This is a genomic window from Cyclobacteriaceae bacterium, from assembly GCA_013141055.1.
GTDB lineage: Bacteria > Bacteroidota > Bacteroidia > Cytophagales > Cyclobacteriaceae > ELB16-189.
In genome coordinates this window covers 519,044-576,714 of record JABFRS010000002.1, presented here as the reverse complement: position 1 = coordinate 576,714, position 57,671 = coordinate 519,044, and the positions used below count along the sequence as shown (strand labels likewise).

Sequence of the window (57,671 nt, the reverse complement as noted above, 5' to 3'; positions counted from 1 at the left end):
TTCGTTGTTCAGATAGGGTTGTATGTTACCCCAGTTGGTTTTTCAAGCAGTATTGTTCCTGAGAAATGGCGCATCTGGTACTCTATCAATCCGATGGTTGGAGTTGTTGACGGATTTCGCTGGTGTATAATTGGCGATCCATTATACATACCCGGATTTATACTTTCCATTTCCGTCACAGCATTTTTTCTTGTACTTGGTATCTGGTATTTCAGGAAGACTGAAAAGAGTTTTGCGGATAATATTTAACTATGCCCGAGCCAGCCATAACACTCAGTAATGTATCGAAGAGTTTTTTCATAACACATGAAAAGGCTGAACGATATACTTCGTTAAGAGATGTTATTGCTCAAAGGGCAAAGAGCTTATTTTCTTTTTCATCTAATAAGAAGGAACCCTCTACAACAAAGGAGGAATTTTGGGCTTTAAGAGATTTGAATTTCGAGATTCAGCAGGGAGATCGTATTGGAATTATCGGCAGAAATGGAGCGGGAAAGTCGACCTTGTTGAAAGTTTTAAGTCGTATAACAGAACCAAGCAAAGGCAGAATTGAAATAACCGGTAGAGTAGCAAGTTTGCTTGAAGTTGGAACAGGTTTTCATCCCGAATTGACGGGTCGTGAAAATATCTTTCTTAATGGCGCCATTCTCGGTATGAGCAGAGTTGAGATTAGAAAAAAATTCGACGAGATCGTTGCTTTTGCCGAGGTTGAACAATTTCTAGATACTCCGGTAAAGCGATACAGTAGTGGTATGTACGTTCGATTGGCATTTGCTGTGGCTGCACATTTGGAACCTGAAATATTGATTGTTGATGAGGTGTTGGCGGTAGGGGATTCTGCATTCCAAAAAAAATGCTTAGGGAAGATGGAGGATGTTAGTAAGAACCAGGGAAGAACTGTTTTGTTTGTAAGTCATAATATGGGTGTTATTAACCAATTGTGTCAGAAGGCGATTTTATTAGAGAAGGGCAGGCTTGTGCAATTTGATCAAACACGTAAAGTGATCGATCAATACATGTTGAATAGCAACGGAATGTCGAATGTCTATTTAGCAGATGAGAAAAGTCAATCTAAGTCTATCTTCTTTGAGCGAATCGAAACAGTTTCGGGAAGCGGCAAGAATTCTGAAAATTTTCAGTTTGATGAAAGTATTTTCATTAAGGCATTGCTTTCAGTGGAGGCATTTGATCAGTCGGCAAAAATTTCGTTTACCCTTCAAAATACAAACGGTGAGAATCTTTCTACATTCGTCGAGAGTCTTGAAGATTTTTATGATGGCGCAAAGAATGTTAGTATACTAGTTAAACTTCCTGCAAGTGTCATTGCTCCCAATACATATGCTTTTAGATTAGCAATATTTACACCAAGTAACGTTTATGATTTGGTTGAAATGATATGCCCGGTTACCATAGAAGAGACTGGATCAAAAATGGCAATGTATCATGGGAATTCATATGGAAACTTTTTCATGAATCATGAGATTGTAAAATGAATCTGATTAGGAATATTTATTTGAGAATTTGCGAAAGAATTTTTTCCGTTGGCAAAGCGGAGTACGAGAAAAAAGTTAATTTAAGAATCAGGGAGAATTCAACGGTTAAGAGTAGTACTGTTTTTTATTCAGGATCATCTCTCAATAATTTTTCGAACGATAAATCAAGAATTACACTCGGTGAAAATTGTCATATTTATGGAGCACTTACTGTATTGCCTTTCGGTGGAAAGATCACTTTCGGAGACAATTGCAGCTTTGGTGAGTTCTCAAGAATAACATCTACAAAAGGTATTTATATTGGAAGCAGGGTCATGATTGCTCACAATGTTAATATTCTGGATAACAATTCTCATCCGACCGATGATAAACTCAGGCACGAGGATTTCATAAATTCTTACAATGGACATATGAAAGAGTACGATCTCAAAGCGAAAGAGATTGTTATTGAGGATGATGTGTGGATTGGCTTCAATTCTATAATATTAAAGGGGGTTCATATAGGAAAGAGTGCAATCATTGGTGCTGGATCGATAGTAACAAAAGATGTGCCCGAGTATTCTGTCGTAGCGGGTAATCCACTTCGAGCTATACATAATTCTAACTAATTTTAAATGGCTAGTATTTCGAGGAGAATTAAGAATCAACTTTGGAGGATCTCTTGGTTCTTTAATAACATCAAAAAGATCCAACCTGGTGTTGAGTTTCTCCCGCGTGTTTTTCAGGGACCGGTAACTTTTCAGGCCGATGGAGTCATTACAAGTAACAACAGTGATTTTGTTAATTATCCAAAATTCAAAGCGGCATATAAAACTGCAGAGGCGACCAACCCATGGGAAGGATTCAATATGCCCTGGCGAGTTTACATTGTGTGTACACTTGCAGAAATGGTGAAAAAGCTTGAGGGAGACTTTGTTGAATGCGGAGTAAATACTGGCGCATACTCTAGAGCAGTGATTGAGTACACTCAATTCGAGAAATTAGAAAAGACCTTTTTCCTGTTAGATACTTATCAGGGCCTGGTTCCTGAGCAGGTGACGGCAGAAGAACACAAGTCTGGAGTAGGCGGTTATCTCGGAAGCTACAAGAATGTTTACGATCAAGTGGTTGAAACATTCAAACCATTCCCTGTTAAAGTGATCAAAGGTGCCGTTCCCGGCACGTTGTCTCAATGTACAGCTGAAAAAATATGTTATTTATCAATCGATATGAATGTTGTAGAGCCGGAGATCGCTGCAGCAAATTATTTTTGGGATAAGATCGTACCAGGTGGAGTCATGATTCTCGATGATTATGGCTTTCCGTCACATATTGTGCAGAAGAGGGCATTTGATGCCTTTGCATTGGAGAAAGGTGTTAACATTTTATACATCCCTACAGGACAGGGAATAATCTTCAAACCTTGAGGATATTAATTTTAGGTTCGGAAGGTTTTATAGGAAGCCATTGCGTTAGATTTTTCCTTTCCTATAATCATAATGTTGCAGGAGCGGATTTGTTTGAACAACCACTTCAGCAGTATGCCTATACTAAAGTTTCAAGATTATCCCCGGAGCTTGATGAGATTTTTACGGCAGAAATTTTTGATGCTGTAATCAATGCCTCCGGCAGCGGAAACGTTCCGTATTCAATGACTCATCCGGTGCTTGACTTTGAAGCAAACAGTCTCGACACTATTAGAGTACTGGATGCGATCCGAAAGCACCAGCCTGGTTGTAAATACATTCATATTTCAAGTGCTGCGGTCTATGGTAATCCTGTAAGATTGCCAATACAGGAGGACGATGAGAAGATTCCTTTATCACCATACGGATGGCACAAGCTTATTTCTGAGCAGTTGTGTAAAGAGTATACGAAGATATTTACCCTGAACACCGCAGTGGTTCGTCCATTTTCAGTTTATGGACCAGGCCTTAAGAAGCAGATGTTTTGGGATATCTATCAAAAGACGCTTGGTAATAAGGGATCAATAGAATTGCATGGAACCGGAAATGAAAGCAGGGATTATATTTATATCAATGATATGATTCATGCCCTCGATTGCATCTTGCGAAATGCACCAATGCAAGGGGAGGTTTATAATCTTGCGACGGGAGAGGAGACAACAATCAAAAAAGCTGTCGAGCTTTTTCTTCATGCTCTTGACGGTACCAGAGAATACTATTTTAATAATACTGTCAGGCCAGGAGATCCACTAAACTGGCGTGCTGACATTTCGAAATTAAAGGTGCTTGGATTCAATTCACAGGTGAGCGTTTCAAAGGGATTACAGGAATTGGCTGAGTGGCTGATAAAGATTAGAGAATGAAAAAGGTAAGAAAGATCGCACTGATGGCGGTGGGTGATTCAGCCTGGCAAGGAGGTATTCAATATGTAACGAATATTTTGCATGCTATAAATACTATTTCAGATCAAAATGAATTTGAGATTCATCTTTTCAAGAGACAACACCAACATTTTCAGAATCTTGAGAATTTTACAAAGATTAGTTTGACCATCCATTCGTTGGAAAAAGTCCTTCCTGCGTTTACACTCCCGAATCGTATCTATTGGTTTTTGCAACGTAAGTTGTTTGGTAGAATTAATCCGCAATCTGAGAACTATTTCCTGTCACAAGGATTTGATTTTATTTATCCTGCAACGCTTTCTTCTTGTGGTAAACAATTAAATAGCGGATCATGGATCGCTGATTTTCAATATTACAATTATCCTGAAGGGCATAACCGGGAAACTACCATTGCTGCTGAAAGAGTAATAGGCCTTATTGCAAAGGAAACAGATAAAGTTATTCTAAGCAGCAAGTATTGCGAAAAGCAAGGCTTTGAATTGTTTCCTGTAATAAAAGGGAAGTCTCATGTGATGCCATTCACCGTTTATATTAACAGGGCACATCTCAATGATGAAAACCTTCAGGAGGTGAGAGATACTTACGGTCTTGGGGGGCAATATATCATGGTCTCGAATCTGTTTGGGGCCACTAAGAATCATAAAACTTTATTTGAAGCGCTGGGGATACTTAGGAAAAAGGGTATAGTGATTATCTGCGTATGCACGGGCAATCTTGTCAATCACACTCAAATGGAGTTTACCAATGAAATACTTCAAATTATAACCCGTACCGGAATCCGGAGCCAGCTTTTTCTTTTGGGTCTTATCCCACGTGAGCATCAGGTTGCACTGTACAGGATGGCGATGTTATTGGTACAGCCTTCCATGCATGAGGGATGGAGTACATGTGTGGAAGAAGCTAAGGCATTAGGTAAGGCACTTGTGCTTTCTGATATTGATGTTCATAAAGAGCAGGATCCGAATAATCCATATTTCTTTCAGACTATGAATGCGGAAGATCTTGCTGTTGTATTGCAGCGAGCATATGAAAAGAATGTTGACAGGCAGTTTCCAGAACTCGAAATTGAACAAAACGCCCTGCGACAGTATGAATCAAATGTCAGGGCTTTTGGAGAGAACTTTATGAGCATAGCCAATTATTCAGCCTAAGTACTCTGACTTATAATAACAGGATTTATGAATATTAATATAGTAAAACCTTTCCTACCGTCACTGGACGAGATTTCTGAAGAGCTAAAAGTCGTGCTGCAAACGGGTATGGTAACGAACAATTCTCCTCATGTGAGGAAATTCGAAGAAAAGCTTCAGGATTTTTTTGGTGCATCGTTGCGGCCTACTCTTTACTGTAATGGTGAAATGGGTTTGTATCACCTGATACAGGCATGGAAGCATAAGCTTGGAGTTGGTCCACATGAGACATTCGAAGTGCTGGTGCCTTCATTTACTTTTTCTGGGACAATCAATGCCATTGTACAAAATAATCTCAAGCCAGTTTTTTGCGATGTTGATGAGACATTTACCCTTGCAGTAAAGAAACTTAAAGTCGACTCATCCCAGATCAAAATGATCATCGCCGTAGGTGCGTATGGTAATCTACCTGACCTTGAGGTGCTGGGAAAGTTTGCTAATGATAATAAACTTGTTTTAATTCTGGATAATGCCCCTGCTTTTGGATCTAAATTCAAGGACAAGTTCCCATGTGCATACGGCTATAGTGAGATGATCAGTCTGCACGCTACGAAGATATTCACATCCATGGAGGGCGGTCTCAATATTGTGAATGACCAGACCATCCAGGATTATCTGATTCGTTTGCGTGATTATGGTCAGTATGAAAAAATAAGAGGAAATATTGACGTACCCGGACTCAATTCAAAAATGCAGGAGATCTCTGCGCTGGTTGGATTGAAGAACCTTGAGAAGGTTGACTTTATCCTCAATAGCAGGTTTGAGAATGTTAAGAGGTACCGGTCATTCTTTGGCGGCCTGGAAGAAAAGGGTAAGCTGAAATGCATGCATGTCGCGGAGAATGTTGTGTGTACTTATCTCTATTACCCGATCGTGCTTCAGGAAGAGGCAACAGCGTTTGTGGAATACATGCAGAAAAATAACATTGCTGTTCGCCGCTACTACACGTCTAATCATACATTGGATTTTTATAAGGGAAAGTATCGCGAGCAGGATCTTTCACTCACCAATAGTATTAAAGACAGGATCGTATCGCTTCCGCTTCACACTGTGATGAGTGAAGAGGAGTTAGTATATTTATTTACCACTGTAGAAAATTATTTTAAAAAATAGAAATGAAAAAGATCATTGTAACAGGTGCAGGCGGTTATGTTGGTATTCCTTTGTGCCAGGTTCTGTTGAGCAAAAACTTTCAGGTGATAGCACTCGACCGTTTTTTCTTTGGCTTGGATAAGTTGGGGGAAATGGCGAAGCATCCCAATCTAACTATACTGAAAGAGGATATACGGTACTGCAGCACTTCCATCTTTAAAGATGTGTATGCAGTGATTGATCTGGCAGGGTTGAGCAATGATGCTTCGGCCGAAATTGATCCTGAGTTGACGATATCCATCAACTATAAAGGGTCTGAGCGTTTTGCGCGTGAGGCGAAGAAGAACGGAGTAGCAAGATATATCTACGCCAGCTCGGCAAGTGTGTATGGTGCGGGTTCTAAAGGAGCTCTTAAGGAGACGGATCCTTTGTCACCACAAACTGAATATGCCAAGAGCAAAGTAGCAATCGAAAAAGTGCTGGCGGAGCTTTTCTCAAAAGACTTCTGTACAGTTATTCTGCGAAATGCAACAATCTTTGGTCTGGCTCCGCGCATGCGATTTGATTTGGCGATCAATATTATGACCCTTCGTGCGTGGCGGGAGCGTGTGATTTATGTGATGGGAGGAGGAGAGCAATGGCGCCCGTTCGTGCATGTGAACGATGTGGTAGCTGCTTTTGCACTGATGTTGGAATCTCCGGCAGATAAAGTGGGCGGTGAAACATTTAATATCGGAAGCTCTGAACTGAATTATCAGATCAAGCAACTCGCTCAGTTTGTACTGGATGTGATCCCGAATGTAAAGATCCATGTGATCCCGGATGATGTTGACAAGCGGACGTACAACGTAAGTTTTGATAAAGTAGAGAAAGCATTGGGTTTCAAACCGAAGATCCAGGTGCATGAAGGTATCGTTGAGATTAAGCAAGCGTTGGAGAGAGGAATACTCGATCCGGATGATCCGACATGTTATACACTGCAGTGGTATAAGTCATTACTGCTTTGGGATAATAAGATCAAGGGATTATCCTATGATGGAAAAATCATGTAACAATTAATTATTTATTATCATGACAACCTTCAGAAAAAAGATATGCATCCTGGGCTTTGGTGGCTTTGGCCGCGAAACGTTATGTTGTTTAATGGACACGCTTCCTTCAGAAACGAAGATCGAAGATGTGGCTTGCTTTATGGGGCCTGACGAACATATAAAGGAGAAAAAAATTCTGGGTGCTGATGTCATTCCGCTTTCACAATTCGATCCTGCCAAATATGATGTTGTGATAGCCATTGGTGATCCTCAAATCAGAAAGAAGATGGTGGAAGCATTGCCTGCCAACACAACCTTTGCAACCATTATCCATCCCACAGTTGTGAAATCAAAATGGGTAGAGATCGGAGAGGGAAGTATTATCACGGCGGGGGTAATCCTTACCTGTAATATAAAAATTGGAAAGCATGCTCATTTAAATCTTCATACAACGATCGGGCATGATTGCAACATAGGGGATTTTTTTACAACCACCCCTGCGGTCAATATCAGCGGCAACTGTACGTTTGGAGATTTTGTTTATTTCGGCACGAATGCATCTGTAAGAGAGAAGATCACCATCTGCAGCAATGTCACCATTGGAATGGGGGGTGTTGTCGTAAAGAGCATCGACACAGAAGGTGTTTATGTGGGCAATCCATTGAAGAGAATGGAGAAGAAAGCGTAAAGCAAGGTGATAGAAACAACATCGTGTTTTTGAGTTTAAGAAAATTGCTTCCTCATTGGATGAAGGAGCTCTTTCGTCTGATTAAATATCCTGAAGCGAGGACAAACTTTTTCCGGGAAAAGACGATCCGTAAGGAACAGGGAAGGAATATTGCGCGGTATGACAAGACTGCAGATAGTCTTATCATTTTTTTTGTACCCGGTGCTGACAGAAGTACATTAAAGGAAACTATTTCTGGAGGCGTGATCTCTCTGGTATCACTTTGTGAAGAGACTGCAAAGCTTTATGACGTTCACCGCGCCCAAACAGTGATGTGCACGTTTCCACGTGAGTTTCTTTTGCTGAAGCATGTGAATTTTGCAAATGATACAGAACTCTACAGTTTCGAACAGGTGGTAGGTTATTTTAAAAGTGTTAAGCACATTATCATTCACCTGCCGGATGATCTGGCTAAACCCTTTCTGGATAGACTTTTTACAAATGAAAAAGAATGGTTGTCAGAGATGGAGAGTGTTCACATTAACATTGTGAATGCGAATATTCTTCTGATGCCAACACTGGAGGTGCTGAGTCAGATCAAAGGCATCGCAACGAAAATGACTATGACAGCGGCACACGTGAAGTACTGTAATCTTTTTTACAGGAAACATTTTGGCATGCCACTGCACCTCTTTTCTACTTGGGTAAGTCCAGAGCAGTACATCTACAAGGATTATTCAGAGAAGAAGGAGATTATCGTTGTTTCTCCAGATGGCAATTCCGACAAGGAAAGAGTATTGACGACGTTAAGGCAAAATACGAATCTTGAAGTGATCACTTTGCAAGGGTTGACTCACGATGTGTTCAAACAAACTATTGCAAATGCAAAATGGGCATTGACTTTTGGAGAAGGACTTGATGGTTACCTTGTGGAGCCTGTTTTCAGCGGCTCTTTTGGATTCGCTGTTTATAATGAGGATTTTTTTACCGAGGATTTTAAAAATCTTAATGGGATATTTTCAAGTTATGATGATCTCAATGCCCGTATTGTTGAAGTAATAAAAGGGCTTGATAACTCTGTTGCTTATACTTCGGCGCATAAAAATCAATTTGACATGTGTGCAAAGTACTATAGCTTTTCAGCATACAGAGATAATATCAGAAAGTTTTATCTGAATCAGTATACTTATCAATAATCATTGAGCACTCCGCTTGTTTCGGTAATTACTGTAACATATAATTCGGCAAGGTATGTTGTAGAGTCAATTGAAAGCGTGCTCGCTTCCAGTTATACCAATTTTGAATTAATTATTGGTGATGATGCTTCGACGGATAGCACATGGGAATTGATAGAGAGTTTTGAGGATTCAAGAATTGTTCGCTATAGAAACGAAATTAATCTTGGAGAATATCCAAACAGGAACAAGGCAATATCCCTGGCAAAAGGATCATACATCATTTTCATCGATGGTGATGATCTGATATATCCACATGGCCTGGAGTTTCTGGTGAGGATGCTTCATGCTTTTCCGTCGTGCGCAATGGCACTAATGACCTGGTTCAGGAATGATATTTTCTTTCCAGTCATACTCACGCCGAAGCAATTTTATCTGGGGGAGTATTTCGGACATGGTTTTTTGGGCACAGCCTTCTCAAATGTATTATTCAGGGCCAGCGTTTTGAAAGCAGAGGGAGGACTTTCTGCCACTCATAAGATAGGTGATGATTTTATTCGCTATAAGATCGCAGCAAAATATCCAAGTCTCCTGGTAAATGATGGCGCAACCTGGTGGAGGGAAACACCGGGCCAGGCATCACAGGTATGGGGAAATTCCGTGATGGGAGTGATCGAGAGCTTTCAATTGAAATTTGAATTTCTCCGACTTGAAACTTGCCCCCTCACGAAGGAAGAGAAAGATTTGGCCGCAGGTAATCTCTTTCTTTCGCTTACCAAGATCATAATAAAGTCGACTCTCAAAGGTTACTTTAAGCGTGCCTATCGATTGCATTCTGAATTTCATATTCCTCTTAAGTACTATTTCCTGGTTCGGAGAAAGCCATTGAAAATAAATCCGCTTGGTGGATATTCGCCTGTAAATCCATATCGCTTGCCGTTAAGCGAGAATCCTTTCGTAAGTAAATAGGTAATCATGAGTTTGTTAAAAAACTTGCAGCGTTCACTAACAGTCTACAGCGATAACCAGGCATTTTGTATCGGTGATAAATTTTATACCTACGGTGAGCTCGCGGAAGAAGTTAAAGTGATTCTCAATGGAATTCATGATCAGGGAATCACTGACAGCACCATAGCAGTTGTTGGAACAGATGAACTAAGTACGTACGCGTCTTTACTTGCAATTTGGTTTTCGGGCAATGCCTATATACCGCTGGGCCTTCACAACCCGTTGGAACGTAATAAATCGATATTAAAAGAAGCCGGTACTAATCTCATCATAGCTTCAAATCTGAGTAATGCAGGTGAGTATGCTGATTTTAAAATTCTGAATCCTGCTATCCTGGATCGTAGCAAGTCAGGTGAGTTTTCAGTCGATGACAAGAACGAAAGGCTGGCCTACATGCTTTTTACCTCAGGGAGTACGGGTGTTCCAAAGGGTGTGCCGATCACAGTAGGAAATCTGGAAGAATTCGTAAAAAACTTTGAGGAGGCCGGGATCCACGTTAGGGCCGATGACCGATGTCTTCAGATGTTTGAGCTCACATTTGATGTATCGATCTCTTCCTTCCTTGTTCCTCTTCTCCACGGTGCCTGTGTCTACACTGTTTCAAGTGAAGGGATTAGGAGTCTTCAGGTATTGAGAATTATAAATCAATACAAATTGACCATCATTCAAATGGTGCCGTCAGTGATTAATCTTGGTAAGGGTTATTTGAAATCATTGCGCTTTGATCATGTGAGAATTTCTATTCTCACTGGTGAAGCCACTATGATAACATTGCTGAATCTCTGGAGGCCATGTGTTCGCAATGCTGATTTGTATAATTTTTATGGTCCTACTGAAACCACTATTTATTGTAGCTACTATAAATGTGATTTGAATAACCCTAAGGAGTATAACGGAATGCTGGCGATTGGCAAACCAATGGGCGCCGTTTCACTGGTTCTTCTGAATGAGAAGGGCGAAATAGCAGCATTAAATGAAAAGGCTGAGTTGATGATCGGAGGCAGTCAGTTGACGCGAGGCTATTTGAATAACAAGGAAAAAAATGACCAGTCTTTTGTAAAGTTCGCCTCAGGTAACCAGACGGAAATATTTTACAAATCCGGTGACATGGCTTACAAGGATGAGGATGGTGATATCTTCTATTGCGGAAGGTTTGACAATCAGGTGAAGATACAGGGGTTCAGGGTGGAGTTAAGCGAGATTGAAAGTGTTGTACGCATAAAATTCAACATCGTTTCCTTTGCTATCGCTTGTGCAAATAAGAATGGCTTGATTGAGCTATTCGTAGTTACCGATCAGAAATTGGATGGTCATGATGTTATTGGATCATTAAAGGCTTCTTTGCCTGCATATATGATTCCAAGTCGTGTAATTGAAATTGAAAATTTACCGATCACCACGAGTGGGAAAGTAGATCGTTCGAAACTTAAGGCAATGATCGAGAATGGACATATCTAAGCCTGAGTTCGAAAACCTGACATCTTTTTACACGCTTATTGGTCAGAATTCTGAGATCGGTGAATATTTAAAAAATGAATTTATTACCCATTGCAAAGGAAGAAACTCAATCTGGCCGAATGCGATGTGGATCGATGATTATTTTGGACTTTCCAATGAAAGGCTAACGACTTTTCTCGGTCAGTATAGAAAAAGTGATAAACGTGCGATGTTGCTACTTCCTTCTGATCCGGATTTTCAGGCAAACGCGGCTGGGAATGGATGGATAAAATTGTACCAGTGGCAGGGAATGACCATCGGTATTTCATCCTTGCAACGTTATGAGACCGATCCTATTCTGAAATTTTCGTTGGTGAATGACGAACAAACGGCGACGCAATGGTTGAATTTTGTAAGCACTCATTTATTCAACCGTGGGCAGTTGAATATTAAAATGTTTGACTTTTTAAGAGATAACGGATGTCAACTGATTTCACTTATTCTCAATGAACAGATTATCGGAAGTACGTTGATTTACTATGATCCCAATGGTGTTGCAGGGGTCTTCATGGTGTGCGTAGATAAAGAATTTCAGGGCAAAGGATTTGGGAAGCAACTCATGAATTTCTCATTCAGGTTGATGCAAAATAAGGGAATACGTAACTGTGTTCTTCAGTCAACCAAAGAAGGGCAAAACCTGTACCGCTCAATTGGGTTTCAGGATACGATGATACACGAACTATACATTAAATATAAATGATGATGTTATGAAAACTAAACAGGAAATGTTACAGCAGATTCAAAAAATTTTCGAGAAAGAGTTTGAGAATGAATCGTTGGTGATAACCCTTGAATCAAGTCCGAATAATGTTGAGAATTGGGATTCTATCAATAATTTATCCCTGATGGCTGCAATTGAGGAGGAATTTGGTGTAGAATTTCCGATTGATGCGATGTTCAAAATAAAAAACGTTAATGATATAATCGATCACCTTCAATCTGTATCCAAATAGTATGCTGGTTTTTTTGTTACGTATTCCTCTAAGAATTTATATCTTTTTGTTTTACGGCCGGTTTTATCAGTGGATAATCAGGACATTTCCACTTTTCAAACCTGTATATGAAACGTCGACGAACGAAAGTCCGATATTCTTCCGTCAATGGTTCAGAAACAGAATTCTGGGACCAGAAAGTGGTCCGTACTGGCCAATTCATAAAACGTCCACGGTGATCGGAAGCTGGAGAAATGTTCACGTAGGCATAGATGCGGCGCCTGGAATATCTCCAGGATGTTATATTCTCGCCCTTGGAAAAGTATACATCGACGATTATGTCCAGATAGCATCTAATGTTGGAATACTGAGTGCAAATCACTTTATGCTTGATATAAGAGACCATATTTTAAGTGAGATTCGGATTGGAAAATATTCACGAATTGGCATGGGCTCAATTATTCATCCGGGAGTTGTTCTCGGTGATTTTACAACGGTAGCAGCCGGGTCCGTTGTCACAAAATCATTTCCGGAAGGTTATTGTGTAATATCCGGAAACCCTGCCGAACTGGTAAAGGAATTTAAAGATGAAAGGGTGCGAAAGAAGTTTTTATTGTATCAAAACAAGTTTGAGTACAATGGATTCATTCCACATGAAATGTTTGAGTCTTTTAAAGCTAAATATCTTAATCCTTGATGAATGTGTGGTATTAGCGTCATTGTAGGTGGGTCGGAAAATAACGTACGCCAGAAGCTAGTAAAGGATATGAATGACCGGGTTAACCATCGCGGTCCCGACGACGAAGGTTTCTTTCTGGGTGAAAATTTCGCTTTTGGTCACCGACGGCTCTCCATTCTGGATCTGAGCGCTGCAGGGCACCAGCCTATGACCAGACGGGATCTCACGTTGACATACAATGGTGAGATATACAACTACATTGAGTTACGCGAAGAGTTAAAAGCATTCGGACACTCATTTAGTTCAGGATCGGATACAGAAGTGATTCTCTCGGCCTATGCGCAGTGGGGAGTTGATTGCTTTTCGAGATTCAACGGAATGTGGGCATTTGCTATCGCTGATGCGTCCAGGAATGAACTTATCCTGAGCAGGGATCATTTCGGAATAAAGCCACTCTACTTTACTCAGACAGAAAGTTATTTTCTTGCGGGATCCGAGATCAAGCAATTCACGGCAGTGTCAGAGTTCAAAGCAGTTTTAAACAGACCAGTTGCTGTAAATTTTTTGACGCGCGGATTATTGAACTATTCTGAGGAAACTTTTTTCAAGGGAGTAAATGAACTCAGACCAGGCCACTACCTGAAATATGATCTTTCAACAAGCAAAATTGAAATTCAACAATGGTATAATCTCAATGCGGCATCGAAAAAAGTCAACGACAATTTTGAAACGGCTGTCGGAAAAGTGCGTGAGCTTTTCATAGATAGTGTGAAGATCCGAATGAGGTCAGACGTCACAGTTGGAAGTTGTTTGTCTGGCGGTATTGACAGTTCATCTATTGTCGGTATCATACACGGAGACAAAATGGCAAACGCCGACTTTTCCACCATCACATCATGTTATAGCGACAAGCGCTATGATGAGCAACGCTTTAGTGATGAAATAACGTTATCAACGGGCTTCAAATCATTAAAGGTGTATCCCGACCTGAACCACCTGATAGATGAAGGCGATATGGACAAAATGCTGTATCACCAGGATCAGCCCTTTGGATCTGCATCTCACTATTCTGAATTCAAAGTTTTTCAGAAAGCACGGGAGAATCGCATGATTGTAATGCAGGATGGGCAGGGTTCCGACGAGTACCTGTGCGGATACGGAGAGTTTTTTATTGTACGGATGAAGGAACTGATACGGTCAGTGCACTGGGGTGAAGCATATAGTCTGTTGAAAAATAAAGCTGCTCACAAACAGACTACGGTGACGGCGGAATTGAAATCCTTTATTAAAACAGCATACTTTTTCCGGGCCTTGAATTTTCTGAAAAGAATATCTGGCCGGTCGCAATACCCGTGGTTGAGCAATGAATGGCGGACGATAGCTCGCTCGGCAAAAGTGGAACTAAAAGAGAACGACATTCGAAATCTGAGCATTACGGAGATAGAGCAATCCAGTATACCATATCAATTGCATTCGGAAGACAGGAACTCCATGTTGTTTTCGATCGAGTCAAGACTTCCGTTCCTGGACCATCGTCTTGTGGAATATGTTATTGGTTTGCCTTCGTCATATAAGATCCGGGACGGATATACAAAAGCGGTATTGCGTGACGCAATCTATGAACTGCCGGAATCAATCAGGACACGCAAAGACAAAATGGGATTCGTCGCTCCGGATGAAGTTTGGATAAAGGAGAACAAAGAGAAGGTGCGCCAGGATTTATTAAACATTGTAAAAACCACTGGCATCTTCTCCGACGAACTATTAAAACGGTTTGACCGGTTTATTGACGGAACGCTTGGATACGAACCGATCTACTTCAGGGCGATGACCTTGAGCAGATTTTGTAAAATTTTTGGTATCGCATAATGCTGACGATCATTGATTATGGTGTAGGGAACCTTGCTTCGATGCAGAACATGCTGAAGAAAATAGGAGTGCCGTCGGTCATAAGTTCAGATGAAACTGTTATTGGTAAGGCAAGTAAGATCATTCTTCCAGGAGTAGGTGCCTTTGATACATGTGTGGCAAAACTCACCAGCTCAGGATTGCTTCCTGTTCTCAATGATAAAGCGATTCAGGAGAAAGTTCCGGTACTGGGTGTGTGTGTTGGAATGCAGTTGTTGATGGAAGGCAGTGATGAAGGTCAACTTCCCGGACTGGGTTGGATCAAGGGAAGGATCATTAAGTTTAATCAGAAACTAATTCCAGCGGGATTAAAGATCCCTCATATGGGCTGGACAGATGTAGTGCCTGCCAAGGAATCAAAGCTTTTCAAAGAGATGTATGATCATCCAAGATTCTATTTTGTGCATTCTTATCATCCGTCATTAGCAGATTCTTCTGATGCGTTGGTTCATGCCGAGTATGGATATCAGTTTGTTGCAGGAATGGAGCGCGGCAATATTGCCGGGGTACAATTCCACCCTGAAAAAAGTCATAAGTTTGGAATGAAACTTCTGGCAAATTTTGCTGCCGTCAATTCATGAAGAGGATCAGAGTTATACCAGCTTTGCTCATTCAGGATGGTGGTCTTGTGAAGTCGGTAAAATTTAAAGACCACAAGTATGTCGGCGATCCGATCAATGCTGTGAAGATCTTTAATGAAAAAGAAGTTGATGAGATCGTGGTACTGGATATCTCAGCTTCACTGGAGAAACGAGGTCCGAGAATAGCAGAAATAAAAGAGATCGCCAGTGAGGCGTTCATGCCACTAGGATATGGGGGCGGGATTACCAGACTGAGTGAGATTGAAGAATTGATCACAGCCGGAGTGGAGAAAGTCATACTGAACAGCAGTGCTTTTGAAAATCCGACGCTGATAAATGATGCCGCTAAGTATGTGGGAAGTCAGAGTATTGTCGCATCAGTAGATGTGAAAAAGAATATGTGGGGAAAGTATAGGGTTTTCATAAAGAACGGTGCAAAAAATACGGACATCGACCCGGTTGAATTCGCAAGGAAAATGGAAGATGCAGGAGCAGGTGAGTTGTTGTTGAATGCGATTGACCGGGATGGAACATTTGGCGGATATGATGAAACATTGATCCGATCAGTGAGCTCTGCGGTTAATATCCCTGTGGTGGCAATAGGTGGAGCAGCAACCATCAACGATTTTGTGAAGGCAGTGGGTGCAGGAGCTTCTGCAGTATCTGCCGGCAGCATGTTTGTATTTCAACTTCCGCATCGTGCGGTCCTTATCAGCTATCCCCGGCAACAGGAGCTGGAAGAAAAATTGTTTTCATATATTAATTAAGCCTTGTATGGTATTGGATAAAACGGATCCTTCATATCGTCGATGCACCATAACGGTGATGGACAATATCGCTGATCCGGATATTACCTTTGATGAGAAGGGAATTTGTAATTACTACTACGACTATAAAGAGGCGGAGAAACGCGTGCTGACAGGTGCAGCAGGTGAACAAAAGCTGGCGGAACTATCCGCTGCAATCAGGAAACAGGGGCAAGGCAAAAAGTATGATTGTCTTATTGGTTTAAGTGGCGGAGTTGATAGTACGTATGTAGCGTATCTTGTTAAGCAACTTGGCTTGCGTCCTCTTGCCGTCCATCTTGACAATGGTTGGAATTCAGAACTTGCAGTAAAGAACATTGAGAATATCATCAATAAGCTGAACATTGATTTGTATACGCTGGTAGTCAACTGGCAGGAGTTCAGGGATATTCAGCTTTCATACATAAAAGCATCGGTCGTGGATATAGAGGTGGTGTCGGACCATGCAATCTTTGCCACCATGTATAAACTGGCGAAGGAGCAGGATATAGGATATATCATCAGCGGGACGAACATTGTTACGGAGCATATCATGCCGTCGAACTGGTTGTATAAGAAAATGGACTTTGCCAATCTAGAGGATATTCATGATAAGTATGGTAAAGTCAAGCTAAAGACTTACCCGATCTTTGATTTTAAAAGATACGTGTACTACTCAGCTGTACTTAAGCTGACGCCAATATCGATTCTGGACTATGTTCCATACATTAAAAAAGATGTCAAGGAATTTATTAAGAGGGAGCTCGACTGGCGCGATTACGGCGGCAAGCATTATGAGTCCATCTTTACAAAGTTTTACCAAGCGTATATTTTACCGGAGAAATTCAAGATCGATAAAAGAAAAGCACACTTATCAACGCTGATATGTTCAGGACAAATTTCCCGGGAGGAAGCGCTGAATGAGCTTGAGCTTCCGCTTTATAGCGAACAGGATTTGCGACAGGACAAAGAATATGTTTTGAAAAAACTCGGATTAAGTGTCACAGAGTTTGATTCCATCATGAGAGCCTCACCGCGACGACATGAGGAGTTTAAATCAGATACAAAACTTAAAAGGAACTATATGACCCTTCTGCAGAAAACGCAAGGGCTTCGGAAGATTTTCAAATGAAATGCAGATCATGACAAAGAAAGTAAAATTCGGAATTGTTGGTTGTGGACGAATCGCCCAGCGTCACGCTGAACACATTCACGCAAAAGGAGAATTGATTGCTGTATGCGACAATGTGCCGGACAAGGCCGATCAGATGGCCAAGCAATACAATGCGAAAGCTTATTATTCACTGGAAGAGATGACATCCTCTGAAAAAGAAATTGAGGTGATTGCAATATGCTCACCGAACGGACTACATGCCAATCATTCGATCAGCGTGCTTCAGGCAGGTTTCCATGCATTGTGTGAAAAGCCGATGGCCATTACAGTGAATGATTGCGGAAGAATGATCCAGGCCGCTGAGAAATCCAACAGGAGATTGTTTGCGATCAAACAGAATCGCTATAATCCTCCCGTAGCTGCAGTGAAAAGAGTAATTGATGAAGGCAGACTGGGAAAGATCAACAGCGTCCAATTAACCTGCTTCTGGAACAGAAACGAAGACTATTATAAAAACTCATGGAAGGGGACATTGGATATGGATGGAGGTACGCTGTTTACCCAGTTCAGTCATTTTGTTGATCTTCTTTATTGGTTGCTCGGCGATGTGAAAAGCGTTCAGGCATATCTTGGAAATTTCAATCATAAGGGAATTATCGAGTTTGAGGATACGGGAGCCGTGATCATGGAGTTTCAGAGTGGAGCCATTGGTACCATCAACTACACAGTAAATAGCTATAAGAAGAATATGGAAGGTTCACTTACACTCTTTGGCGATAAGGGAACGGTGAAGATTGGTGGCCAATACCTCAACGAACTTGAGTATCAAAGTATAGAGGGATACACGATTGAAAACCTGCCGGAAGGAAATAAGCCCAATAACTACGGAAATTATGTCGGCTCGATGAGTAATCACGACAAAGTATATGACAATGTGATCGATGTATTGACAAACAATGCGTCTATCACCACCAATTCGTTTGAAGGACTGAAGACGGTGGAGATTATTGAAAAGATATATAAAGCGGCAGTGCGGGTATGAGTAATCCAACGATTTTGAAAAGTCAGATCAGGAATGTCTCGTTCGGCGAAGATGTGAAGGTAGCGGAGCCTGTGAATTTATATGGTTGTGCGGTTGGATCAGAATGCTTCATCGGTCCGTTTGTAGAGATTCAGAACAATGTTACCATTGGCAGCAGGACGAAAGTTCAATCACATTCTTTTATTTGCTCGTTGGTTACGATCGGTAATGATTGCTTTGTAGGCCACGGGGTGATGTTTGTCAACGATCTATTTTCTGAGGGTGGGCCGGCAAGAGGAGATATGTCAAAGTGGAAGTCGACAACAATCGGTAATGACGTATCGATTGGATCCAATTCCACCATACTACCTGTATCAATTTGTAATAGTGTTGTTATTGGGGCAGGGTCAGTCGTGACAAAAGACATCTTGAAATCAGGTGTTTACGCTGGCAATCCTGCCCGCTTCTTAAGATCCTTGTAAGTCATAATTTATTCAATAATGAAAATTCCCTTTGTAAATCTTACTGCGCAATATGAAAGCATTAAGAAGGATATTGATAAGGCAATTGAAAATGTGATTACGGAGACTGCCTTCATTGGAGGTAAGTACGTAAATAATTTTGAAAAAGAATTCGCTGATGCATATGGTTGTAAGAATGTTGTAGCATGCGCTAATGGTACAGATTCCTTATATATCATTATGAAGATGTTGGGAATTAAGGAAGGCGATGAAGTAATCACGGTAGCAAATAGCTGGATATCCAGTTCTGAAACCATAACCCAAACAGGAGCAAAGCCCGTGTTCATCGATATCCATCCTGAGTACTATAGCATGGATGAGTCATTGTTAATATCAAAGATTACTTCCAAAACCAAAGCTGTTATTGCGGTTCATTTGCAAGGGCAGGCTTGCGATATTGAGACTATCAAGAATATTTGTGATGAACGCAATATTCATTTGATTGAAGACTGCGCGCAATCTCATTTTTCAGAATACAAGGGTAAGAGGGTTGGGCTTTATGGGATCGCTTCCTCTTTTAGTTTTTATCCGGGAAAAAATCTTGGGGCTTATGGAGATGCGGGATGTATCACAAGCAATGATGATGCATTCGCAGAGAAATGTAAGATGTTTGCCAGACATGGTGCATTAAAAAAACATCATCATCAGATGGAAGGGATCAATAGCCGGATGGATGGCTTACAGGCTGCAATTCTATCAGCAAAGCTTCCGCATATCATTGATTGGACGAATAAGAGAATTGCAAATGCGGCAATTTATAACAAATGCCTGAATGGCATTTCACAGATAAAAATTCCAACCGTTCGTCCGGAAAGCAAACACACTTTTCACCTGTATGTTATTGTTGCTGAAAAGAGAGATGAGCTTATGAAACATCTTGCGGATGGTGGTATAGAAACATTTATTCATTATCCTTCTATTCTTCCAAACTTGCAGGCCTATAAATATCTTGGGCATACACCTTCGGATTTTCCGGTAGCATCCGATCTTCAACCAAAAATACTATCGCTGCCTATGTATCCTGAGTTGTCGGAAAAGGAAATTCAGAATGTATCAAATTCAATAAGGGCATTTTACGGGAAGTGAGCGACTATCAGTGCTGACCGGTAAAACTATTTTAATCCTCTCACCTCAATCATGGGGTACCATGTTTCTGTCGAAGCATCATTATGCTATAGAGATGGCAAAAAAGAATAATACTGTGTTCTTCTTAAATCCTCCCGTTCAGCGTACTTCGACGGGTAAGTCGATCTCTATTGGTCCTTCTAATGTGCATCCAAATCTATTTTTTATAGATCATGCACTTTCGTTTCCATACATTTTAAGATTCAGGGTTTTGTGGCTGTTTCATTTTTTAATGAAATATCATGTGAGGCGAATAGAGAAAGAAATAGGGCGACCGATTGATATTGTTTGGTCTTTTGATATTGGTAATTTATATCCTCTCTCATATTTTAGAAAAAGCGCGCTAAAGGTCTTTCATCCTGTGGATGAGCCACTGAACAAACACGCCTTTGATGCGGCTGAGGGTGCAGAGATTATTTTTTCAGTGACGAAAGAAATTCTTAACAAGTATTCCGCCATCGACGTTTCCCGGCATCTGATCAGTCATGGCGTATCGGAATATTTTATTGCAAATGATCCGGATGTGGTTAAAGACAATGATCAAATACATATTGGGTTTTCAGGGAATCTATTGCGTCAGGATATTGACAGGAAAATTCTTCTTGACATTATAACCCAAAATCATGAATGTGTTTTTGAATTCTGGGGAAGTTTCTCAGTAGCACAGTCAAATGTTGGCGGTTCTATGGATACTGATACGGCTGATTTTATTGATAAACTTAAGAATCTTCCAAATTGCAAATTGCACGGTGTAGTGAGTTCGAGTGAATTAGCGACACATATCAGAAGTATGGATGCTTTTTTGATCTGTTATGATGTTCAAAAGGATCAAAGCAAAGGGACGAACTATCACAAGGTAATGGAGTACCTGGGAACCGGGAAAGTTATTGTTTCCAATAATATTACTTCGTATTCAAAACACGCCAACCTTGTTCAGATGGTGGAAGAACGGACAAATAACAGTGATCTTCCTTCGCTGTTCAGAAATGTTATTGAGAATTTGAACTATCATAACTCTGTTCTTCTTCAGAAGGAACGGATAGCTTATGCTGAAAATAATACTTATGAAAAGCAGATGGCAAGGATAGAAGGTTTTATTGCGAAGATGTAAATTTTATAATTGAAAGTATGGATACTAACAGGATTAAGCTTAATCTGGGGTGTGGTTCGGTAAGGCCTGAGGGCTGGATTAATACAGACTCATCCTTAAACGCAAGCATTCAGAAAATACCTTTGGTTGGAAAGAAGATATCCAGGCTTTTCAATCCCGTTGAATATGAAAGTGGTAATTTTCAATATATGAATTTGAATAAGCCATGGTCATTCAAGAGTAATTCAGTGGATGTTGTGTATGCGTCGCATTTATTTGAACATCTTACGTTGAAATCTGCTGAATTATTTGTTAATGAGGCTTACCGTTGTTTGAAGCCGGGAGGGGTGGTTCGGATTGTTGTTCCTGATCTCTATCAAATTGCCAGGAAATATATTGCTGAGTATGATTCGGATGACACCTCATTTGAAACGACTAAATTTATTATGTGGGCCATCAACATGCATCGTGAAGGACAGTATGGGAATATTGGCCTCTTCAAAAAGATTATTCTTGAGGAGCAAGGATATCCACATCAGCATAAGTTTATGTATGACCCGAAAAGTCTTCGCCAGCGATTCTCCAGGTTTGAAGAGCCACTCAATCTTAGTTATGGAGTAAGTACCTACATTCCTGAAATCAATGATGTTGAAGGAAAAGAGGAATCGTATTTGTCAGTGTATTTTGAAGCGAAAAAACCAAGCTAGTGCAAAATCTCAAAATTTCTATTTGTATTCCTCAGTATAATCGCATCAATTATTTATTGAGAAGTCTTGCGATGATTGAGAAGCAAACCTATCCGAACATTGAGATTTCAATCAGTGACGATTGCTCATCGGATAATACAGTTGAAGAAATAGCTAATCTCATACCCAAATATAAGTACCCGATTATTTTCGACAAGAACGAAAAAAACATGGGATACGACAGAAACTATAGAAAATGTATTGAAATGTCATCCGGAGATTATTCATTGGTAATCGGGAACGATGATTCAATAGTGAATGAAGGTGATATAGAGTTTTTGGTTGATTTCTTAAATAAGAATAATCTTCCTGACATAGGATTCTGTAATTTAATAGAAGAGCGCACAGGAGGAACATTTATCAAAAGAGCAATGAGCACAGGTGTCATTGGTTCAGGACCTGACATCGCTCTGAAAAATTATTCCTGTTTTAGTTTCGTTGGCGGACTTATCTACAAGCGGTCTACATTTCTAAAATATAATACTGCAAAGTATGATGGAAGTATTTATGCTCAAATGTATTTGGGTGTAAATATGATAGCACAAGGCGCAATCTTATTTAGCATCGAAGAAGCGCTGGTTCTCAAAGACATGCTTCTCGATGGTGTTTTTCGGAAATCATACAGAGACAGAATTGCAAAGAAATGGAGTGATTACAAGGTTGTGGATGGCGGACTTCCATCCGTAATAAATGTATTGATCAATGCCTTGAAAGATGCAGGTCAACTAACCCAGGATCGGGCATATCATATTTTCAAACGAATTTATTTAGTTACTTATCCTCATTGGATTCTGGACTATAAGGAAAATGGAGCTCTTCCAGAAGCAGTAGGTTTGGTTTCGGGGCTGAACCCAAGACGCAATCAGAACTATAAAGAGTTAACCGCCTCCAATAGAATGCTTTTATTTCTGATGTATCTCAGTTCATCAACAATTGCATTGCTGACCCCTGTCTTCATTTTCAAGACATTCAAGCAACGTCTATATACTTTTTTCAAAAAGTAGAATGCATATTCTGGTCATAGGAGCAGATAGTAATTATGCTATCGAAAGGCCTTATGTAAGATACCTGAGAGAGGTTAAAGGTATATCTCGTGTTGATTTTTTTACCGCTCAGAATCGTTTTCTGGAGTATTACAAAAAGAGCATTTTGCATAAAGTTCTTTTCCGATTGGGTTTGAGTTCCATTCTTAGAAAAATAAACCAAGATCTCAGGGATGAGATTAGTCGGAATATTCCGGATGCAATCTTAGTCTTCAAGGGAATGGAGATATTTCCGGATACACTTCAGTGGATTCGTGCGAAGGGAATAAAAATCGCAAACTACAACCCCGATAATCCATTTATTTTTTCAGGGAAGGGTAGTGGAAACAAAAATATCAGTGAGTCAATAAGTTTGTATGATCTACACTTCACTTATAATCTGGAGACAAAGAAACGATTAGAGGATGAGTACGGTGCCGCGACATCATGGCTCCCCTTTGGATACGACATCGAAAAGACTCTCTACGACGAATGTGAAAAGTTAGGGGAAATCAATGAACTGTGTTTTGTTGGAAATCCAGACCCCGATCGCGCGTCTTTCATTCTTGAACTTACAAGCTTTGATATTCCTATTACTGTGTATGGCCACGGCTGGAATAATTTCATTAACAATTCAAAAGTGAAGATAGGGGGGTTTGTGGCGGGTAATGATCTCTGGAAAATCCTAAGAAAATATCGCGGGCAGATCAATCTGATGCGCAGACATAACCTGGACTCTCATAATATGAGGACTTTCGAAGTGCCTGCTATTGGTGGAATTATGATTGCGCCGAACACAACGGAACATCGGATGTTTTTTGAGGATGGGAAGGAAGTTCTTTTATTTAATGATGCAGAGTCGTGCGCCGAAAAAGCAAGAAAATTGATCAGTTTATCACAAGAAGATTCAAAAAGAATACGGGATGCTGCCAGAGAAAGATCTCTTGCATCTCACTATAGTTATCAGCATAGGGCAGAGCTGGTGGCAAGTGAATTGAAGAAGCTCTGATTTTTTGATTTAGTGATTAATTTCATAACAATAAATACTTTCTCGACAATTCCGGTAACGCGGTACATTATTGAAGCTTTGAGCGAAATAGATGAGGTATCTATTTTTCATTACAATATTTCTTCTCAACCGCTTAATGTTTCTGTAAAGTATGAAAAGAAGATCTTCGGAGATTTTAAGACCATCGCCGAATTTAATAGACAATCCGTTTTTTTTAAGATTAAAAAGTATGTAAAGATCTATTCACAAATAGTATCAATTTGCCTGAAAAAGAATCAGATTATTATTACTCCTGATTTTCAGATTGTAAGCTTTATTTTGTCAAATCGATATTTGCTTGGAATTTTTAAGACGAGATTGATCTATCATCAGTTCGAATTGATTGAAGACAATCTTATTTCAGAAAGAGATACGAAAAAGTTGCAATCGATAAAGAAGTATTCTGAACACATTGACCTGGCAATTTTTCCAGAAGAGAACAGATTGCATTTTTTCTGTAAGCAAACTCGACTTAGTGTTAACAATACTTTCTTATTTCCCAATACATGTCGGCTTTCAGTTGATGACGAAGTTTCTGATTTACTCAAGGTTATTCCACGAGGCTCTATTGTATTTGGGCATGTCGGTAATGTTGGATCTGATCATTACATACGTGAATTCCTGGATGCAATTGAGCGATGCAATGACAAGAATGTATTTTTTGTTATGATTGGAAGGCAATCGAAAGCAGTTGAGGAATTGACCAGAGGCGTGAGAAATCCAAATTTTATTGTAATTCGTGAACTTCCTCATGCTGAATTGAAAAAAATTTACCCCTTGATTCACTACGGCCTGATCTTATATAAAGGGGTAGATCGCAATTACGAATACTGCGCTCCCAATAAACTTTATGAGTATTGGTCCTATGGAATTCCGGTTATCGCTCATCGATTGACTGGCTTAATAAATGTAGTGAGCAACGATATTTTAGGTAAGCTCCTGGATTTTGATAAAAACGAGCTAACCGATGTAGTTCATTCATTAGGGGAGACACCGATCCCGGATCGCAGAGGTCTTAGATATTATTTTAAGGAGAATCTGGATATCGATCTTCATTTGGAAAAACTAAGAAATAGAATTCAATCACTTTAGTATGTTATTGTTTGTTATTGGTACAAGGCCAGAGCTTATTAAAGTAGCGCCATTAATTCTTGAATTGAAAAGGAGAAACTCTGAATCATTTATCCTTGTCAATACTGGACAGCACAAGCAATTATTAGAAAAATATTGGAAGGCTTTTGGAATAGAGCCCGATTATAACCTTGAGGTGATATTGTCCAATCAGGATCTAAGTAGTCTTACGACCCGGGCAATCGATCAGCTCAATAATTTAATAAAAAGAATAGTTGTTGAGAGAGGAAAACCCAACTTTATCATTAGCCAGGGAGATACGACCACTGTATTAGCTGCTTCGATGGTGGCATTTTATCATAAGATTCCATTCGCGCACATTGAAGCTGGATTGAGAAGCTTTGATCTCATGCAACCCTATCCTGAGGAATTCAACAGAAGGGTTGCATCGATAGGAGCAGCGGCGCATTTTGCCCCAACTTCAATAGCGAGAGAGAATCTCCTCAAAGAGAATATTCCGAATGAGAAAATTTTTGTTGTTGGGAATAGTGGTATTGATGCTCTTCAGATAATTTCACGGTCGTCTGAATTGGAGAATTTGGTATTTACGGACGCGCGATTGAATGAAGCTTTAAAAGCTCAGTCTTCGAAAATTGTTCTAATCACTTGCCATAGAAGAGAAAATCATGAAAACAATCTATTGAATATCATTTCAGCGATAGCGGCAATCGCTGTCAAAAGAAAGGATTGTTTATTTGTTTGGCCAATTCATCCAAATCCTAATGTTAAGCAAGTTGTGCTATCGTCAGTGTTGGCTTCTATGTCTAATGTAATTCTAACAGATCCATTGGATTATACGGAAACAATAAAAATTCTGAGTAGATCATTCAAAGTGATTACAGACTCTGGTGGCCTTCAGGAGGAAGCACCGTCTTTCAAGTTGCCTGTATTGATATTGAGGGAACGGACGGAAAGACCGGAAGCTGTAGATGCTGGCTATTCCATATTAGTAGGTTCAGATACTGAAAAGATCATTGAGAACTTTGAGCATTTCAATCCGGTATTCAGTGAGGATTTCAAGAATCCTTATGGTGATGGAATGACTTCCAAACGAATTATTGATCACCTGATTGAGCTCTCTGATAAACAGAACGTTGAGTAAGAAAGTTAATATTCCGATCAAAGTAGTTTTCTTTCATCGTAAAAGATACAAGGGAAATTATAGTATTGAGAATTTATTTTCGCAAATACGAAACGCAATGTCGTCCAATATTGAATGTTCCGTAGTAGTAGCGCGGTATTTAAGCAAAGGATTTTTTAGGCGCGTGTATATTTCTTTTCAGGCTGCTTTTAATCAGAAGGATGTTAATCATGTAACGGGTGATATACACTTCATAACTTTTTTTATGAGGAAAAGAACAACAGTTCTAACCATTCATGACGTGGGATTTATGGGTAATTCCAATACCATTAAGCGGAGTTTTTTAAAGTGGTTCTGGATCATACTGCCTGTAAAGAGATCAGGGATTGTAACCACTGTTTCAATTGCTACCCGTAATGAACTGTTAAAGTATGTTTCGATTGATGCCAACAAAATAAAAGTAATCTATAATCCTATTTCTCCTTTATTCGTATCGCATCCTAAGGTGTTCAATAAAGAGAAGCCGACGATCCTTCAAATTGGAACCAAGCATAATAAAAATATCCTTCGCCTTGTTCAGGCTCTAAATGGGATAAGCTGCCGACTTGAGATAATAGGAGAGGTTGATGGTTTACTATTGTCTGAATTAGTTAATAATAAAATCGATTTTGTTCTTTCGAGTGAACTTTCAAGTATGGAGGTAGTTGAGAAGTATAAGAATGCGGATATTCTTGCCTTCGTATCAACACAAGAAGGTTTTGGTTTGCCAATTATTGAGGCGAACGCAATTGGAAGAGTGGTGATAACGAGTAATATATTTTCGATGCCAGAAGTTGCTGGCGATGCAGCCCATTTTGTGGATCCATTTAATGTCGCTTCTATCAGGGAAGGATTTGTTAAGGTTATCAACGATGATCTGTATCGTGATGGGTTAATTTCCAGAGGGTTGTTAAATTGTGTTAGATTTGACGTAAGTGAAATTGCGTCGCAGTACGAAAAGGTGTATAAAGAGCTTGCTGGGTTTGAGTAAGGATAGGTAATAATGAGTATAGAACTAATTTTTGTTGCCCTGTTTATTATTTACTTCTTCTTGATCTGGAGAGCTGGAAAAACATTTCCTATCCTCGAGCTTTTTTTCTTCATATATTTTATTCAGTACATTTTTTCAACATATCTTATTTATAATAATTACCCCCAACTGGAGTCATGGATGCCTGTGAAGGAGGATGAGTACTTTGGGAATGCTATTCCTGCCATGGCGTTCTTATTTGGCGGTGCTTTTCTGTTTGGAAAAAACATCAACCTGCGTCCTTTATTAATGAATATTGAAACAGATAAAGCAGTTAAGTTAGGATATTTTTTACTTGCGATCTCTTATACAATGAGTATCCTTCCACTTATTGGAATCTCCTTATTTAATTCCATCTTATCATTTACTTCATTTCTAAAATACGTTGGTGCTTTTTGCTTTTTATTCAGCACTAACAGATTCAGATTTTTAATTATCACACTGGTCTATATTCAATCTCTGACGGAGGCTTTTGCGGGAGCTATTTTTGTTGATTTTTTCATCTGGACTACTTATCTATTTTTTATTTTAATTCTAAAATTCAGATTTCCATTCTGGTTAAGAGCATCTTTCATTGTATTAGCTGCACCTGTTTTGATCTTAATTCAGGGCTCCAAATCTGAGTATCGCAAAGCTACGTGGACAGGTAAGAAGGAAACGGGTTTAAATACGTTTTCGGAATTGGCAGCTGCCAAGAATCTTAAAAATGCTGATGCACCTTTCATTGAATCAGACGGTGTTGTCAAGACGGTGGGAAGATTGACTCAAGGTTGGCATTTCGGACTAACCATGAGATGGGTGCCAAGAAGAGAACCATGGTCTGACGGAAAGGAGATGGTCAGTGATATAGCTTCATCCCTTCTTCCACGAGTATTGTTTTCTGATAAGAAGCTTGCGGCTACCCAGGATAAGTTTCGAAAGTATACGGGTTATAAATTGAGAAACTCCACATCAATGACGATCGGGGTATTGGGTGATTTCTATGTCAACTTTGGTCCAGCGGGTTCGCTGATTATGCTTTTCATTTATGGAGTTGTCATTGCGAAATTTCTCCAGTTTTTCATTACCCGTTTTGTAATTCCAGATCCGATCAATATTATTTGGATACCCTTCATGTTCAATTATCTAGTACGGGCTAATAATGATTTTTATACTGGCCTCAATTGTATAGTAAAGGGTTTTTTAATATTTGTCTTGATAAATTGGCTTAAGAAGCGGCTTTGGAAAGAATCGCAAGCATAGAAATTGAGTAAGCAAAAAGTTCTATTACTTTATCCTTACTACTGGCCCAATTATAAAGCGGGCGGCCCTATTCAGTCATTGTATAATATCGTGGGGCTTTTTAAGGCAGATGTGGATTTCTATCTTTTTTCTTTGGATCATGATATTGATGGATCTAAATCAGAAGAAGTATTACCATTAGAGGTATGGTGCAAGGGGCCTCAGAATGAAAACATCTATTTTGCTGAGGAGTTATCAGTATTCAAAGTTTTTAAGCTTATTCAAAATCTTAAGCCGGATGTAATTTTAATCAATGGAATGTTTAATCTTAAGACAACCATTCCTGGTTTGATTTATAGTAAACTTTTCAAATCGAAAATAATTATTTCTCCAAGAGGGATGCTTCAGGAGTGGGCACTTCAAAGAAATTCAAAGAAAAAAAAGATATTCTTAACACTTTTAAAATTCTATTTGAAAAAGAATGAGATCTGGCATGCTACCGATCTCCAGGAAGAAGAGGACATTCATAAGATTTTTGGCAACAAGCAAAGAGTCTTTTTTGCATCCAACATACCCAGACAAGTCGGTCAATTAAAATCAATCGATTTTAATAGCACGCGGGATTCAATAAAATTAGTATTTCTATCTCTTATAAATCCAAATAAGAATCTTCATTTAATAATTGAAGCGATTTCGAAATCAAGTTCCCGATTTACTCTTGATGTCTACGGACCTATTATTGAGAAGGAGTACTGGAAGCGATGCCTGGCTATGGATTTTAACAAGGATCAAATTCAGTATAAAGGTCCGGTGCTTCCATGGAATGTTCCATCGGTTCTTATGAATTACCACTTCTTTGTTCTGCCAACGCAAGGAGAGAATTTCGGGCATGCAATTTTTGATTCTCTATCTGCAGGAGTGCCCGTCGTTATTTCCCGCAAAACTCCATGGAAAAACATTGACACTGCTAATGCCGGTTTCTATATAGAAATTGATGATCATACTTCCCTTTCTAATGTTTTAACAGAAATTTCACAATTGACACCAGACGAGTATTACGTTTATAAATCTGGAAGCATTGAGTACGCGAGGAATTACTGGAAGCAAAGTAGCTATCATCAGGATTATCGGTTCTTATTGTCTGCCGCAACAGAGCCAGTATGAGTAAGAAATTACTAATTGAGATTTTCATAGGCTTTGTTTTGTCCTGGTGGATCATTAAAACCTTTTTTTCAGGTGAGACAAAATTTGAGAACCTTGCCCTCGGCACAGAAACTGTAAGCTATCAGGCTGTTGATGAAAACAAAAAACTTATCCACATCAGTAAGATTGACGGAGCAGAGAGAAGTGAATTTATAGAGAATTGGGAAAAGCGTGGCAAGAAAAAAGTGATCCTATTCATGGGTAATTCCCAGATGCATAGTATTAATCAGATGAAAGCAGAAGAGGTCAATTTTTTGGAGCAGTTATACTTTAGAAATCGGAATGACTCTACCGAAATACTTGGCAACAGCTTGCCAAACGCGGGTCTGCAGGAATTTCTTCTTGCCTATGAATATTGGAAGGAGGTATTGCCATTAAAAGCAGTTGTCATTCCATTGTTTATGGATGATTTGCGTGAGGATGGAATCAGAAATGTGTTCTTTGAGGATTTAGTCATGACAAAGTTTCAAATAAAGGATTCGGGTGACATGATGATCGAAAAGATCAATGCAGATCTTCGGTCCTACTGGTCAGCGAACCCCAACAATAAAACAGCCGAGATTAATGCAGATATGGCTGCTTTGGATGAAACTTTTCAGGAGAAAACTGAAACGTATCTCAATGATAAGCTGAATCAAACTTCTGAGGCATGGCGAAATAGGCAAAATGTGAGAGGTGAATTCTTTAATTGGATCTATAAACTAAGAAATACTGTCTTTGGAATAAATGCAAATACTATCAGGCGAATGATTCCCCAACGACTGGAAGCCAATATGAATGCGCTGAATCTTATTATTGACGACTGTATAAAAAATAATCGGCAAGTAATTCTTTACATTCCTCCAATTCGCTCTGACGTCGTTCTTCCCTATGATCTGAACGATTATAGTGCTTTCAAAGCCAGAGTAGAGAAATTAGCATCGTCTCATGGAGATTTGGTGGTTTTTAAAAACTATGAATCTATTATCCCGGGAGAATTGTGGGGTTATAAGGCCGCAACGAATCTCAAGGCAGAGAAGGAAATTGATTTCATGCATTTTCAGTATAAGGGCCATCAAATATTAACTGATTCTCTACAGGTTATGTTAAAAAAGAATCGTTTAGCGAAATGATTTTTAACTCAGTAACGTTCATCATCTTTCTTGTTGTTGTAGTAACGCTCTATTGGACACTTTCAAGCAGTGTGAAAATGTGGATGCTTTTGATAGCAAGCTGCATTTTTTATGGATTCTGGAGATGGGAATACCTGAGTGTAATGTTTGTCTCGGCGATTACCGACTATTATACAGCAATTGCTATCGGCGACACACCAGTTGAAAATAAAAGAAGAAGAAAATGGCTGTTGGCTATTACGCTGGTAGTCAATCTTGGACTTCTTTTTTATTTTAAATATCTCTATTTCTTAACAGAAAATACCAACAGTCTTTTTCATACCCTCAATATCGATGCTCAATTACCCTTATGGCATATCCTTCTTCCTTTCGGAATAAGCTTTTATACATTTGAAACGATTAGTTATACCGTTGATGTTTATCGTGGCTTGATTAAGCCTGAAAGGAAATTTATCAACTATGCTTTGTTTGTAACATTTTTCCCAAAACTTGTAGCAGGACCAATTCAACGGGCATCTGAATTGTTAGTTCAGTTAAAAAACAGACCCGCATTTCAAATTGACTTTCTCAGTGAAGGATTGAAGAGGATTTTATATGGGTTGTTTTTGAAGGTTGCCCTTGCTGACAACATAAGCCCAATGGTGGATGAGGGATTTTCAATGAGTGCAGCTGAAATGTCTGCAATTGATGTGTGGATGTTAGCTTTTCTTTTTGGGTTTCAAATTTACTTTGATTTCTCAGCGTACTCTCATATCGCTGTCGGAGCAGCAAAAATGATGGGAATATCAATTCCTGAGAATTTTAATTATCCATATATCGCTTCATCATTCAAGGACTTTTGGAAACGATGGCATATTTCTCTTTCATCCTGGATCAGGGATTATTTATATCTCCCGCTTTCAGGCGTTAAAGTTGTAAAGACAACAGGAAGTGGTGGAATTGGGGAAGGCCTTGAAACAACCGGGAAGCAATCACGCAACAGTGCCTTATTCCTGACATGGGCAATTATGGGACTTTGGCATGGAGCCAACTGGACTTTTGTAGTTTGGGGAATTTACCATGCACTAATAATTTTTATTGAACGGCAGTTAAAGCCATTAAGAAGCAGATTCACTTTTCTGAACATAAAAATTATTGGGTGGGCTTTTACTTTGCCCTTGGCGATGCTTAGCTGGATTCCATTCCGTGCAACAAATCTCACAGATACTTTTGTGATGTTAAAGCATGTTCTCAATCCTGTAAAGTATACTTTTTATACTATGAGAGAGAATAACTATATCATTACAGCAGTTCTCCTTATTTCATTTTTATTATGCTATTATGCAAGTAACATCTTAGAAGAGAAGCTAAAAAATAGTCCAGCGCTTTACTTTTGTGTTAACTGTGTAAAGTTTACTGTGATCATAATTTTTGTTTTTACTTTCCTACGTCCAATTAGTCAATTTATCTACTTTCAATTTTAAAATACATGTATATTCTCGGCCTTAACGCCTACCACGCAGATTCTTCCGCAGCTATTTATAAAGATGGGATTCTCATTGCAGCAATTGAAGAAGAGAGATTCAGACGCATAAAGCATTGGGCTGGTTTCCCGTCTATGGCAATTGAGTTTTGTCTTAAAGAGGCGAACATCAATCTGGAACAAGTTGACTATATCACAATTGGAAGAGATCCTAAAGCAAAATTTGCAAAGAAGGCTATGTTCCTTGCAATGGATCCCTTTGGAGGAATTCAAACTATTAAAGAAAGACTGAAAAACAGAAGTAAGATCGCTTCTCTTGAAAAGGAATTTGAGAATCATTTTTCTGTAACAGCATCTGTCATAAAGCCAAAAATAAAAAACATTGAACATCACAGAAGCCACATGGCTTCCGCTTTTTTTCCAAGTCCTTTTGAGGAAGCGGCGATTCTTTCAATTGATGGCTCAGGAGATTTTACAACAACCATGATCGGTACAGGGAAGGGGACCCAGATTGAAGTTATCGATTCGGTTAATTTTCCCGTTTCCTGTGGACTTTTTTATACAGCCTTCACACAGTTCTTAGGATTTCCGCATTACGGAGATGAATATAAGGTGATGGGCCTTGCGCCTTATGGTGAACCAAAATATGTAGACAAGATCAAGCAGGTTCTGATCTTAAAAGATAACGGATTGTTTGATTGGGATCATCGCTTCTTCAAATCTGCGAGAGAGGTTGTTATTACCTATGGAAATGACCACATACCAAATGTTGGAAATTTGTATAGTGACTATTTTGAACAAATATTTGGAAAAGCCCGAACCAAAGATGAGCCTTTAACCCAGGATCATAAGGATTTAGCAGCATCAGTTCAGAGGGTTACGGAAGAACTTATCATTCATATTCTCTCACACCTTCATAAAAGAACAGGATTGAAGAATATCTGTATTGCCGGTGGTGTGGCACAAAATTCTGTAGCCAATGGAAAGATTATAGGACGGACAGGTTTTGAAAATCTTTACATACCGCCAGCAGGTCATGATGCAGGATTGTCAATGGGCTCTGCTTTGTTTCAAAATCATCACGTATTAAAGAATCCCAGAGTTGCTCCGACTTATTCGGCGTTTATGGGTAGTAAATTCAGTAACGAAGAAATAGAGAGTATTCTTCGAAATAAGGGTATTAAATACTCGCGATTGAGTGATGAGGAACTTTATGAAAAAGTTGTTGCTAAATTAATAGAGCCAGGCGTAGTGGGGTGGTTTAACGGTCGGGCAGAATTCGGGCCACGTGCTTTAGGAGGCAGATCAATCATTGCAGATCCTCGAAATAATAAAGCAAAGGACTTGCTGAATCTTAAGATCAAAAGAAGAGAAAGTTTTAGGCCATTTGCTCCTTCAATATTAAAAGAATATACAGCCGATTACTTTGAGAAAGTGGAAGACGTTCCTTTCATGGAGAAAGTTTTTGTCATTCGCCCTGAGAAAAGAGATTCTATTCCAGCGGTTACCCATGTTGATGGAACGGGTCGACTTCAAACTGTAACAAAGGATGTTTCTCCCAGATATCATGCTCTTATTGATAAATTCCGTGAAAAAACAGGCGTTCCTATTCTTTTAAATACTTCATTCAATGAGAATGAGCCGATAGTAAATACACCCGAAGAGGCTATCGATTGTTTTTTAAGAACACAAATGGATATGCTTGTATTGGAGAATTGTGTTGTTGAAAGATAGATGAGAATTTCTCTGATCACTGTTTCCTATAACTCTGAAGCAACTATTGCGGATACTATCATGTCCGTTCGTTCTCAAAATTATAAGGATATTGAATACATCATTGTTGATGGGAATTCGAAAGATGGAACGGTCAACATCATTCAGAGAGAGGGAAGTATCGTCACTAAATGGATCAGTGAGCCGGATAAGGGCCTCTATGATGCGATGAACAAGGGCATTCAAATGGCAACCGGCGAAGTTGTTGGTATCATTAACTCTGACGACTATTATTTCGACGACCAAATTATTTCTAAGGTTGCAGAAGCATTTTCTGATTCACAGATTGATGCAACTTTTGGAGACCTGATCTTCGTCGATCCCATGAATTTAAAGAAGATAGTTCGCACCTATTCATCAAAAAAATGGCACCCTGAAAAATTTGCATGGGGATTCATGCCGGCGCATCCTACATTCTTTGTGAGAAGAAAGTTTTATGATGTGGTGGGGCCTTTTAAAACGGATTATAAGATTGCTGCAGATTATGAAATGCTCATCAGGTTACTTTATGTTAACAAGCTGAAGTATAAATATCTCCCAATGACCATGGTGGTCATGAGAAAAGGTGGGGTAAGCTCACGTGGCCTTAATAGTAATATCGTTTTGAATCAGGAAATTCTTAGAGGTTGTAGAGAAAATGGGATCAGGACGAATTACCTAAAGATATACTCCAAATATTTCACAAAGCTGTCCGAGCTGTTAAATTGATGAAAGTTTTGATTACCGGTGTTTCCGGATTTGTTGGCTCAGGTTTGGTTTCCTATCTAGGAACATTTCCTGACATAACATTGATTGGTCATGGCAGAAACCTTCCAGAACTTCAGAATAAATTTAAAAATCACAAGATTCAATTTATAGATTCTTATTCTGCCAGTGTATTAGAAGAACAAGGAATCGACTTTATTATTCACCTGGCGGGGATTGCTCATGATCTGAGTAATAAATTTCAGACGGAAGATTATTACAAGGTAAATGCTGATGGGACGAAATTCATTTTCGATGAGTTTTTAAAATCAAGGGCGCGCGGATTTATTTTCCTGAGTTCAATAAAAGCCTGTGTTGATACATCTGAGAATCCTGCTGACGAAAACACAAATCCTGTTCCGGTTTCTGATTACGGAAAATCAAAACTGGCAGCAGAGCAGTATATAGTGGATCAGATTCTTCCACCTGATAAGAAAGCTTATGTGTTCAGACCTTGTATGATTCATGGGAAGGGAAATAAGGGTAATCTCAATCTCCTGTATAAGTATGTTAAATCGGGCTTGCCATACATTTTTGGATCGTATTCAAATAAAAGATCTTTCCTCACTTCAGATAATCTGAATTTTATTACCCTCCAGTTTTTGCAGAATAATTATCCGTCTGGGATTTATCATCTGGCAGATGAAGGATATCTTTCAACCAATGACCTTGTGAGAATTATTTCAGAAAGTATTTCGAGTAAGCCAAGAATATGGGATGTTAACGCTTCATTATTGAATTTCTTATCCTCAGCAGGTTCGGGGATAGGTTTGCCTTCAAAGAAGATGAAGCAAAAATTAACAGAAAGCCTTGTGGTATCCACAGAAAAATTAAAGAAAACATTGCAACAGCCTTTGCCAATTGATATTAAGGCAGGGCTCATGAACACTCTCAAATCTTTTAATGAATAGCTTTAGTTACTTAATTTTCGGTGTTGCCTTATTAGTAATAGAGCTGGTCTATTTTTGGATAGCTAGGTATTTTAAAATTCTGGATCATCCAAATAATAGAAGCCTGCATGAGAAGCCAACCATCAGGGGAGGGGGAATTATTTTTTACTTCTCAGTGCTCTTGTTTTACGCGATCACCTCAAGACCAGACGGAATTTTTATGCTGGCACTGACATTAGTTAGTATTATTGGATTCATAGACGATGTAAAAAGTCTAAGCAGTGCTATCAGATTTGCCGTTCAGGCTATTGCATTTGCACTTATCTTCTATCAATTGGAATTGTGGTCTGTTTTTTCCGACCCGGAAATTTCCCCAGTTCCGGCAGTGATCGTTCCAATTGTATTTATTGTCTGTGTTGGAGCCATTAACACATTCAATTTTATGGATGGAATTAATGGGATCACCGGTGGCTATGCACTCGTTGCGTTAGGAAGTCTGCTGGCTGTCAATATTCATTTTGTTCACTTTGTTGACAGTGATTTTGTTGAAGCTATCCTCATGGCAGTGATCATCTTTTGTTATTTTAACTTCCGAACCAAAGCTATTTGTTTTGCAGGAGACGTGGGTAGCCTGTCAATAGGATTCATTATTCTGTACTTAATTGTTAAGCTGATTGTAACAACCGGAAATTTTGCATTTGCATTTATGCTTTCTGTTTACGGTGTAGATAGCGTATTGACTATTATTCACAGGATTTTCCGTAGGGAGAATATTTTCAAAGCCCATAAGCTGCATCTCTTCCAGGTACTTGTTCATCATTATAAAATTCCTCATATCCGAATGAGCATTGCATATGCTTTGCTTCAACTTATTATTAATTGCATCATAATATATGCATTGGATATGCCCCAGTCTTATCAGTATATCATAGGGCTTGGTATTCTCATTACCTTGGCGATACTCTATGCTTCAATGAAGAGGACGATTCTTAAAGCAGAGTGATTTAATTCTTTAAAGCTACTCCCTGTATCTCATTATCAAATCATTCCTTGACAGATTAGCAGCACTGGTTTTACTGGTGATCTTAATTCCTTTTTTTATTTTAATCATTCTTTTACTGATAGTGTTCCAGGGAGGTAATATTTTCTTTACTCAACTTAGGACCGGATATCGGGAGAAACCCTTTTATATTATTAAGTTCAAGACGATGAATGATCTTCGTGATGAAAGTGGACAACTACTTTCTGAGCATCAGCGTCTTACCGGTATTGGAGGTTTCTTACGTCGTTCTTCTATTGATGAACTGCCACAACTTCTCAATATTCTGAAAGGGGAGATGTCGATGATAGGACCCAGACCATTACCCATCAGCTATCTTCCATTGTTCAACGACTTACAGCGTATGAGGTATTCTGTTCTTCCAGGTATTACGGGATTGACTCAAGTGAACGGTCGTCATGAGATCCCATGGAGGAGAAAACTGGAACTGGATATTCATTACGTCGCCAATATTTCTCTTTTGCTTGATTTGAAAATTCTGGCGAAGACATTCTTATTGATTTTATCATTCAGGAAGGATAGCTCGCTAAGTGAAAAACCATTTGAAGGATAACTTCATACCCTAGCTTTCAGATTATATTTAATTTAGTATATGAAGGATATTGCAATTTATGGTGCTGGTGGTTTTGGTCGTGAGACTGCACTTCTGCTGCATCAGATAAATCTGCAATCCGCTCAATGGAACTTTATTGGGTTCTATGATGATAAGCTTAAAATTGGATTACAGGTTGACAAGCATAAAGTGCTGGGTGGAATCAAAGAATTGAATAAGGTATCTGATTCTATGAACATAGCTATTGCCATTTCAGATCCGTTGATCCGGAAGTCAATTGTGGAGAAGATAAACGGACCCTTTCAATTCCCAACCATTATTCATCCTGCATGCCAGACCGGAGATGAAAATAATAAATTTGGAAAGGGATGCATCCTGACGTCAGGTGTAATTTTTACAACAGGTATTGAACTGAAAGATTTTGTGATTGTAAATCTTCTATCAACCATTGGACATGATGTTGTGTTGGAAAATTATTCAACCATTATGCCGGGCTGTAGCATTTCAGGATACGTCCAAATAGGAGAGTGCTCTATGATGGGCACCGGAGCACGCATTCTTCAGAATCTTAAAATTGGATCTCACTGTAAAATTGGTGCGGGTGCGGTGGTGACGCAGAATTTTCCGGATCATAAAACAATCGTTGGAATTCCCGCTTATGAAAAATAATTCCTCCATTAAGGAATTCTGGCCTGCTTTAAGATTCGTTCTGATTTTTGCTGGTGTCTATTTTATTGGCAACATCCTTTATGGCTTATACATAGAGTACTACTATCCACTGGCAGATCCTATGACGATCTGGGTTACGCATCAGGTTGTGTTTATTGTTAATCTCTTTGGAGAATCTGCTTCCTCTGTTGTCAGCGAGTCAGAGCCAATAGTTTATTTCAGGAAGTTGGATGAAGCCACTGGCATGAGTAAAACAGTGTTGCGAGTCTTTGAAGGATGTAATGGATTGAATGTTGTTATTGTTTTTATTGCTTTCATTGTTGCGTTTGGAGGGAATGTTAAGCGAGTAATGATCTTCATTGCTTCCGGATGTTTGATACTCCATTTCTTCAACCTGCTTAGAATTATTCTTCTTTATTATACCGCTTTGAATCGTCCGCATTTTTTCTATTATTTCCATAAGTACATCTTCACAGCATTCTTGTACTTAGTAGTATTTGGTTTGTGGATTCTATGGACACGGATGAAATCCAAACAAGATGCAGCTATTTCTTGATAAGTGGCCCCGTTGGATCATTGGTATCATAGCAGTTATGATTCTTGGCTTTGCATACCTCTTTCAGAATTATGATTTCTCTTCCCTTGTAGGAAGTTATTCACCCAACGCGAAATTTATTATTAACAAGACGATACGTTTTTTACTGAATGACACTGCTTGTTTGTTGCTGATCATGGTCATTTTCAATAAATCAAGCTATCTTAGGGTCAGTACCTGGATTTTCTTAACGGAGCTGATCGTGTTTCTTCCTTTGTATTTTATTCTGAAACTTTCTCTGGAGGGCGATTCAGAAATTTCTTCTCCTCTATTATCCCAGTTGCATCGCATGATCGTTAACCCTTTATTAATGTTTGCCATGATCATGGGTTTCTTTTATCAGAAGTATTTTTGGAAAAAGCCATCGGCATAGCTCGTGTATAGAATTCCACTTTCTGCAACTCCCTTCGATGCTCCAGGAATTTCCGGCATACTTGATTCATATTCTGAAAAACCAGCGACCAAGCTGATCGAGGATTTTGAAGCCGCACTAAGAGCCTACACCGGAGCACGCTATGTATTGGCGGTGAATTCCGGGACCTCTGCGATTCACCTTGGGCTTATGGCACTTGGTGTAGGCTCGGGTGATGTAGTCATCGCACCCTCTTTTACATATGTAGCAACAGTAGCTCCGATCCTGTATCAGGGAGCAACTCCGATCTTGGTTGACAGTGAGTTGACCACCTGGAATATGAATCCAGAATTGCTTGAAACCGCCATTAAATCTCAGATTCAGCTCAAAAAGAAGCCTAAGTGTGCCATTATAGTGCATAATTATGGAATGCCGGCTCAAATGAGCGCCATCAATGCAATATGCGATCGATATGAGATTCCGATTTTGGAAGATGCTGCCGAAGCTCTTGGCTCTCAATACTTAGGAAAGCCTGCCGGAACATTGGGTAAAATTGGAATATTCTCGTTCAATAATAATAAGATCGTAACGGGATACGGTGGGGGGGCTTTGTTGACAGAAAGTGAGGAAATTTATCAAAAATCGCTGTTTTGGTCTACTCAGTCTCGCGAGCAAAAGCCATATTATGAGCATCGTGAGCTCGGTTATAATTACAGGATCAGTCCCTTAAGTTCTGCCTCAGGTTTACTGGGACTAAAACAAATTGAAGCAAAAATTGAGGAGCGTAGAGCCATTTTTGACTCATACAGAAATTCGCTTCATGCGGACAAGATCTCAGGCTGGTTAAAAGAACAAAATGAGAGCCTTTCTAACCGTTGGTTAAGCACTTTTTTACTTTCTAATTCACTGAAAACGAGCGACATAGTAGATAAAACCAGCCGATTGGGAATTGAATGCCGGAGGCTTTGGAATCCGATGCATTTACAGCCATTTTACCATAAATTTCCAGCTTTTGTCAGTGGTGCTGGGGAGCAATTATTCAAAGAGGGACTTAGTCTTCCTTCGAGCAATTTGGCCCTCGTTTCAGAGGTTACCAAAGTCCTGAATCAAACATCCTAAAAGGGGTTACTTATCGTAAATTCATTGGATTCAGTTCATTGGATTTGTATTAATTATCTCCGGTAAAGTACTATCTTTGAAACTTGCATAATTAGGTAGATATGAGAAAACTGCTACTACTATTTGGATTCCTTTCCTTAATGTCCGTAAGTGCTTTTGCACAGTTTAGTTCTGTTACTTCAGGAAACTGGAATGATGGCGCGACCTGGGGCATGACTTCTCCCGGAACTGCGGGAATAGATTATCCAAATGCAGGGTCCTCTGCCACCATTATTGCCGGGACGGCGGTAACTGTTCCAACAGGAAACTTTGCAGTTGGTGCACTCACGATAAATAATGCAAATAGTGCCATGCTCCTTATTACCGGAACACTTGAAGTGAACGGGGTCGTTAACATGTTCCCCACACGAGGTATTCTAACAGTTAACAGCGGTGGTATAATCCGTTACAGGACGGGCTCTTCAAATGCTACAACGGGAGGAATCGCAGGGTTTAGTATTGCAAGCGGGGGTGTTTATGAAATGAATTATGCTTCGGCTGGTCAAGTGCCTAATATCACTTTTGATCCAGGTTCAATTTTAAGATTTACCGGATATACTTCTGCTAGTGCAACAACTCCAACGTTTGAGCCAGGGGTTAGTTTGCAAAATGTTGAATGGAACTGCCCAAATCAACTTAATGATATATACTTGAATACAACTGTGAATTCAGCAATGCCAAATATTGGTGGCTATTTTTCAGTGACTTCAACAGGGGTTCTTCCCCAATATTTAGTAATGACAAGCGGATTAGTTGGTTCATTAAATGTTGCAAATGATTTCACCATTTCAAATGGCGCTTATGTTGTATTATCGGATGGAAGCGGGTCATTTGACTTAACTGTAAATGGAAATGTTCTTATTTCAGGAACAGGTTCAGAACTGGATTTAAAACAAAGCTCTGGAATTGGTTCACTCTACCCTAAGGCTAATTTAACAATTACTTCTGGAGGAATTGTGAGGACCTTTGGCGCTGCGGCAGGAAGAGTAATTTTTGATGGTTCAGCAACTCATCTTTTCTCAAAAGCGGGATCAATATTGGGCACAGTAGATTTTAGAGTTGATGCTCCATCTATTCTTGATTTAGGTACTAGTTCTTTAACGGGTACTGGCCAGTTTACTTTGAATAGCGGTGCAACTTTAAGAGTGGGTTCATTAGCAGCAGCTGGTGCAATACAAAATTCTCCTACGTCAACTGGTAATATCCAGGTTTCAGGAGCAAGAAATTTTAATGGGACTTGTACAGTAGAATATAATGGAGTGGGTGCTCAGACAATGGGTAATGGCCAGCCTACAGGATCAGGAATTACTACTATCATTTCAAATCCAAGTGGTGTTGCATTGTCAGCAAGCATTGTGTTTGTAGGAAATTTGACGTTAAATACTGGTAATTTAATTATTGGACCTAATACACTTACATTGAATGGTGTATTTAGTCCTGGTTCCAGATTTCTTGATGTTACAACCTCTTCTTTAATTTCAATTGGAGGAAGCGGAAATTTCGGAACACTTGCGTTAACGACTTCTCAAATTGGATATACTACTCCAACATTAAATACATTTACGTTAAATAGAATAAGTTCTGGTCAAGTTACACTTGGTACTGACTTGTCGATAATAACCGGAGGAGCTTTTAATCAGACGGCTGGTGATCTGATTCTAAATGGCCGAACTTTAACCATTAGCAGCGATTTTACTCAAGGTACAGGAACGATCACGGCGGATGCAGCGGCTTCACTTGTCATTGATGGAAGTGGAACTTTGCCAGCAAATATTTCTATTGGTGGCTTAACTTTGAATACTTTGTCAGTTGTTAGAACTAGTCCAACAGTAGCTGTGTCACCTGGTAATCTTACAGTATCAAATCTTAATCTTACTGATGGTACTTTAGCAAATTCTGGGAATATTTCGATGGCTAATAATGGAACGGTAACAGTTGTTTCTGGAGTGATGTCCGGCAATCCATTAGGAGGCTCATCCTATAATGTTACGTATTCAAATACTGGTACACTTTCTACTGGCGCTGAATTACCAGCATTTGGAACAGGAATACTTAATAATTTGATGAAGACTGGTGGAGGAACCCTTAATCTGAGTTCTGCAATTACCGTCAATGGAACAATGACGCTAAGTGGTGCCTTTAACTCTGGAAGTAATGCCATTGATTTAAAAGGAAATCTGGTGGTGAATACCAATCCGACCTTTACAGGAAGTATAGTTACATTCTCAGGTACAACAAGCATTACAGGATCAGCAAGTCCTACTTTCGGAGCGGTAACAATTACAGGTTTCGTTAATCCCAGCAATAATTATCAGATCAATGGCAATTTGATCAACAACGGTACATTGAATAATGGAACGCTGACAACAACCTTTGGTGGAACAACTCTTATTTCCGGCTCAAGCACTAATACTTTTTATGATGTGACTCTCGCCAACGGAAGCTCGTTGACAGGTCCTTCAGGTAATCTGAATGTATCTCATACATGGACCAACAATGGAGGAACGTTCAACGGAAGTGCTGGAACTGTCGTCTTTACCGGTACCAATACGATCGCTGGTAGTTCAGCAACTACATTCGGAGGAATCAACATTACAGGCACATTAACGGCTCCATCAGCATTTGCCTTGGGTGTAAGTGGAAACTTTGCTAACAACGGTGTTTTTGTTCATAACTCAGGTACAGTAACCTTTACGGGTACTACTTTCAATACAGTAAGCGGTTCAGCAACGACTTTCAATAACATCAATGCAAACAATCCTTTTGGTACAAATTTGAGTACGGCTGTACGTGTGAATGGTGTGTTGCAGCTTCTGGGAACTACCGGAGCGTTTACAACGAACGGTAATTTAACATTGAGTTCCACCAGTCAGGATAATGGCGGCTCTATTGGGAGACTGGATGATGTTAATAAGTTCACGGGTTCTGTAACGATCGAACGGTATATTCATAGTATATCAGGAGGAGATTACCGCTATCTCTCAATGCCTATCACCAATGGAAATCTTGGATTATGGAAGTCTTCTATCGGTGTAACAGGAGATTTTGCAGACCCGAGCACAGGACCAAACATTGGCAACAATGCAGCAGCTTCAGTTTATACATGGAATCCGTCAACTCAACTGTACGTGCCGGTGGCAAATACTGGGGTAACTTTAGCGTCGACCAGTGTTGATAGCAGAACAGGATACGTTGCTTATGACTTTAATGATGGAGCGGTGACTGCCTCTTACTCTGGTACGATTGAAAAGGGAGCTGTTCCTATCGCCATATCCAACACAAATAACAATTTTGACCTGATTCCGAATCCATACCCATCGGCTATTGATTGGGATCTTGTAACCAAGACAAACGTCCAGAACGCAATGTGGTTAAGGGCAGGAAATTCTATCTTCTCGAGTTATATAAGTGGGGTGGCGACGCAAGAACCTTTCACTGGATGGACTGGAGAAGTTTCCACAGGCCAGTCTTTCTGGGTTAGATCTAATGGAGGTGGCAGCACCTTTACATTAAATGAAGCAGACAAAACTTCAGCTTCGAATAGATTTATTCGTACTGAAACTGCTGACAATTACCTACGAGTAACATTGAATTCTTCTGATAAGCAGGATGATATGGTTCTTCGCTTCAAAGATGTGGCTACAGATGCAAATGATTCACAGTTTGATGCTTCCAAGAAAAGGAACGGAAACTATGTTTCCTCCCTCGGCAGATTTACATACATGAACATTTCAAGCTACACCACCACAGCAGCGGATGATTATTCAATCAACACCATCGGTCTGGTAAAGGCAGGTCTGGCAAAAGATGTTAAGTTAAGAGTAGCAGACGTTGTAGCCGGATCTCACACATTGAAATTCACCGAGCTCAGTACCATGAGCCTTGGTTATACCATCACACTGATTGATAAATATCTTAATAAGGAATTCGAAGTGGTTGATAACTCAACTTATACGTTCTCTGTCAACACAGATGCAGGATCATATGGTGACTCACGATTTGTCTTAAGAATCAATGGTGGCGCAGTGGTAACAGGACTTGAGCCTTTGTCAACCATTGGAGCAGGAGCAGCATATCCTAACCCGGTTGTGAATAAATTGAATATTGAATTATCAGCGTATGACGATTCAAGATTACAATCAATTGTTTTGATTGATATTCTCGGTAATGTTCTTGTCAGCAGCGATCAGAGAAAAGAATTGCTGAATCCTGGACCAAAAGTTATTGATATGACTGATTATTCAAGTGGAGTCTACATACTGAATATAAAGTCAGGAAATACTACTAAACCTATTAGAGTGATTAGAAAATGAAACGAATAAAGCTGGTTTTAACTCTGACTGTTTTTTTCTCTCTGGTTTCGGTTCTCGGCTTTGCCCAACCGGGTGGAGATCCAGGGGGTGGCGGTAACCCAACAGTTCCCATTACCGGGATTGAATTCCTTTTAGGAGGTGGCTTACTCATTGGATTGAGAGGTCTTATCGCGAAATTTAAATCACGGAAGGAATAGTGATCAAGTGGTGGATTAAGCTGGTTAAGAATCTTAGGATTTTACCGAGGTGGGTGATTATTTTCATCGACCTTTTTTTTATTTCATTCTCCGCATTCCTTGCATATCTATTAAGATTTAACTTCTCATCTGATGATCTGGTTAAATACCATTTCCAGGAAGGAATGATGATCTACGCAACCTGCGGACTCGTTTCTATCGTAATCACAGGAAGCTACAGGGGAATTATTCGATATACAGGCCTTCAGGACGGTGCCAGAATCTTTTACATGGTAGTCTTGAATATGATGCTTGTAATCTCTCTGGACATCTTCTTTGCATATAACCACCTTAGGAATATTGTACCTTATTCAGTCATCTTAATTTGTTTTCTCTCTTCTTTCCTGTTTCTGTTTAATTATCGCCTCTTAGTTAAATACATTTTTTCTTTTTACAGAGACCATCTTCTGAAACGCTCGAGGGTATTGATTTTTGGTGCAGGTCAGACAGGAATTATAACCCGTCACGTAATTGATTCATCCTCTAGGATGAGAATAATGGGTTTTCTGGAAGATAATCCTGACAAGATAGGAAAGGTATTGGATGGTGTAAGGATTTACAGTGCCAGAAAAGAAGACCTTGACTCGCTTTTAAAAGAACAAGCATTTGATGAGCTGGTAATTGCAGCGAAAGACATCACGTTGGAGAGAAGAAATGAAGTAGTAGACAGCTGCATTCAAAATCAGGTTAGAGTTCGTGTTATTCCGCCAATCGATAAGTGGGCGAAGGGTGAGTTGAGCTTTAATCAAATAAAGGAAATCAACATTGAAGATTTATTGGGTCGGGAATCTATCAGACTGAACAAGGAAAATGTTGAGCGTGATCTGAAAGGCAAAAGAATAATGATCACGGGTGCAGCAGGTTCCATCGGAAAGGAACTTGTCAAGCAGGTTATTCTTTACCACCCGGAGTGTATTATTGCTATTGATCAGGCCGAATCTGCGCTATATGAGCTTGAACGTGAGCTCATTACAATTGATACAAATGTTAAGGTCATAACCTTCCTCGCAGATATTACCAATCGTGATCGTATCGCTTCTATCTTCAGGGAACAAAAACCTGAAATGGTATTTCATGCCGCAGCTTACAAGCACGTTCCAATGATGGAAAGCAATCCTTCGGAAGCAGTGGTGTGTAATATCCTCGGAACAAAAAACCTCGCTGATCTTTCCGTAGAGAATCATGTGAAGAAATTTGTCATGATATCAACCGATAAGGCTGTTAATCCAACCAATGTCATGGGTTGCTCCAAGCGTATCGCTGAGATCTATGTTCAATCTCTTAATAATTATGTCGGAGAGCAGCCTTCAAGAACTTCTTTTGTAACGACTCGCTTTGGAAATGTTCTTGGATCCAATGGCTCTGTCATTCCGCTCTTTAAGAAACAAATAGAATACGGTGGCCCTATCACGGTTACTCATCCTGAAATTACACGCTTCTTTATGACCATCCCTGAAGCTTGCCAACTGGTTCTTGAAGCAGGAACCATGGGCAAAGGAGGGGAGATATTCATTTTTGATATGGGTAAGTCGGTTAAGATCCTAGATCTTGCTAAGAAAATGATTTGGTTATCGGGCCTTGAGCCAGATCGTGATATTGAAATTCATTTCACAGGACTTCGCGAAGGAGAGAAATTGTTTGAAGAACTCCTTTCCAATCAGGAGAATACAATTCCGACTCATCACGAGAAGATCCTAATTGCAAAGGTTCAGGAGTATTCCTATGAAGAGATCAATCGCTATGTAGAGTTGTTTGTAGATCTAGTCAATGACCGCAATGAACTGAAGATGGTAGCCTTGATGAAAGAGTTGGTTCCTGAGTACAAGAGCAATTACTCCCGATACGAAGTGCTTGATACCAAGCGAGTTACAGAGTTTTAAATTGAAGCTGTAATCCCGAGCTCCTTTATTGCAAGGAGCTTATTTTTTGTATTAAGCTTTAACTTTTGATGCTCTGCTTATTTCTTTAATCCGCCACGCTTATTGTAGCGATAGAAAGCTTTACGTTTTGTCTTAAACGTTTTCTGGCCACCACCGCCACCCTGGAAAAAGTTGATCGGCAGATAGTACTCAACCTTTACACTATAAAGGATATAAGCATCATTGTTATTAGGATTTCCTCGTAAAAAACCTTCTTCTTTCAGAGCTAAACCAATTTCTGGTCTTCTGTCGGAAAGAGCTGCAGCAAGTGCATTGGGAAATTTGGCAGCATCATGGTGAATAGTACTTACATCATCCAGATAATCGGTAAAAGTCTTGCGATAACCGGCCTCAATCGAAAGATTTGTAAAAGGTCCAAGTTTGAATCTCATTCCAATACCCATTGGAATTATAGGTGTTACAAGACTGTAGCTTACTAATTCAGTTTGTTGAGGTTGAAGCTGGTATTTAGCACCATTATATTCTGTTGTTGGATTAAAATACAATAATCCAACACCAGCGAATCCATAAAGATTGAAAGGCGGTCTCTGATAAAAGCTTCTTCCCTGAGGATATAAGCTTATCATCGCAACCCCATTGATCTCAAAATTATTGGACTGAAAATTAAGGTTTCTGTTTCTACGACCACTTTCAATAGTGCCTTTTGCATCATCCCCGTGAAGCTGGAACCATGATACTTCAGAGCGGATGGCAATTCTGTTGGATAAATAATACTGAAGTCCTGCGTGCAGGTTGAGATTAGCCTGAAGATAATCGCCTTCATTGGCCAAATCGCCTAAATAAGAGGAAGTTCCTGTTCCCACGGTCAGGATCAATGAACGATCCCTGCGCATTGCAAAGAAACTCTGAGCTAGCACAACATCCGACGCCAGAAATCCTGCTAGAAAGCCAACCAGTACAATTTTTTTCATTTAAAGCCCTTTAATTAAGCAATTTATAAAAATTAAGCCAAGAAGGAAACCGGCCCTTAGGCCAGAACTTCTTTGATTTTTTGCGCTGCATCCTTCAATAAGATGGCCGAAAACACCTTCAAACCTGATTGCTGGATGATTTTGGCCCCTTCCTCTGCATTTGTGCCCTGTAAACGCACAATAATTGGCACAGGGATGTTTCCCACCTTTTTATAGGCTTCCACCACACCGCTCGCAACGCGGTCACAACGCACAATTCCACCAAAAATATTGATCAAAATGGCCTTAACATTAGGATCTTTAAGGATAATCCTGAACCCTGCTTCAACAGTTTCAGCATTCGCGCCACCACCCACGTCCAGGAAATTTGCCGGCTCACCACCAGAGATCTTAATGATATCCATGGTCGCCATCGCTAGACCGGCACCATTCACCATACATCCAACGTTACCATCCAACTTGACATAGTTTAGACCCGATGCACCTGCTTCTACTTCTAACGGATCTTCTTCCGTTATATCACGCAGTTCAGCAAGATCCTTATGACGATATAAAGCATTGTCATCAAGATTTACTTTTCCATCTACTGCAATGATCTTATTATCGGAAGTTTTAAGAACAGGATTGATCTCAAACATCGATGCATCACTAGCCATGTAGGCAGTGTATAATGCCGTCAGAAACTTGATCATTTCCTTAAAGGCGTTTCCTTCCAATCCGAGTGCAAAAGCCACTTTTCTGGCCTGAAAAGGCTGAAGTCCGATGCCTGGCTCAATCCATTCCTTGATGATTTTTTCAGGAGTTTCAGCCGCAACATCTTCAATGTTCATACCGCCTTCTGTTGACGCCATAATCACAGGCTTGCTTTTGGAACGATCCAGCAGAATACTCACATAATATTCTTTCGGTTCTGATTCTCCCGGATAATAAACATCCTGAGCAATAAGAACTTTGTTTACTTTTTTACCTGCCGGGCCAGTCTGATGTGTTACCAACGTTCCTCCCAGAATAGCCTTTGACTTCTCAAATACTTCATCCACGCTCTTGGCCAGAACGACACCTTTGGAACCTGTCTCATTAACAGTACCTTTCCCACGACCGCCTGCATGTATCTGAGATTTCACCACGAACCATTTTGTACCAGTTTCAGCCTGGAGTTCCTTGGCGGCTGCAACAGCCCGGTCAGGGGTATCAGCGACGATGCCTCCCTGAACTGCTACTCCGTACTTTTTAAGAAGATCTTTTGCCTGGTATTCGTGGATATTCATAGAACTATATTTTGCAAGCAAGCTACTTTTTTTAAACCTTTATTTCAAGAACGATTGTATGCTCGAAGCAATAAGTATTGAGAAGTCTTATGGGACCTTGAAAGTCCTGAAAGGGGTAGACCTTTCCGTAAAGAAAGGAGAGGTAGTTTCTATTGTTGGGGCCTCCGGTGCAGGTAAAAGCACGTTGCTTCATATGCTGGGAACACTCGATACCCCGGACAAAGGAAGAATCACCGTAAAAGGTCAGGATGTCTTTTCCCAGTCGGCTAATGAATTAGCATCCTACAGGAACAAGCATATTGGATTCGTGTTTCAATTCCATAACCTTTTGCCGGAGTTTACTGCGTTGGAAAATGTAATGATACCTGGACTGCTTTCCGGTAGAAAGGATTCAGAAGTGAAATCAGAAGCTGAGCAACTACTTGAAGAGTTGGGACTAAAAGATCGCATCCACCACAAGCCTGCTGAAATGTCGGGAGGGGAGCAGCAGCGTACCGCGGTAGCACGAGCATTGATCAACTCACCGGATCTGATTCTTGCAGATGAGCCAAGTGGAAACCTTGATTCAAAAAATGCGAGAGAACTTCACGAACTTTTCTTCAAGCTTCGCGAAAAGAGAGGGCAGACATTTATTATCGTTACTCACAATCAGGAATTTGCGGATATGGCAGACCGGAAACTTGAGATGAGAGACGGGATTATTCAGGCATGAGCGGAGGCGAGAACCTCTTCACCCAACGCCACACCTTTTTCATTGATCGATGTGATCTTCACCCGCTGAATCTCGCGCACCATCATAGGATCATAAGGAATGGCAACACGAACATAATTTTCTGTAAAGCCATGCATCATGCCATCCTCAATATCATTTTCAAAGATGACCATGTGTTCTGAATTTACATTCTCTTCATAAAAGACTCTCTTTTTCTTTTCTGACAGAATGTGAAGCATTCGAGATCGTTCACTTCGATCCTTCATTGGAACAATTCCTGAAAGATTTACAGCCAAAGTTTTCTCCCGTTCGGAGTATGTAAAAACATGGAGATAAGAAATGTTCAGCTCGTTCAGAAAATTATAGGTCTCAAGAAAATCTTCATGCGTTTCTCCCGGAAAACCGACAATCACATCAACACCAATACAGGCATGAGGCATTACTGTCTTGATTTTATTCACACGTTCGGTATAAAGCTGCCTCTGATATCTCCTTCGCATCAGCTTAAGAATCTTATCAGAACCAGACTGCAGGGGAATATGGAAGTGAGGAGCAAACCGGTTGGAGGTTGCAACGAATTCTATGATATCATTTGAAAGGAGATTCGGCTCAATGGATGAAATTCGAAATCGTTCAATTCCACTCACTTTATCCAAAGCCTGCACTAATTGAATGAAACGCTCCACTCTTATTCCATTTTGAATTCCAAAGTCGCCCGTATTCACTCCTGTTAAGACGATCTCTTTAACTTCGGTCCTGGCAATTTCTTCAGCGGTCTTAAGAATGTTTTCTATTGAATCACTTCTGCTTCCTCCTCTCGCCAATGGAATGGTGCAAAAGCTGCAGGAATAATCACAACCATCCTGAACTTTAAGGAAAGTCCTGGTGCGATCATTCATTGAATATGAAGTTGTAAATGTTGAGGCTTCAGAGATATCAGAAGAAATGACGATGGGCTGGGGGGGACGAACAAATCCATCCAGTAATTCAACGAGTCTGAATTTTTCAGATGCACCCAGAACAGCATCCACTCCAGGGATTTCTGAAATCTCCTTTGGCTTTAGTTGTGAGTAACAACCGATGATGGCCACATAGGCATTTGGAGAAATAGCTCTTGCCTCGCGAACGATCTTGTGATATTTTTTATCGACATTCTCAGTAACCGAGCAAGTGTTAATAATGAAAATGTCGGGAGCGTCAGTAAAGTCTACCTTCCGGTAGCCATTCTCTTCAAATTTCCTTGAGATTGTGGAGGTCTCTGAGAAATTAAGTTTGCATCCCAACGTATAAAAAGCCACTTTTTTCATCTGTGGCCACAAAGATAAGGAGAATGAAACTTTTGAAGGGTCACTCCACCAGCCTTCGGTGATAATTCACCTGGCCGAGATGATAGCTGAGATGAGCCGAAAGATGGATCAGAAAAAACAATGTCTTGACTGGATATCCAAATACTTGCTCAGGATAGTCAGATTCCAATTGCTCTTTGGTGAGATGAGGAAGTGTGTTTTCAATTGCTTTCTTCGCACGCCCAATCTCTTCGACCAGCTGATTTAGGGGAATATTCTTAGCGGCAAATTCATTATCGCGATTTCGGATGTATCCACTCTTGCCAAGAATACCTCCAATATAGTTCTGAAGATTTCCACAGAGGTGAAGGCATAAATTTCCTGCAGAATTCTTTATATCACCCTTGATTTCCCAAAGGGATTTTTCAGAAGGATAGAGTTTAAGCTCTGCTTCAAGTTTACCAAGATCTCTGATAAAAACGCTCTGCAATGACTCAAGTACCAACTCTTTCATCGGATAATATCTTTCTCAATTTTTTTAATCTTCTCATCAAGATGCTTGGAGGCCAACTCAAAGTTCTTTGGGTTCTCCATTCTAAGGCTCACGCTGATATAGAATTTTATTTTAGGCTCCGTGCCGGAAGGTCTTACGGAAATTTTTGCGCCTTCCCATGTTACGAACTGAAGAACATCAGACTTTGGAAGGTTGATTGGTTTGATATGTCCATTCAGAAGATTTTTCTCTTCACTGGTCTTATAGTCAAATACTTTAATCACCTTCTGACCTGCAATTACATGAGGAGGGTTGTTGCGGAACTGCTCCATCATATATTTTATCTGTTGTTCGCCTTCAGCTCCTGTTTTCACAAGATTAACAAGCCCTTCTTTATAGAATCCATATTCTGTATAGAGCTGAATCAGCCATGAGTAAAGAGTCTTTCCTTCATCTTTTGCTGCCGCGGCCATGGCTGCAAAGAATGCACACGCGGAAACTGCATCCTTGTCACGGACAAAGTCTCCCACCATGTATCCATAGCTTTCCTCACCTGCAACAATAAACTTCTTTTTGCCTTCATTATCCCTAATCAATTCGGCTATGTATTTGAAACCAGTGAGGGTATTAACACATTCGATTTCCATTTGTTCCGCCATCTTGTCGATGAGGTCAGTGGTAACAATGGTTTTAGCGATGTATGAACTTTCTTTCGACTTAAGATTCTTAAGAATAAACCAGACCATTAATGCCAATGCCTGATTTCCATTCAATAGGAAAAATTCGCCTTTATCATTCTTGATTCCAATCCCAACGCGATCGGTGTCAGGGTCAGTTGCCATAACAAGGTCAGCGTTGATTTCTTTTGCTTTTTTCAAAGCCAGATCCATCGCGGATCGTTCTTCAGGATTTGGTGAAGAGATGGTTGGGAAGTTTCCATCCGGCACACGTTGTTCTTCAATGACGTTTACATTTTGGAATCCGAGTCTCCTCAGGCACTCGGGAACCATGGTGATTCCCGCACCGTGCAGACTTGAATAGACAAGAGAGATTGCGCTTTGTTTTTTAATGCTTTCCTGACGCGGAATTAGTTTCAGAACTTCCTGATAATAAGCTTCTTCCACCTCTGAGCCGATGGATTTTATCTTCGATTTATCAGGCGTGAATTTTATCTGATCAAAACTTGTAAGTGCATTCACTTCAGTCATGACGTTATGATCGTGCGGAGGTACTAGCTGAGCTCCATCATTCCAGTAAGCCTTGTATCCATTATACTCCTTTGGATTGTGTGAAGCTGTGATCACCACACCAGATTGGCATTTCAAATGCCGGATAGCATAGGATAGTAAGGGAGTGGGTCTTAGTTCGGGAAATAGATGAACTGTTATTCCATTTGCTGAAAAGATGTTTGCGGTCACCTCAGCGAAATACCGGCTATTGTTTCGGCAATCATGGGCAATGGCAACCTGTATGGTTTGATTTGGAAAGGATTTATTGAGATAGTTAGCCAATCCCTGGGTTGCAAATCCAAGGGTATATTGATTCATGCAATTGGATCCTACTCCCATAATTCCACGAAGTCCACCGGTTCCAAATTCAAGATTCTTATAAAAGCTGTTGATCAGAACTTTCTTATCAGAATTCTCCAGCAATGCTTTGATCTGTTTTTTTGATTCATCATCGATATTACTATTGAGCCATTTTTTGGCAGTATCGGTAGCAACTGAGAGTAAGTCAGACATATTTTTTTTAGAAAATTAAAAATGATAAATGAGATTAAAAATGATGGATCACAAGTTTCCCCTTAAAGCCTGTTCGCGTTCGATCGACTCAAAGAGTGCCTTGAAGTTTCCCTTGCCGAATGATTTTGCTCCATTGCGTTCAATGATCTCAAAGAACAGGGTAGGGCGGTCCTGAACGGGCTTGCTAAAGATCTGGAGCAGATATCCTTCCTCATCGCGATCGATCAGGATATTCTCTTTTTGTAATTCCTTCCAATCTTCATTGATATCGCCAACACGTTGTCTTACATCTTCATAATACACGTCCGGAACCCGGAGGAACTCAACACCTCTTTTGCGAAGTTCCGAAACAGTTTTAATAATATCATCCGTTGCGATTGCAATGTGCTGTACACCTGGACTCTTATAGAAGTCAAGATATTCTTCTATTTGTGATTTCTTTTTTCCTTCAGCAGGTTCATTGATTGGAAATTTAATGTAACCGTTGCCGTTAGAAACAACTTTCGACATCAATGAGCTGTATTCAGTTGATATATCACTGTCATCAAATGTGATTAACAGTTCGAAGCCCATTACTTTTTCATAGAAATCAACCCAATAATTCATTTTCCCCAATTCAACATTTCCTACGCAATGGTCAATGTATTTTAACCCTGTGCTCTCTGCTTTAAATGTTTGAGTGATGGGCTGATATCCCGGAAGGAACGCGCCCTTATAATTTTTCCGCTCTACAAAAGTGTGAATCGTTTCACCATAGGTATGAATGGCAGAGATCACAACTTCTCCGAATTGATCTTTAATCGTATGAGGTGCGAATGCTGGATGTGCCCCACGGACTACCGTTTCATTAAATGATTTTGTTGCGTCATCAACCCAGAGGGCAAGAACTTTGACGCCATCCCCATGCTTTTTTACATGTTCTTCGATCTCGGAATTTTCTGTAAGAGAGGTGGTGAGAACGAATCTGATCTTGTTTTGCTGAAGGACATAAGATGCCCTGTCCCGGACACCGGTTTCTGGCCCTGCATACGCTATGAGATTGAAGCCGAAGCAATGCTGATAGTATAAGGCGGCTTGTTTTGCGTTTCCGACATAAAATTCAATATGGTCGGTCCCATTGATGGGTAGAAAGTCCTGTTTCATCTCCGTTATCGTTTGAAACTCAAAATTAATCTATTCGGAGGTTTGTTTTATTATCTGCCGGCATTTCTCTAATCTTGGCAAAATTTTCCAAAATGGACGTTATAGCAGTTGATAAGGCACTTCAGGAGATCATTAAATGCCGGCTGGAATTGTTGAAATTGGATTACAGCAATCCCAAATATGATGACCTCGAGGAAAAGCTTCACGAACTAGAGGATGCTTTTCAGGATGAGTATGGAGACGAGCTGGAAGCAGCCATTCAGGATGTACATGATGAGTACTGTCCTGATACCGATGTACTGGTACCCGTTTCATATATAGCAAAGACTTATACCGTTAATAAGAAGAATGAGTATTCAGTACCTCCAACGGAAGGAGTGTTTGTAGAAATGGATGATTATCCTGATAAAGAAACTAAACTGGTATTACTTCCTAATCCGGTAAGAATTGTTTTGAATATCGGAACAGATAACCAGCAGGTGGTCTGGACAGCACAACAATAATTAGAATTAAATCAGAAATTGGAAATGACCTTGAGTCTTTCTGATTTCTGGTTTTTAATTGAATCCGACTTTTGCCCTAACTTTCGCCAATACTTCCCTGGCAATCACTCTTGCTCTCTCTTCGCCACTCTCGAGTATCTTATTGAGTTCATCTGTATGAGCCATCAGATATTGGAATGTCTCCCGTTCTTTCTTGTACTTTTCAATCAACACGGTAAGAAGTTCCTGCTTTGCATGTCCGTAGCCAAAATTGCCCGCTAAATATTTCTTACGAAGTTCATCAGTCTGTTCAGCTGTTGCAACAAGCTTATAGATTGCAAATACATTGTCTTTGTCAGGATCCTTTGGCGATTCCATCGGAGTGCTGTCAGTTACGATAGACATCACCTGTTTTTTTAAATCCTTTTCATTCAGAAAGATGTCAATGATGTTGTTATATGATTTACTCATCTTCTGACCATCGACCCCCGGAATAGTCATCACCTGTTCCTCAATCTGAGCTTCCGGGATAACAAACGTTTCACCATACTGATTGTTAAATGCAGAACCAATGTCGCGCGTCATTTCAACGTGCTGCTTCTGGTCCTTTCCAACTGGAACTATATTGGCATCATACAATAAGATATCAGATGCCATCAAAACGGGATATGTAAACAAACCTGCGTTGACGTCTGACAGCCGGTCTGATTTATCTTTAAAAGAATGAGCATTCGACAACATTGGAAAAGGTGTCAAACAACTTAAATACCAGGTCAATTCACATACTTCAGGAATACGGCTTTGACGATAGAGCATGTTCTTCTTTGTATCGAAACCAAAAGCAATCCATGCAGCGGCAACTGCCATTGTATTCCTTTTCCGTAACTCTCCATCTTTGATTGTGGTTAAAGAATGAAGGTCGGCAATGAAGAAGAGCGAATCGTTTCCGCTCTTGTTTGAGAGTTTGATGGCAGGAATGATCGCCCCCAAAAGATTCCCCAGGTGAGGAAGTCCACTGCTTTGAATACCTGTCAGAATTCTTGCCATAAATGTAAATGTAGGCAGCAAAAGTAAAGGTTTCGTGCATATTAATGCAAAAACCAATGCTTAGTCCATTAATAAACCCAAGCCTTGGGTGCACTGGCATATCTATTGTGTACGTTAACAAAATGGGTTAGTGATTCCCCAAATCTTTATAATAATTTTGCGCCATGAAGAAGTTGTTGATAATAGTCTTTGCGATAATATGCTTTGAGGGGAATACCCAACAAGTAGAGCAAATCATATTTCGTGAAAAGCTCTTTGATTTCGGGGATGTCGATGAAACCAAGGGAAGTGTCAATCACGAATTTGTGTTTACCAACAACAGTGGTAAATCAATAAAGATAATTTCCGTAGATGCTTCATGTGGATGCACAACTCCAGGCTGGTCACAAAACTCCATTGCACAAGGCGCAACAGGATTCATTAAGGCAAGCTTTGATCCAAAAGGACGACCAGGATATTTCAACAAAACATTATCAGTCAGAACAAGTTTGGATAACAATCCGGTTATACTTCAGATAAAAGGACAGGTGGTAGACGGGAAGCCTGAAACGGTAACCGATTTTCATGTGGATGATGGTAATCTGTATTTTAAAGCCAAGTCTTTCAGCTTTGGAACGGTTTACATCAACCGTCCTTCAGAGCAAAAACAGTTTCCTGTCATGAACGGAGGAACAGTTCCTATTAAATTCATTTCAGTTTCAGCACCTTCCTATATGAAAGTTGAAATGCCAGCAGAACTTGCTCCCCAGGAGAAAGGATTCATTAAGATTTCCTATGATGGAAAAAAGAAGAATCAGTTTGGTTTTGCTTCTGACAATATCCAGATCACAACAGATGACCATGGATATGAGGCGAAGTCATTTTCAGTTTTTGCTTCTCTTGAAGAGTATTACGTAAGTCCTGTAGGAGCGGAGGCGACTCAGGTTCCAACGTTGTTCATGAAGGAGCAGAGCATTGATCTTGGAAGCTTTCGTTCTGGTAGGCCTGTCAACACATCCATGGTTGTAATTAATACGGGAAAAAAAGATTTGACAATCAAGTCCCTGCAGGGAAATTGTTCTTGTATTACTGCTGAGACAGAGAAGAATGTTGTTAAGCCAGGAGATTCCACTACGCTTAAGATTTCATTTACTCCTCAAAAAAGAGGAGGTACTCAACAAAAAGCTATCACTGTCTATTCAGATGATCCGAGAAATCCGATCCAAAGACTTTTGGTTCAGGCTTTCATCGAAGAAGATTAAATCAGTTTTTTTAGTGACGCAACGATTTTTTCCGCAGCGTTGCCGTGGCCATAAAGAGGTTCTCCTTTGATTATTCTGTCCTTGTTTTTATTAAATATTGAGAGAATCTTTTGATCATCAGCTCCGGCAAGTTCATTAGCTCCGGCCTCGATTAATTCGACCCATTCCGTTTGATCGCGAAGGGTAATACAGAATTTATTAAAAAAATAAGCTTCCTTTTGAAGTCCGCCACTATCAGTTAACACTAAACGGCAATTGTCCAGAAGTGAAAGCATGTCGAAGTAACCTACTGGGTCAATGATCTTTACATCAAGATTTATATTTAAAGATTTGAGAAAACTTTTTGTTCGAGGATGAAGCGGCATTACTACTGGCACCGTCTTGTGAATTTCATTCAGAGCCCTGCAAATGCTTTTAAGTCTTTCAGGATCATTGGTGTTTTCTGCGCGATGCAGTGTTACCAATGCAAATCCATTTTCTTTTAATGATTCTTTCTTAACGACAGTAGAGTTTTCCTTTGCCTTTTGTTTATAAAACATAACGGCATCATACATAACATCTCCTGGCTGCTCAATGAGCGAACCGAAACCTTTATATCCTTCTTTAACCAGATTATTCACAGCTGTGGCAGTAGGGCAGAAGAGCCATCTGCTGATACGATCAGTGAGAATGCGATTAACTTCTTCTGGCATGTTCATATCAAAACTTCTAA

At 39.9% G+C, this 57,671-nt stretch carries 56 protein-coding genes (2 of these 56 running past the window's edge); 48 read left to right on the top strand and 8 right to left on the bottom strand.

What is annotated here, in order from left to right:
- From HOP08_17060 to HOP08_16840, 45 genes are all read left to right on the top strand, one after another.
- Positions 1–249 carry the final stretch of an ABC transporter permease gene (locus tag HOP08_17060; protein ID NOT76642.1) on the top strand. 570 nt of this gene lie to the left of the window's left edge, so the window shows 249 of its 819 coding nt (coding positions 571–819); its start codon lies beyond the left edge, outside the window; it ends in the stop codon at positions 247–249.
- A gap of 2 nt (positions 250–251) precedes the next feature.
- Complete coding sequence (locus tag HOP08_17055) at positions 252–1,493, top strand: ABC transporter ATP-binding protein (GenBank protein NOT76641.1); 1,242 nt, start codon at positions 252–254, stop codon at positions 1,491–1,493.
- On the top strand, positions 1,490–2,101 hold the full coding sequence (locus HOP08_17050) for an acyltransferase (protein ID NOT76640.1): 612 nt from the start codon (positions 1,490–1,492) through the stop codon (positions 2,099–2,101). Before HOP08_17055 ends, HOP08_17050 begins: the two co-directional genes overlap by 4 nt.
- Before the next feature lie 6 nt (positions 2,102–2,107).
- Complete coding sequence (locus HOP08_17045; protein ID NOT76639.1) at positions 2,108–2,899, top strand: hypothetical protein; 792 nt, start codon at positions 2,108–2,110, stop codon at positions 2,897–2,899.
- Positions 2,896–3,801 (top strand): NAD-dependent epimerase/dehydratase family protein, encoded by a 906-nt coding sequence (locus HOP08_17040; GenBank protein NOT76638.1) that lies wholly within the window; start codon positions 2,896–2,898, stop codon positions 3,799–3,801. Before HOP08_17045 ends, HOP08_17040 begins: the two co-directional genes overlap by 4 nt.
- On the top strand, positions 3,798–4,991 hold the full coding sequence (locus HOP08_17035) for a glycosyltransferase (protein ID NOT76637.1): 1,194 nt from the start codon (positions 3,798–3,800) through the stop codon (positions 4,989–4,991). The genes HOP08_17040 and HOP08_17035 overlap by 4 nt, the downstream gene beginning before the upstream one ends.
- A gap of 27 nt (positions 4,992–5,018) precedes the next feature.
- Positions 5,019–6,143 carry a hypothetical protein gene (locus tag HOP08_17030; protein ID NOT76636.1) on the top strand — a complete coding sequence of 375 codons (1,125 nt, stop codon included), beginning with the start codon at positions 5,019–5,021 and terminating at the stop codon, positions 6,141–6,143.
- 2 nt (positions 6,144–6,145) lie between these two features.
- A complete protein-coding gene (locus tag HOP08_17025; protein ID NOT76635.1) occupies positions 6,146–7,174 on the top strand; it encodes an SDR family oxidoreductase in 1,029 nt (342 codons plus the stop codon).
- Between the two features lie 19 nt (positions 7,175–7,193).
- Positions 7,194–7,841 carry an acetyltransferase gene (locus HOP08_17020; GenBank protein NOT76634.1) on the top strand — a complete coding sequence of 216 codons (648 nt, stop codon included), beginning with the start codon at positions 7,194–7,196 and terminating at the stop codon, positions 7,839–7,841.
- Between the two features lie 59 nt (positions 7,842–7,900).
- Entirely contained in the window at positions 7,901–9,016 is a 1,116-nt protein-coding gene (locus HOP08_17015; protein NOT76633.1) for a hypothetical protein, read from the top strand.
- A gap of 3 nt (positions 9,017–9,019) precedes the next feature.
- A complete protein-coding gene (locus HOP08_17010) occupies positions 9,020–9,964 on the top strand; it encodes a glycosyltransferase family 2 protein (protein ID NOT76632.1) in 945 nt (314 codons plus the stop codon).
- Between the two features lie 6 nt (positions 9,965–9,970).
- The gene (locus tag HOP08_17005; GenBank protein NOT76631.1) at positions 9,971–11,461 is read left to right on the top strand and encodes an AMP-binding protein; all 1,491 of its coding nucleotides are present in this window, start codon (positions 9,971–9,973) and stop codon (positions 11,459–11,461) included.
- Complete coding sequence (locus HOP08_17000; protein NOT76630.1) at positions 11,448–12,200, top strand: GNAT family N-acetyltransferase; 753 nt, start codon at positions 11,448–11,450, stop codon at positions 12,198–12,200. The genes HOP08_17005 and HOP08_17000 overlap by 14 nt, the downstream gene beginning before the upstream one ends.
- Before the next feature lie 7 nt (positions 12,201–12,207).
- Positions 12,208–12,453 (top strand): acyl carrier protein, encoded by a 246-nt coding sequence (locus tag HOP08_16995; GenBank protein NOT76629.1) that lies wholly within the window; start codon positions 12,208–12,210, stop codon positions 12,451–12,453.
- A 46-nt stretch (positions 12,454–12,499) separates the two neighbouring features.
- The gene (locus HOP08_16990) at positions 12,500–13,129 is read left to right on the top strand and encodes an acyltransferase (GenBank protein NOT76628.1); all 630 of its coding nucleotides are present in this window, start codon (positions 12,500–12,502) and stop codon (positions 13,127–13,129) included.
- Between the two features lie 3 nt (positions 13,130–13,132).
- The gene (asnB, locus tag HOP08_16985; protein NOT76627.1) at positions 13,133–14,980 is read left to right on the top strand and encodes an asparagine synthase (glutamine-hydrolyzing); all 1,848 of its coding nucleotides are present in this window, start codon (positions 13,133–13,135) and stop codon (positions 14,978–14,980) included.
- Positions 14,980–15,600, top strand: coding sequence for an imidazole glycerol phosphate synthase subunit HisH (hisH, locus tag HOP08_16980; GenBank protein NOT76626.1), 621 nt, complete (start codon positions 14,980–14,982; stop codon positions 15,598–15,600). The genes asnB and hisH overlap by 1 nt, the downstream gene beginning before the upstream one ends.
- Entirely contained in the window at positions 15,597–16,367 is a 771-nt protein-coding gene (gene hisF, locus HOP08_16975; GenBank protein ID NOT76625.1) for an imidazole glycerol phosphate synthase subunit HisF, read from the top strand. Before hisH ends, hisF begins: the two co-directional genes overlap by 4 nt.
- A 7-nt stretch (positions 16,368–16,374) precedes the next feature.
- Positions 16,375–17,517: an N-acetyl sugar amidotransferase gene (locus tag HOP08_16970; GenBank protein ID NOT76624.1), complete on the top strand. Its 1,143-nt coding sequence runs from the start codon at positions 16,375–16,377 to the stop codon at positions 17,515–17,517.
- Positions 17,518–17,524: 7 nt separating this feature from the next.
- Entirely contained in the window at positions 17,525–18,541 is a 1,017-nt protein-coding gene (locus HOP08_16965) for a Gfo/Idh/MocA family oxidoreductase (GenBank protein NOT76623.1), read from the top strand.
- Positions 18,538–19,002, top strand: a complete 465-nt coding sequence (locus HOP08_16960; protein NOT76622.1) for an N-acetyltransferase — start codon at positions 18,538–18,540, stop codon at positions 19,000–19,002. Before HOP08_16965 ends, HOP08_16960 begins: the two co-directional genes overlap by 4 nt.
- Before the next feature lie 18 nt (positions 19,003–19,020).
- Complete coding sequence (locus HOP08_16955; protein ID NOT76621.1) at positions 19,021–20,127, top strand: DegT/DnrJ/EryC1/StrS family aminotransferase; 1,107 nt, start codon at positions 19,021–19,023, stop codon at positions 20,125–20,127.
- A 61-nt stretch (positions 20,128–20,188) separates the two neighbouring features.
- Entirely contained in the window at positions 20,189–21,277 is a 1,089-nt protein-coding gene (locus HOP08_16950; protein NOT76620.1) for a hypothetical protein, read from the top strand.
- A gap of 17 nt (positions 21,278–21,294) precedes the next feature.
- On the top strand, positions 21,295–21,963 hold the full coding sequence (locus HOP08_16945) for a methyltransferase domain-containing protein (protein ID NOT76619.1): 669 nt from the start codon (positions 21,295–21,297) through the stop codon (positions 21,961–21,963).
- On the top strand, positions 21,963–23,006 hold the full coding sequence (locus tag HOP08_16940; protein NOT76618.1) for a glycosyltransferase family 2 protein: 1,044 nt from the start codon (positions 21,963–21,965) through the stop codon (positions 23,004–23,006). The genes HOP08_16945 and HOP08_16940 overlap by 1 nt, the downstream gene beginning before the upstream one ends.
- Before the next feature lies 1 nt (position 23,007).
- Positions 23,008–24,033 (top strand): glycosyltransferase family 1 protein, encoded by a 1,026-nt coding sequence (locus HOP08_16935; GenBank protein ID NOT76617.1) that lies wholly within the window; start codon positions 23,008–23,010, stop codon positions 24,031–24,033.
- Between the two features lie 78 nt (positions 24,034–24,111).
- Positions 24,112–25,164: a glycosyltransferase gene (locus HOP08_16930; protein NOT76616.1), complete on the top strand. Its 1,053-nt coding sequence runs from the start codon at positions 24,112–24,114 to the stop codon at positions 25,162–25,164.
- A gap of 1 nt (position 25,165) precedes the next feature.
- Positions 25,166–26,305 carry a UDP-N-acetylglucosamine 2-epimerase (non-hydrolyzing) gene (gene wecB / locus HOP08_16925; protein NOT76615.1) on the top strand — a complete coding sequence of 380 codons (1,140 nt, stop codon included), beginning with the start codon at positions 25,166–25,168 and terminating at the stop codon, positions 26,303–26,305.
- Complete coding sequence (locus tag HOP08_16920; protein ID NOT76614.1) at positions 26,298–27,314, top strand: glycosyltransferase family 4 protein; 1,017 nt, start codon at positions 26,298–26,300, stop codon at positions 27,312–27,314. The genes wecB (HOP08_16925) and HOP08_16920 overlap by 8 nt, the downstream gene beginning before the upstream one ends.
- Before the next feature lie 12 nt (positions 27,315–27,326).
- Positions 27,327–28,595 carry a hypothetical protein gene (locus tag HOP08_16915; protein NOT76613.1) on the top strand — a complete coding sequence of 423 codons (1,269 nt, stop codon included), beginning with the start codon at positions 27,327–27,329 and terminating at the stop codon, positions 28,593–28,595.
- Between the two features lie 3 nt (positions 28,596–28,598).
- Positions 28,599–29,738, top strand: coding sequence for a glycosyltransferase (locus tag HOP08_16910; GenBank protein ID NOT76612.1), 1,140 nt, complete (start codon positions 28,599–28,601; stop codon positions 29,736–29,738).
- A complete protein-coding gene (locus HOP08_16905; protein NOT76611.1) occupies positions 29,735–30,889 on the top strand; it encodes a hypothetical protein in 1,155 nt (384 codons plus the stop codon). The genes HOP08_16910 and HOP08_16905 overlap by 4 nt, the downstream gene beginning before the upstream one ends.
- Positions 30,886–32,352: an MBOAT family protein gene (locus HOP08_16900; protein NOT76610.1), complete on the top strand. Its 1,467-nt coding sequence runs from the start codon at positions 30,886–30,888 to the stop codon at positions 32,350–32,352. Before HOP08_16905 ends, HOP08_16900 begins: the two co-directional genes overlap by 4 nt.
- A gap of 5 nt (positions 32,353–32,357) precedes the next feature.
- The gene (locus HOP08_16895) at positions 32,358–34,085 is read left to right on the top strand and encodes a carbamoyltransferase (GenBank protein NOT76609.1); all 1,728 of its coding nucleotides are present in this window, start codon (positions 32,358–32,360) and stop codon (positions 34,083–34,085) included.
- Positions 34,086–34,832 carry a glycosyltransferase gene (locus HOP08_16890; protein ID NOT76608.1) on the top strand — a complete coding sequence of 249 codons (747 nt, stop codon included), beginning with the start codon at positions 34,086–34,088 and terminating at the stop codon, positions 34,830–34,832.
- The gene (locus tag HOP08_16885; GenBank protein NOT76607.1) at positions 34,832–35,779 is read left to right on the top strand and encodes an NAD-dependent epimerase/dehydratase family protein; all 948 of its coding nucleotides are present in this window, start codon (positions 34,832–34,834) and stop codon (positions 35,777–35,779) included. The genes HOP08_16890 and HOP08_16885 overlap by 1 nt, the downstream gene beginning before the upstream one ends.
- Positions 35,772–36,761, top strand: coding sequence for a glycosyltransferase family 4 protein (locus HOP08_16880; protein NOT76606.1), 990 nt, complete (start codon positions 35,772–35,774; stop codon positions 36,759–36,761). Before HOP08_16885 ends, HOP08_16880 begins: the two co-directional genes overlap by 8 nt.
- Before the next feature lie 22 nt (positions 36,762–36,783).
- Positions 36,784–37,371: a sugar transferase gene (locus tag HOP08_16875; GenBank protein NOT76605.1), complete on the top strand. Its 588-nt coding sequence runs from the start codon at positions 36,784–36,786 to the stop codon at positions 37,369–37,371.
- 39 nt (positions 37,372–37,410) lie between these two features.
- Positions 37,411–38,040, top strand: a complete 630-nt coding sequence (locus HOP08_16870) for an acetyltransferase (protein ID NOT76604.1) — start codon at positions 37,411–37,413, stop codon at positions 38,038–38,040.
- Complete coding sequence (xrtF, locus tag HOP08_16865) at positions 38,030–38,596, top strand: exosortase family protein XrtF (protein NOT76603.1); 567 nt, start codon at positions 38,030–38,032, stop codon at positions 38,594–38,596. Before HOP08_16870 ends, xrtF begins: the two co-directional genes overlap by 11 nt.
- Positions 38,580–39,008 carry an exosortase F system-associated protein gene (locus HOP08_16860; protein NOT76602.1) on the top strand — a complete coding sequence of 143 codons (429 nt, stop codon included), beginning with the start codon at positions 38,580–38,582 and terminating at the stop codon, positions 39,006–39,008. Before xrtF ends, HOP08_16860 begins: the two co-directional genes overlap by 17 nt.
- Positions 39,009–39,011: 3 nt before the next feature.
- Positions 39,012–40,106: an aminotransferase class I/II-fold pyridoxal phosphate-dependent enzyme gene (locus HOP08_16855; protein ID NOT76601.1), complete on the top strand. Its 1,095-nt coding sequence runs from the start codon at positions 39,012–39,014 to the stop codon at positions 40,104–40,106.
- A 101-nt stretch (positions 40,107–40,207) separates the two neighbouring features.
- Complete coding sequence (locus HOP08_16850; GenBank protein NOT76600.1) at positions 40,208–44,458, top strand: T9SS type A sorting domain-containing protein; 4,251 nt, start codon at positions 40,208–40,210, stop codon at positions 44,456–44,458.
- On the top strand, positions 44,455–44,655 hold the full coding sequence (locus HOP08_16845; protein ID NOT76599.1) for a hypothetical protein: 201 nt from the start codon (positions 44,455–44,457) through the stop codon (positions 44,653–44,655). Before HOP08_16850 ends, HOP08_16845 begins: the two co-directional genes overlap by 4 nt.
- 14 nt (positions 44,656–44,669) lie before the next feature.
- Positions 44,670–46,574, top strand: a complete 1,905-nt coding sequence (locus HOP08_16840; GenBank protein NOT76598.1) for a polysaccharide biosynthesis protein — start codon at positions 44,670–44,672, stop codon at positions 46,572–46,574.
- A gap of 77 nt (positions 46,575–46,651) precedes the next feature.
- Here the strand turns inward: HOP08_16840 and HOP08_16835 are convergent, their stop codons facing one another.
- A complete protein-coding gene (locus HOP08_16835; protein NOT76597.1) occupies positions 46,652–47,545 on the bottom strand; it encodes an outer membrane beta-barrel protein in 894 nt (297 codons plus the stop codon).
- Between the two features lie 56 nt (positions 47,546–47,601).
- Positions 47,602–48,813, bottom strand: coding sequence for an ADP-forming succinate--CoA ligase subunit beta (sucC, locus tag HOP08_16830; protein ID NOT76596.1), 1,212 nt, complete (start codon positions 48,811–48,813; stop codon positions 47,602–47,604).
- 58 nt (positions 48,814–48,871) lie between these two features.
- On the opposite strand from sucC, the gene HOP08_16825 reads away from it, so the two are divergent.
- On the top strand, positions 48,872–49,525 hold the full coding sequence (locus HOP08_16825; GenBank protein NOT76595.1) for an ABC transporter ATP-binding protein: 654 nt from the start codon (positions 48,872–48,874) through the stop codon (positions 49,523–49,525).
- On the opposite strand, the gene mtaB is transcribed toward HOP08_16825, so the two are convergent.
- Genes mtaB through hppD form a run of 4 tightly spaced genes read right to left on the bottom strand, consistent with a single transcriptional unit; the run spans position 49,516 to position 54,189 of the window.
- Complete coding sequence (gene mtaB / locus HOP08_16820) at positions 49,516–50,832, bottom strand: tRNA (N(6)-L-threonylcarbamoyladenosine(37)-C(2))-methylthiotransferase MtaB (protein ID NOT76594.1); 1,317 nt, start codon at positions 50,830–50,832, stop codon at positions 49,516–49,518. The two genes, HOP08_16825 and mtaB, sit on opposite strands and share 10 nt — an antisense overlap.
- A 40-nt stretch (positions 50,833–50,872) precedes the next feature.
- On the bottom strand, positions 50,873–51,316 hold the full coding sequence (locus HOP08_16815) for a DUF1572 family protein (GenBank protein NOT76593.1): 444 nt from the start codon (positions 51,314–51,316) through the stop codon (positions 50,873–50,875).
- A gap of 5 nt (positions 51,317–51,321) precedes the next feature.
- A complete protein-coding gene (locus HOP08_16810; GenBank protein NOT76592.1) occupies positions 51,322–53,046 on the bottom strand; it encodes a phospho-sugar mutase in 1,725 nt (574 codons plus the stop codon).
- Between the two features lie 48 nt (positions 53,047–53,094).
- Positions 53,095–54,189 carry a 4-hydroxyphenylpyruvate dioxygenase gene (gene hppD, locus HOP08_16805; protein NOT76591.1) on the bottom strand — a complete coding sequence of 365 codons (1,095 nt, stop codon included), beginning with the start codon at positions 54,187–54,189 and terminating at the stop codon, positions 53,095–53,097.
- 92 nt (positions 54,190–54,281) lie between these two features.
- Between hppD and HOP08_16800 the strand changes: the two genes are divergently transcribed.
- Positions 54,282–54,692 carry a hypothetical protein gene (locus HOP08_16800; protein NOT76590.1) on the top strand — a complete coding sequence of 137 codons (411 nt, stop codon included), beginning with the start codon at positions 54,282–54,284 and terminating at the stop codon, positions 54,690–54,692.
- A gap of 54 nt (positions 54,693–54,746) precedes the next feature.
- Here the strand turns inward: HOP08_16800 and trpS are convergent, their stop codons facing one another.
- Positions 54,747–55,718, bottom strand: a complete 972-nt coding sequence (gene trpS, locus HOP08_16795; GenBank protein ID NOT76589.1) for a tryptophan--tRNA ligase — start codon at positions 55,716–55,718, stop codon at positions 54,747–54,749.
- Positions 55,719–55,882: 164 nt separating this feature from the next.
- On the opposite strand from trpS, the gene HOP08_16790 reads away from it, so the two are divergent.
- Positions 55,883–56,959: a DUF1573 domain-containing protein gene (locus HOP08_16790; GenBank protein ID NOT76588.1), complete on the top strand. Its 1,077-nt coding sequence runs from the start codon at positions 55,883–55,885 to the stop codon at positions 56,957–56,959.
- Here the strand turns inward: HOP08_16790 and wecB (HOP08_16785) are convergent.
- A protein-coding gene (gene wecB, locus HOP08_16785) for a UDP-N-acetylglucosamine 2-epimerase (non-hydrolyzing) (protein ID NOT76587.1) crosses the window boundary here: on the bottom strand, positions 56,956–57,671 show its 3' portion. The gene runs 358 nt beyond the window's last position; only the last 716 of its 1,074 coding nucleotides appear in the window; the start codon falls outside the window, past its right edge — the gene reads right to left on this strand; its stop codon occupies positions 56,956–56,958. The genes HOP08_16790 and wecB (HOP08_16785) overlap by 4 nt on opposite strands.

Coding starts and splice junctions, on each gene's coding strand:
- hppD (NOT76591.1), bottom strand. CDS start 54,189: ATGAAACAGGACTTTCTACCCATCAATGGGACCGACCATATTGAATTT.
- trpS (NOT76589.1), bottom strand. CDS start 55,718: ATGGCAAGAATTCTGACAGGTATTCAAAGCAGTGGACTTCCTCACCTG.
- HOP08_17030 (NOT76636.1), top strand. CDS start 5,019: ATGAATATTAATATAGTAAAACCTTTCCTACCGTCACTGGACGAGATT.
- HOP08_16870 (NOT76604.1), top strand. CDS start 37,411: ATGAAGGATATTGCAATTTATGGTGCTGGTGGTTTTGGTCGTGAGACT.
- HOP08_16970 (NOT76624.1), top strand. CDS start 16,375: ATGGTATTGGATAAAACGGATCCTTCATATCGTCGATGCACCATAACG.
- xrtF (NOT76603.1), top strand. CDS start 38,030: ATGAAAAATAATTCCTCCATTAAGGAATTCTGGCCTGCTTTAAGATTC.
- hisH (NOT76626.1), top strand. CDS start 14,980: ATGCTGACGATCATTGATTATGGTGTAGGGAACCTTGCTTCGATGCAG.
- hisF (NOT76625.1), top strand. CDS start 15,597: ATGAAGAGGATCAGAGTTATACCAGCTTTGCTCATTCAGGATGGTGGT.
- HOP08_16960 (NOT76622.1), top strand. CDS start 18,538: ATGAGTAATCCAACGATTTTGAAAAGTCAGATCAGGAATGTCTCGTTC.
- HOP08_16810 (NOT76592.1), bottom strand. CDS start 53,046: ATGTCTGACTTACTCTCAGTTGCTACCGATACTGCCAAAAAATGGCTC.
- HOP08_16900 (NOT76610.1), top strand. CDS start 30,886: ATGATTTTTAACTCAGTAACGTTCATCATCTTTCTTGTTGTTGTAGTA.
- HOP08_16800 (NOT76590.1), top strand. CDS start 54,282: ATGGACGTTATAGCAGTTGATAAGGCACTTCAGGAGATCATTAAATGC.
- HOP08_16835 (NOT76597.1), bottom strand. CDS start 47,545: ATGAAAAAAATTGTACTGGTTGGCTTTCTAGCAGGATTTCTGGCGTCG.
- HOP08_17020 (NOT76634.1), top strand. CDS start 7,194: ATGACAACCTTCAGAAAAAAGATATGCATCCTGGGCTTTGGTGGCTTT.
- HOP08_17015 (NOT76633.1), top strand. CDS start 7,901: ATGAAGGAGCTCTTTCGTCTGATTAAATATCCTGAAGCGAGGACAAAC.
- HOP08_16950 (NOT76620.1), top strand. CDS start 20,189: ATGTTTCTGTCGAAGCATCATTATGCTATAGAGATGGCAAAAAAGAAT.
- HOP08_17050 (NOT76640.1), top strand. CDS start 1,490: ATGAATCTGATTAGGAATATTTATTTGAGAATTTGCGAAAGAATTTTT.
- HOP08_16945 (NOT76619.1), top strand. CDS start 21,295: ATGGATACTAACAGGATTAAGCTTAATCTGGGGTGTGGTTCGGTAAGG.
- HOP08_16825 (NOT76595.1), top strand. CDS start 48,872: ATGCTCGAAGCAATAAGTATTGAGAAGTCTTATGGGACCTTGAAAGTC.
- HOP08_17045 (NOT76639.1), top strand. CDS start 2,108: ATGGCTAGTATTTCGAGGAGAATTAAGAATCAACTTTGGAGGATCTCT.
- HOP08_16885 (NOT76607.1), top strand. CDS start 34,832: ATGAAAGTTTTGATTACCGGTGTTTCCGGATTTGTTGGCTCAGGTTTG.
- HOP08_17055 (NOT76641.1), top strand. CDS start 252: ATGCCCGAGCCAGCCATAACACTCAGTAATGTATCGAAGAGTTTTTTC.
- wecB (NOT76615.1), top strand. CDS start 25,166: ATGTTATTGTTTGTTATTGGTACAAGGCCAGAGCTTATTAAAGTAGCG.
- mtaB (NOT76594.1), bottom strand. CDS start 50,832: ATGAAAAAAGTGGCTTTTTATACGTTGGGATGCAAACTTAATTTCTCA.
- HOP08_16935 (NOT76617.1), top strand. CDS start 23,008: ATGCATATTCTGGTCATAGGAGCAGATAGTAATTATGCTATCGAAAGG.
- HOP08_16995 (NOT76629.1), top strand. CDS start 12,208: ATGAAAACTAAACAGGAAATGTTACAGCAGATTCAAAAAATTTTCGAG.
- sucC (NOT76596.1), bottom strand. CDS start 48,813: ATGAATATCCACGAATACCAGGCAAAAGATCTTCTTAAAAAGTACGGA.
- HOP08_16860 (NOT76602.1), top strand. CDS start 38,580: ATGCAGCTATTTCTTGATAAGTGGCCCCGTTGGATCATTGGTATCATA.
- HOP08_16890 (NOT76608.1), top strand. CDS start 34,086: ATGAGAATTTCTCTGATCACTGTTTCCTATAACTCTGAAGCAACTATT.
- HOP08_16955 (NOT76621.1), top strand. CDS start 19,021: ATGAAAATTCCCTTTGTAAATCTTACTGCGCAATATGAAAGCATTAAG.
- HOP08_16895 (NOT76609.1), top strand. CDS start 32,358: ATGTATATTCTCGGCCTTAACGCCTACCACGCAGATTCTTCCGCAGCT.
- HOP08_17035 (NOT76637.1), top strand. CDS start 3,798: ATGAAAAAGGTAAGAAAGATCGCACTGATGGCGGTGGGTGATTCAGCC.
- HOP08_16880 (NOT76606.1), top strand. CDS start 35,772: ATGAATAGCTTTAGTTACTTAATTTTCGGTGTTGCCTTATTAGTAATA.
- HOP08_17025 (NOT76635.1), top strand. CDS start 6,146: ATGAAAAAGATCATTGTAACAGGTGCAGGCGGTTATGTTGGTATTCCT.
- HOP08_16905 (NOT76611.1), top strand. CDS start 29,735: ATGAGTAAGAAATTACTAATTGAGATTTTCATAGGCTTTGTTTTGTCC.
- HOP08_16845 (NOT76599.1), top strand. CDS start 44,455: ATGAAACGAATAAAGCTGGTTTTAACTCTGACTGTTTTTTTCTCTCTG.
- asnB (NOT76627.1), top strand. CDS start 13,133: ATGTGTGGTATTAGCGTCATTGTAGGTGGGTCGGAAAATAACGTACGC.
- HOP08_16790 (NOT76588.1), top strand. CDS start 55,883: ATGAAGAAGTTGTTGATAATAGTCTTTGCGATAATATGCTTTGAGGGG.
- HOP08_16850 (NOT76600.1), top strand. CDS start 40,208: ATGAGAAAACTGCTACTACTATTTGGATTCCTTTCCTTAATGTCCGTA.
- HOP08_16915 (NOT76613.1), top strand. CDS start 27,327: ATGAGTATAGAACTAATTTTTGTTGCCCTGTTTATTATTTACTTCTTC.
- HOP08_17000 (NOT76630.1), top strand. CDS start 11,448: ATGGACATATCTAAGCCTGAGTTCGAAAACCTGACATCTTTTTACACG.
- HOP08_17005 (NOT76631.1), top strand. CDS start 9,971: ATGAGTTTGTTAAAAAACTTGCAGCGTTCACTAACAGTCTACAGCGAT.